50 protein-coding genes, 1 tRNA gene, 1 other RNA gene and 1 pseudogene (1 of these 53 cut by a window edge) are annotated in these 56191 nt (G+C 67.9%); 23 read left to right on the forward strand and 30 right to left on the reverse strand.

Translation table 11 applies throughout. The annotated features are described in order from the left end of the window. Positions 1-56 precede the first annotated feature (56 nt). Positions 57-605 (forward strand): Cfr10I/Bse634I family restriction endonuclease, encoded by a 549-nt coding sequence (locus XcodCFBP4690_RS22485; RefSeq protein WP_146091919.1) that lies wholly within the window; start codon positions 57-59, stop codon positions 603-605. Here XcodCFBP4690_RS22485 and XcodCFBP4690_RS15615 read toward each other — a convergent pair. The 5 genes and pseudogenes from XcodCFBP4690_RS15615 to dtd all read right to left on the reverse strand — a co-directional run bounded on the left by XcodCFBP4690_RS15615 (position 572) and on the right by dtd (position 5070). Continuing rightward, a complete protein-coding gene (locus XcodCFBP4690_RS15615; protein ID WP_104542250.1) occupies positions 572-1753 on the reverse strand; it encodes a tyrosine-type recombinase/integrase in 1182 nt (393 codons plus the stop codon). The genes XcodCFBP4690_RS22485 and XcodCFBP4690_RS15615 overlap by 34 nt on opposite strands. A gap of 185 nt (positions 1754-1938) precedes the next feature. Further along, positions 1939-2011: transfer RNA gene (locus tag XcodCFBP4690_RS15620), tRNA-Ile, on the reverse strand. A 134-nt stretch (positions 2012-2145) separates the two neighbouring features. After that, positions 2146-2468, reverse strand: a pseudogene (locus tag XcodCFBP4690_RS15625) (DUF6566 family protein). Positions 2469-2643: 175 nt separating this feature from the next. Further along, positions 2644-4521, reverse strand: coding sequence for an RNA polymerase sigma factor RpoD (gene rpoD / locus XcodCFBP4690_RS15630; protein WP_104542252.1), 1878 nt, complete (start codon positions 4519-4521; stop codon positions 2644-2646). A 108-nt stretch (positions 4522-4629) separates the two neighbouring features. Then, complete coding sequence (gene dtd / locus XcodCFBP4690_RS15635) at positions 4630-5070, reverse strand: D-aminoacyl-tRNA deacylase (RefSeq protein WP_104542365.1); 441 nt, start codon at positions 5068-5070, stop codon at positions 4630-4632. Here dtd and XcodCFBP4690_RS15640 point away from each other — a divergent pair. Continuing rightward, complete coding sequence (locus XcodCFBP4690_RS15640) at positions 5069-6085, forward strand: lauroyl acyltransferase (RefSeq protein WP_208622755.1); 1017 nt, start codon at positions 5069-5071, stop codon at positions 6083-6085. The two genes, dtd and XcodCFBP4690_RS15640, sit on opposite strands and share 2 nt — an antisense overlap. Before the next feature lie 313 nt (positions 6086-6398). Here the strand turns inward: XcodCFBP4690_RS15640 and XcodCFBP4690_RS15645 are convergent, their stop codons facing one another. After that, entirely contained in the window at positions 6399-6920 is a 522-nt protein-coding gene (locus XcodCFBP4690_RS15645; RefSeq protein WP_104542254.1) for a GNAT family N-acetyltransferase, read from the reverse strand. A 241-nt stretch (positions 6921-7161) separates the two neighbouring features. On the opposite strand from XcodCFBP4690_RS15645, the gene ribA reads away from it, so the two are divergent. The 3 genes from ribA to XcodCFBP4690_RS15665 all read left to right on the forward strand — a co-directional run bounded on the left by ribA (position 7162) and on the right by XcodCFBP4690_RS15665 (position 10681). Beyond that, the gene (gene ribA, locus XcodCFBP4690_RS15655) at positions 7162-8295 is read left to right on the forward strand and encodes a GTP cyclohydrolase II RibA (RefSeq protein ID WP_104542258.1); all 1134 of its coding nucleotides are present in this window, start codon (positions 7162-7164) and stop codon (positions 8293-8295) included. 410 nt (positions 8296-8705) lie between these two features. Then, positions 8706-9182 (forward strand): PH domain-containing protein, encoded by a 477-nt coding sequence (locus tag XcodCFBP4690_RS15660; protein WP_104542369.1) that lies wholly within the window; start codon positions 8706-8708, stop codon positions 9180-9182. Next, positions 9179-10681 carry a PH domain-containing protein gene (locus tag XcodCFBP4690_RS15665; protein ID WP_104542260.1) on the forward strand — a complete coding sequence of 501 codons (1503 nt, stop codon included), beginning with the start codon at positions 9179-9181 and terminating at the stop codon, positions 10679-10681. The genes XcodCFBP4690_RS15660 and XcodCFBP4690_RS15665 overlap by 4 nt, the downstream gene beginning before the upstream one ends. A gap of 82 nt (positions 10682-10763) precedes the next feature. Here the strand turns inward: XcodCFBP4690_RS15665 and XcodCFBP4690_RS15675 are convergent, their stop codons facing one another. Further along, positions 10764-11822, reverse strand: coding sequence for a CDP-glycerol glycerophosphotransferase family protein (locus tag XcodCFBP4690_RS15675; RefSeq protein ID WP_104542264.1), 1059 nt, complete (start codon positions 11820-11822; stop codon positions 10764-10766). Between XcodCFBP4690_RS15675 and XcodCFBP4690_RS15680 the strand changes: the two genes are divergently transcribed. Beyond that, entirely contained in the window at positions 11823-12647 is an 825-nt protein-coding gene (locus XcodCFBP4690_RS15680) for a glycosyltransferase family 2 protein (protein ID WP_104542266.1), read from the forward strand. Positions 12648-12805: 158 nt separating this feature from the next. Here the strand turns inward: XcodCFBP4690_RS15680 and XcodCFBP4690_RS15685 are convergent, their stop codons facing one another. From XcodCFBP4690_RS15685 to def, 5 genes are all read right to left on the reverse strand, one after another. Continuing rightward, the gene (locus XcodCFBP4690_RS15685; RefSeq protein ID WP_104542268.1) at positions 12806-14083 is read right to left on the reverse strand and encodes an O-antigen ligase family protein; all 1278 of its coding nucleotides are present in this window, start codon (positions 14081-14083) and stop codon (positions 12806-12808) included. Between the two features lie 148 nt (positions 14084-14231). Continuing rightward, positions 14232-15953, reverse strand: a complete 1722-nt coding sequence (locus XcodCFBP4690_RS15690) for an ArnT family glycosyltransferase (protein ID WP_104542270.1) — start codon at positions 15951-15953, stop codon at positions 14232-14234. A gap of 47 nt (positions 15954-16000) precedes the next feature. After that, positions 16001-17311 (reverse strand): 16S rRNA (cytosine(967)-C(5))-methyltransferase RsmB, encoded by a 1311-nt coding sequence (rsmB, locus tag XcodCFBP4690_RS15695; protein ID WP_104542272.1) that lies wholly within the window; start codon positions 17309-17311, stop codon positions 16001-16003. Then, positions 17311-18234 carry a methionyl-tRNA formyltransferase gene (fmt, locus tag XcodCFBP4690_RS15700; RefSeq protein ID WP_104542274.1) on the reverse strand — a complete coding sequence of 308 codons (924 nt, stop codon included), beginning with the start codon at positions 18232-18234 and terminating at the stop codon, positions 17311-17313. Before fmt ends, rsmB begins: the two co-directional genes overlap by 1 nt. 380 nt (positions 18235-18614) lie before the next feature. After that, positions 18615-19127, reverse strand: a complete 513-nt coding sequence (def, locus tag XcodCFBP4690_RS15705) for a peptide deformylase (RefSeq protein WP_104542275.1) — start codon at positions 19125-19127, stop codon at positions 18615-18617. A gap of 131 nt (positions 19128-19258) precedes the next feature. Between def and XcodCFBP4690_RS15710 the strand changes: the two genes are divergently transcribed. The 9 genes from XcodCFBP4690_RS15710 to XcodCFBP4690_RS15750 all read left to right on the forward strand — a co-directional run bounded on the left by XcodCFBP4690_RS15710 (position 19259) and on the right by XcodCFBP4690_RS15750 (position 29039). Then, positions 19259-20395 (forward strand): LysM peptidoglycan-binding domain-containing protein, encoded by a 1137-nt coding sequence (locus tag XcodCFBP4690_RS15710; RefSeq protein ID WP_104542277.1) that lies wholly within the window; start codon positions 19259-19261, stop codon positions 20393-20395. 71 nt (positions 20396-20466) lie between these two features. Next, positions 20467-21603, forward strand: coding sequence for a DNA-processing protein DprA (dprA, locus tag XcodCFBP4690_RS15715; protein WP_104542279.1), 1137 nt, complete (start codon positions 20467-20469; stop codon positions 21601-21603). 43 nt (positions 21604-21646) lie between these two features. Next, on the forward strand, positions 21647-22120 hold the full coding sequence (locus XcodCFBP4690_RS15720) for a DUF494 family protein (protein ID WP_104542281.1): 474 nt from the start codon (positions 21647-21649) through the stop codon (positions 22118-22120). Positions 22121-22160: 40 nt separating this feature from the next. After that, entirely contained in the window at positions 22161-22883 is a 723-nt protein-coding gene (locus XcodCFBP4690_RS15725; RefSeq protein WP_104542283.1) for a pilin, read from the forward strand. 41 nt (positions 22884-22924) lie between these two features. Further along, positions 22925-24202: an RDD family protein gene (locus XcodCFBP4690_RS15730; protein ID WP_104542285.1), complete on the forward strand. Its 1278-nt coding sequence runs from the start codon at positions 22925-22927 to the stop codon at positions 24200-24202. A gap of 180 nt (positions 24203-24382) precedes the next feature. Continuing rightward, the gene (locus XcodCFBP4690_RS15735; RefSeq protein WP_104542287.1) at positions 24383-26875 is read left to right on the forward strand and encodes a DNA topoisomerase I; all 2493 of its coding nucleotides are present in this window, start codon (positions 24383-24385) and stop codon (positions 26873-26875) included. An 8-nt stretch (positions 26876-26883) separates the two neighbouring features. Further along, positions 26884-27447 carry an L-threonylcarbamoyladenylate synthase type 1 TsaC gene (gene tsaC / locus XcodCFBP4690_RS15740; RefSeq protein ID WP_104542289.1) on the forward strand — a complete coding sequence of 188 codons (564 nt, stop codon included), beginning with the start codon at positions 26884-26886 and terminating at the stop codon, positions 27445-27447. 183 nt (positions 27448-27630) lie between these two features. Further along, positions 27631-28407 (forward strand): hypothetical protein, encoded by a 777-nt coding sequence (locus XcodCFBP4690_RS15745; protein WP_104542291.1) that lies wholly within the window; start codon positions 27631-27633, stop codon positions 28405-28407. Further along, a complete protein-coding gene (locus XcodCFBP4690_RS15750; protein WP_410049719.1) occupies positions 28404-29039 on the forward strand; it encodes a DUF4124 domain-containing protein in 636 nt (211 codons plus the stop codon). Before XcodCFBP4690_RS15745 ends, XcodCFBP4690_RS15750 begins: the two co-directional genes overlap by 4 nt. 61 nt (positions 29040-29100) lie before the next feature. Here XcodCFBP4690_RS15750 and XcodCFBP4690_RS15755 read toward each other — a convergent pair whose 3' ends face one another. Beyond that, entirely contained in the window at positions 29101-29877 is a 777-nt protein-coding gene (locus XcodCFBP4690_RS15755) for an SDR family oxidoreductase (protein WP_104542293.1), read from the reverse strand. 106 nt (positions 29878-29983) lie between these two features. On the opposite strand from XcodCFBP4690_RS15755, the gene XcodCFBP4690_RS15760 reads away from it, so the two are divergent. Further along, positions 29984-30199 carry a hypothetical protein gene (locus tag XcodCFBP4690_RS15760; protein ID WP_104542295.1) on the forward strand — a complete coding sequence of 72 codons (216 nt, stop codon included), beginning with the start codon at positions 29984-29986 and terminating at the stop codon, positions 30197-30199. 159 nt (positions 30200-30358) lie between these two features. Here XcodCFBP4690_RS15760 and XcodCFBP4690_RS15765 read toward each other — a convergent pair. The 3 genes from XcodCFBP4690_RS15765 to XcodCFBP4690_RS15775 form a co-directional block, all read right to left on the reverse strand. Further along, positions 30359-30434: non-coding RNA, sX9 sRNA (locus XcodCFBP4690_RS15765), on the reverse strand. 84 nt (positions 30435-30518) lie between these two features. Next, complete coding sequence (gene sppA / locus XcodCFBP4690_RS15770) at positions 30519-32420, reverse strand: signal peptide peptidase SppA (RefSeq protein WP_104542297.1); 1902 nt, start codon at positions 32418-32420, stop codon at positions 30519-30521. An 84-nt stretch (positions 32421-32504) separates the two neighbouring features. Then, positions 32505-33881 (reverse strand): MATE family efflux transporter, encoded by a 1377-nt coding sequence (locus XcodCFBP4690_RS15775; RefSeq protein ID WP_104542299.1) that lies wholly within the window; start codon positions 33879-33881, stop codon positions 32505-32507. Between the two features lie 260 nt (positions 33882-34141). Here XcodCFBP4690_RS15775 and XcodCFBP4690_RS15780 point away from each other — a divergent pair, with 260 nt between their 5' ends. Next, positions 34142-35305, forward strand: coding sequence for a DUF3667 domain-containing protein (locus tag XcodCFBP4690_RS15780; RefSeq protein ID WP_104542301.1), 1164 nt, complete (start codon positions 34142-34144; stop codon positions 35303-35305). 282 nt (positions 35306-35587) lie between these two features. On the opposite strand, the gene XcodCFBP4690_RS15785 is transcribed toward XcodCFBP4690_RS15780, so the two are convergent. Together XcodCFBP4690_RS15785 and XcodCFBP4690_RS15790 are read right to left on the reverse strand one after the other, a co-directional pair. Then, positions 35588-36184 carry a DUF3106 domain-containing protein gene (locus tag XcodCFBP4690_RS15785; RefSeq protein ID WP_104542303.1) on the reverse strand — a complete coding sequence of 199 codons (597 nt, stop codon included), beginning with the start codon at positions 36182-36184 and terminating at the stop codon, positions 35588-35590. Beyond that, the gene (locus XcodCFBP4690_RS15790) at positions 36171-37202 is read right to left on the reverse strand and encodes a hypothetical protein (protein ID WP_104542305.1); all 1032 of its coding nucleotides are present in this window, start codon (positions 37200-37202) and stop codon (positions 36171-36173) included. The genes XcodCFBP4690_RS15785 and XcodCFBP4690_RS15790 overlap by 14 nt, the downstream gene beginning before the upstream one ends. Positions 37203-37662: 460 nt before the next feature. On the opposite strand from XcodCFBP4690_RS15790, the gene XcodCFBP4690_RS15795 reads away from it, so the two are divergent. Then, entirely contained in the window at positions 37663-39885 is a 2223-nt protein-coding gene (locus XcodCFBP4690_RS15795) for a primosomal protein N' (RefSeq protein ID WP_104542307.1), read from the forward strand. Between the two features lie 240 nt (positions 39886-40125). Here the strand turns inward: XcodCFBP4690_RS15795 and XcodCFBP4690_RS15800 are convergent, their stop codons facing one another. The 3 genes from XcodCFBP4690_RS15800 to XcodCFBP4690_RS15810 are packed head-to-tail and all read right to left on the reverse strand — an operon-like array spanning position 40126 to position 42190. Then, positions 40126-40782 carry a glutathione S-transferase family protein gene (locus XcodCFBP4690_RS15800; RefSeq protein ID WP_279628114.1) on the reverse strand — a complete coding sequence of 219 codons (657 nt, stop codon included), beginning with the start codon at positions 40780-40782 and terminating at the stop codon, positions 40126-40128. After that, positions 40779-41618: an NYN domain-containing protein gene (locus tag XcodCFBP4690_RS15805; protein ID WP_146091920.1), complete on the reverse strand. Its 840-nt coding sequence runs from the start codon at positions 41616-41618 to the stop codon at positions 40779-40781. Before XcodCFBP4690_RS15805 ends, XcodCFBP4690_RS15800 begins: the two co-directional genes overlap by 4 nt. Continuing rightward, positions 41615-42190: a hypothetical protein gene (locus XcodCFBP4690_RS15810; RefSeq protein ID WP_104542375.1), complete on the reverse strand. Its 576-nt coding sequence runs from the start codon at positions 42188-42190 to the stop codon at positions 41615-41617. Before XcodCFBP4690_RS15810 ends, XcodCFBP4690_RS15805 begins: the two co-directional genes overlap by 4 nt. 119 nt (positions 42191-42309) lie before the next feature. On the opposite strand from XcodCFBP4690_RS15810, the gene XcodCFBP4690_RS15815 reads away from it, so the two are divergent. Together XcodCFBP4690_RS15815 and XcodCFBP4690_RS15820 are read left to right on the forward strand one after the other, a co-directional pair. Further along, positions 42310-43602: an NAD(P)/FAD-dependent oxidoreductase gene (locus tag XcodCFBP4690_RS15815; protein WP_104542311.1), complete on the forward strand. Its 1293-nt coding sequence runs from the start codon at positions 42310-42312 to the stop codon at positions 43600-43602. Positions 43603-43654: 52 nt separating this feature from the next. Beyond that, positions 43655-44011, forward strand: a complete 357-nt coding sequence (locus XcodCFBP4690_RS15820) for a trimeric intracellular cation channel family protein (RefSeq protein WP_104542313.1) — start codon at positions 43655-43657, stop codon at positions 44009-44011. A 146-nt stretch (positions 44012-44157) separates the two neighbouring features. Here XcodCFBP4690_RS15820 and rpoH read toward each other — a convergent pair whose 3' ends face one another. The 6 genes from rpoH to rhlB all read right to left on the reverse strand — a co-directional run bounded on the left by rpoH (position 44158) and on the right by rhlB (position 50220). Beyond that, on the reverse strand, positions 44158-45033 hold the full coding sequence (rpoH, locus tag XcodCFBP4690_RS15825) for an RNA polymerase sigma factor RpoH (protein ID WP_104542315.1): 876 nt from the start codon (positions 45031-45033) through the stop codon (positions 44158-44160). Positions 45034-45231: 198 nt separating this feature from the next. Then, complete coding sequence (ung, locus tag XcodCFBP4690_RS15830; RefSeq protein WP_104542317.1) at positions 45232-45957, reverse strand: uracil-DNA glycosylase; 726 nt, start codon at positions 45955-45957, stop codon at positions 45232-45234. Further along, positions 45954-46796: a response regulator gene (locus XcodCFBP4690_RS15835; RefSeq protein WP_167394663.1), complete on the reverse strand. Its 843-nt coding sequence runs from the start codon at positions 46794-46796 to the stop codon at positions 45954-45956. Before XcodCFBP4690_RS15835 ends, ung begins: the two co-directional genes overlap by 4 nt. Positions 46797-46804: 8 nt before the next feature. Then, on the reverse strand, positions 46805-47755 hold the full coding sequence (gene ftsX, locus XcodCFBP4690_RS15840; RefSeq protein ID WP_104542319.1) for a permease-like cell division protein FtsX: 951 nt from the start codon (positions 47753-47755) through the stop codon (positions 46805-46807). Next, the gene (gene ftsE / locus XcodCFBP4690_RS15845) at positions 47752-48438 is read right to left on the reverse strand and encodes a cell division ATP-binding protein FtsE (RefSeq protein WP_104542321.1); all 687 of its coding nucleotides are present in this window, start codon (positions 48436-48438) and stop codon (positions 47752-47754) included. The genes ftsX and ftsE overlap by 4 nt, the downstream gene beginning before the upstream one ends. Positions 48439-48513: 75 nt before the next feature. Beyond that, the gene (gene rhlB, locus XcodCFBP4690_RS15850) at positions 48514-50220 is read right to left on the reverse strand and encodes an ATP-dependent RNA helicase RhlB (RefSeq protein ID WP_104542323.1); all 1707 of its coding nucleotides are present in this window, start codon (positions 50218-50220) and stop codon (positions 48514-48516) included. 197 nt (positions 50221-50417) lie between these two features. On the opposite strand from rhlB, the gene trxA reads away from it, so the two are divergent. After that, positions 50418-50759, forward strand: a complete 342-nt coding sequence (gene trxA / locus XcodCFBP4690_RS15855) for a thioredoxin TrxA (RefSeq protein ID WP_039405310.1) — start codon at positions 50418-50420, stop codon at positions 50757-50759. 218 nt (positions 50760-50977) lie between these two features. Then, positions 50978-52840 (forward strand): transcription termination factor Rho, encoded by a 1863-nt coding sequence (gene rho, locus XcodCFBP4690_RS15865; protein WP_146091921.1) that lies wholly within the window; start codon positions 50978-50980, stop codon positions 52838-52840. A 223-nt stretch (positions 52841-53063) separates the two neighbouring features. On the opposite strand, the gene aceK is transcribed toward rho, so the two are convergent. Then, positions 53064-54803, reverse strand: a complete 1740-nt coding sequence (aceK, locus tag XcodCFBP4690_RS15870) for a bifunctional isocitrate dehydrogenase kinase/phosphatase (protein WP_104542327.1) — start codon at positions 54801-54803, stop codon at positions 53064-53066. Next, the gene (locus XcodCFBP4690_RS15875) at positions 54800-55759 is read right to left on the reverse strand and encodes a LysR substrate-binding domain-containing protein (RefSeq protein ID WP_104542329.1); all 960 of its coding nucleotides are present in this window, start codon (positions 55757-55759) and stop codon (positions 54800-54802) included. The genes aceK and XcodCFBP4690_RS15875 overlap by 4 nt, the downstream gene beginning before the upstream one ends. Before the next feature lie 103 nt (positions 55760-55862). On the opposite strand from XcodCFBP4690_RS15875, the gene XcodCFBP4690_RS15880 reads away from it, so the two are divergent. Beyond that, positions 55863-56102: a hypothetical protein gene (locus XcodCFBP4690_RS15880; RefSeq protein WP_104542331.1), complete on the forward strand. Its 240-nt coding sequence runs from the start codon at positions 55863-55865 to the stop codon at positions 56100-56102. A gap of 77 nt (positions 56103-56179) precedes the next feature. On the opposite strand, the gene XcodCFBP4690_RS15885 is transcribed toward XcodCFBP4690_RS15880, so the two are convergent. Then, positions 56180-56191 carry the 3' portion of an NADP-dependent isocitrate dehydrogenase gene (locus XcodCFBP4690_RS15885; protein ID WP_104542333.1) on the reverse strand. 2220 nt of this gene lie beyond the right edge of the window, so the window shows 12 of its 2232 coding nt (coding positions 2221-2232); the start codon falls outside the window, past its right edge; its stop codon occupies positions 56180-56182.

Genomic DNA, 56191 nt, shown 5'->3' on the forward strand with positions numbered 1-56191 from the left:
TCAACTGGTGACCTGTCCCCTGTAGAGTTTGAACGGCGCTACGCGCAACGAGGGTCTTGAGTGTCTACGGAACTCTGGGCGTATCACTCTGGACGTCGCAATCATTCACGCAGCCTGTCGCATCCGTTGCGACGCCCGCTCGAAAAGTCGCGATCGTCAAGCTGCCACGGGGGTACAACGCAACAAAGCTTTTTAGACCCGATGTGCGCGCCACGATCCAGGCTTTCGAGCACTCAATGGAGATGGCAGACATGACTCTGGGTTTGTCTTCGCCCGACATCGTGGCGCTCCGCCTACCTCATCCCCTTCCTCCAGGCCTGGAGATATTCCTGGAGGACCTGCCTAACCTGAACAGCGCGAACCTTGCCGCACTCGAGGATGCACATGCCTTGCTCGAAGGGCAGGTAGACAGCAGTGGCTTTCTCATGGCAATTGCAGTGAAACGCACCACGCGGAGCGATCGGCTCTATCAGCCGCTCTACGAAGCGACCGTGCTCAAGTTCCTGATTGAGTATGTCGCTGTCACCCCGTGCAACAGCCCAGTCCATCCTGGACGATCTCCCTCGTTTCCCTATTTAAGCCCCCCCCTGAGCTCATCTAAATAGTCGGCCCAGGCTTGCATCATCTTCCGCCTTTCACTGAGGTGGGATGTGCGGTTGTAGGCTCGTCCGAGTGGGTCTCGTACTGCATGCGCCAGCTGGTGCTCAATGAAATCAGGTCGAAAGCCCAGCACTTCGTCCAGGATGGTCCGAGCCATGGCCCGGAAGCCATGGCCGGTCATCGTGCTGCTGTCAAAGCCAAGACGTCGGAGTGCAGCGTTGATCGTATTTTCGCTCATCGGCCGCCTCACTCCTCGTACGCTCGGAAATACGAATTCGTGCCTACCTGTCAAAGGCTGTAGCTCACGCAGAATGTCCAGGGCTTGGGATGAGAGAGGGACGACATGGGGCGTCTTTGTCTTGCTTGTTACGTAGCGCCATTCCGCAGACACAAGGTCAATATCAGCCCAACGCGCACTCCTCAGCTCCCCAGGACGTACGAAGACCAAGGCGGCGAGTTTGAGGGCGGCAATGACGACGGCGGAGCCCTGGTATCCGTAGATCGCCCGGAGCATGGGGGCGACTTCCGCGGGCTCGGTCACGCTCGCGAAATGGGTGACCTGGGGTTGCATAAGAGCCCCGATCAGATCATGCGCAGGGTTGCTGGTCGCTCTGCCGGTTGCGATGGCGTAGCGAAAGACCTGAGAAGCCAATGCTCGCGCTCTATGGGCTGACTCGACGGCGCCACGCTGCTCAATCTTGCGCAGGGCAGTCAAAAGCGCTGGGGCAGTCACGTCAGCCACTGGAATCTCTCCAATGTGCGCTAGATCTTTCTCTATCAAGCGTCGCTCTCGCACGACGGACCCAGGACTCAGTTTTCTTACGCGCTTGGAAAGAAGCTCTGTGGCCACGACGCGGAAGGTCGTCTCAGAGCTCTCGATGAGTGCGGCCCGCTGCGCACGTGCTGCCTGGACGGGATTAGCACCAGCTTTCAGCACGGCGCGGGCTTTGTCCCTGGCGGCCCTCGCCTCCGCGAGAGACATTGATGGGTACTCTCCCAGGCCCGCCATGCTGGCTTTGCCTGCGAACCGGTAGCGGTAGCGCCACAGGCGTGCGCCTGTAGGTCTAACCTCAATACAAAGGCCATTAGCATCGGCGACGCGGTAAACGGATTCCTTGGGCTTCAAAGCTCTCAATTTCGTATCTGTCAGCATAGGCGGGTGAGTACGTCATTTGTGAGTACCGATAGCTGCAGGGCGATTCTTACTCACACCCTTACTCACCTATCGACCGGAGGTTATACAATTTCTTCGGACAGCATAAAACGAAAAAACCCGCAGGAGAGCGGGTTTTTGTCTTCGCATCGGATGGTGCTGGACTTCTTGAAATGCCTGTGTGATGGGCCCACCAGGATTCGAACCTGGAACCAAAGGATTATGAGTCCTCTGCTCTAACCGTTGAGCTATAGGCCCTGCTGCACAGCGCTCGCTGCTGCCGCATCTATGCGATCGGGCCCACAGGAGTGGGGCAAGTTTACCTGTCTGTCCGCGAGCTTGTCTGCTGCATGTCAGGTTGGGTGCAACAGGTCAGGCAGGTAGGTCCGTTCTCAAGCAACGGCATTCTGTTGCTGCCTGTCGATGAGTTGACGGCCTGCATGGAAGCCCTGCGCGATGGCCTCCTGGTAGGTCTCCCAACTCTGGTCCTGGTTGCTGATGCGCGGTAGCCGCATGCTGCCGTTGTCGGCGTAGACATCGACCCAGAGCGTCCACCCGGCCGTGGACGAGGCCTGTGCGACACGCACGCGGATCTCGTGAGCGCGGTACGTGGTGGTCTCGAAGCGGCTTTGCCTGGTCATCGACGATCCCGTTTCCATGCGCGTACCAACGTAGAAGATCCGGCTGGAACGTCAGGTGAGAGCGAAGGAAACATTCGCTTAATCGTGCGTCGTGGCGCGGTTTCGTCGCCACAACGTGAAGTTACGTCACCGCGCCTGCGCTGTGCCCATCAGCACACGCAGCAAGCCTCGCTCCACCAGGCCCCACAACGCAACAACCCCGCATGTGCGGGGCTGTTGTGTGATCGAGCGACCGCTACGACTGACGGATCAGTCGATATCCAGGAACGAGCGCAGCTGTTCCGAACGGCTCGGGTGACGCAGTTTGCGCAACGCCTTGGCCTCTATCTGGCGAATGCGCTCGCGGGTGACGTCGAACTGCTTGCCCACTTCTTCCAGGGTGTGATCGGTGTTCATGTCGATGCCGAAACGCATCCGCAGCACCTTGGCTTCGCGCGGGGTCAGGCCGGCCAACACATCACGCACCGTCTCGGAAAGATTGATGTTGGTGGTGTTGTCGATCGGGGACTCCACATTGGTGTCCTCGATGAAGTCGCCCAGATGCGAATCCTCGTCGTCGCCGATCGGGGTCTCCATCGAGATCGGCTCCTTGGCGATTTTCATCACCTTGCGGATCTTGTCTTCCGGCATGTCCATTTCCTTGGCCAGCTCTTCCGGCGTAGCCTCGCGGCCGAACTGCTGGAGCATCTGGCGGGAAATGCGGTTCAACTTGTTGATCGTCTCGATCATGTGCACCGGAATACGGATGGTGCGCGCCTGGTCGGCGATCGAACGGGTGATGGCCTGGCGGATCCACCACGTTGCATAGGTGGAGAACTTGTAACCGCGACGGTATTCGAACTTGTCCACGGCCTTCATCAGGCCGATGTTGCCTTCCTGGATCAGGTCCAGGAACTGCAGGCCGCGGTTGGTGTACTTCTTGGCGATGGAGATCACCAGGCGCAGGTTGGCCTCGACCATTTCCTTCTTGGCCTTGCGCGCCTTGGCTTCGCCATAGGCCATCGCACGGCTGATTTCCTTGATCTCGGCCAGGGTCAGGTAGTTGGCCTTTTCCATCTCGATCGAGCCTTGCTGCTCGGAGACGATCTGGTCCTTGACGTCGCGCAGTGCCGACGACCACTTCTGCTTGCGCTTGAGTGCGTCTTCCACCCATTCCAGGTTGGTCTGGTTGCCTTCCCAGGAGCGGATGAAGTCCTTGCGCGGCATGCGCGCCACGGTGGTGGCCAGGTGCAGCACCTTGCGCTCGTGATCCTTGATGCCGTTGACCACGCCACGCAGCTGGGTGACCAGCGCGTCGGTCAGGGGCAGCGGCAGCTTGAAGGTGGTGAAAATCGCCGCCACGTCTTCGCGCGCCTTGACCACCAGCTTGTGCTCGGCGCCGTTCTTGGCATAGGCCTTCTTGAACTTGGCGTATTCGTTGGCCAGGTTCTCCATGCGCGTGGCCACTTCCACCGGGTCCGGACCGGTCGGGCCGGCTTCTTCCTCGGCGGCGTCGTCATCGCCATCTTCGTCGTCGTCTTCGTCCACCGCTTCATCGTCGGACACGGCGACCGGGCCGGCGGCGGCCAGCGCAGCGGCAGCGGCGTCGGCCTCTTCGATCAGATCGTTGAAGCCGACCACGATCTCGGCCAGACGCTTCTTGCCTTCCTTGTGCGCTTCGTAATCGGCCAGCAGCATTTCGGTGGACAACGGGAACACACCCAGCGCGGCCTGGACCTGGCTCAGGCCTTCTTCGATGCGCTTGGCGATGGCGATTTCGCCTTCGCGGGTCAGCAGCTCCACCGTACCCATTTCGCGCATGTACATGCGCACCGGGTCGGTGGTGCGGCCACCTTCGGTATCGAGCGCGGTCAGCGCGGCGGCGGCTTCTTCGGCGGCAGTGTCGTCAACCTCGCGGTTGCCGGTGTTGCCGTCGTTGAGCAACAGGGTTTCGGCATCGGGTGCAACTTCATGGACATCGATGCCCATGCCGTTGATCATGCTGATGATGTCTTCGATCTGCTCCGGATCGACGAGGTCGTCGGGCAGATGGTCATTGACTTCGGCGTAGGTCAGATAGCCCTGTTCCAGGCCCTTGCTGATCAGTAGCTTGATGTCGGATTGCTGGGCAGGACGTTCGTTGGCCATGAGTGCTCGCGCCACCGGCTTTGAGATTGGAAAGAGAACCTAGCATTATACCAGCGTGAAGCCCGGTCTGCCGGAATCAAGACCGGACCGCTGGTGGACGTGCTGTATCTAGGGTCTGAGAAGGAAGGTCACCGGGCCGTCGTTGACCAGGTCGACAACCATATGGGCACCGAAGCGCCCGGTTTCCACCCCGGCGCGGTGTTTTTCGCGGCAGATCGCCACCAATTGATTGAACGCACGTTCAGCCTGCTCGGGCGGTGCGGCGGTGCTGAAGCCTGGCCGGTTACCGGAGCTGGTGTCCGCGGCCAGGGTGAACTGGCTGACCAGCAGCAGGCCGCCACCGGTATCGGTGAGCGAGCGGTTCATCTTGCCGGCGTCGTCGCCGAATACCCGGTAGCTGAGCAGGCGCTCGGCCAGGCGCCGGATCTGCGCGTCGCTGTCGCCGGGCTCCACGCCGACCAGGGCCAGCAGGCCGGGGCCGATCTGCCCGACGACCTGGTCATCGACCGTGACGCTGGCGCGGGTGACACGCTGGATCAGTGCAAGCATGAGCATTTTCGGGCAGCAAACTGTGTCGCGCAGCATGCCTAGCACTGCCCGCGCTGTCATCCACGGATCGTCGCCGGCCACGCTGTTTAGAATGGCGCCGATGAAATCCGACGTTCGCGCACGCCTGCTCTACGCCACCGCCGCCATGGTGGGCCGCCTGCCATGGCCGCTGCTCAAACGCATGGCCGATGCGCTGGCCTGGAGCTGGCGCAAGCTCAATGCCCGCGAGGCGCGCGTGGCACGCCGCAATCTGGAACTGGCCTATCCGGAGCTGAGCGATGCCCAACGCGCGCAGCTGCATGCACGGATCCTGGGCTCGACCGCACGCCAGACCCTGGAAGTGCTGCGCACCTGGACCCGCCCGCCGGCAGAAAACCTGGCCCGCCTGCAACGCAACGGCCAGGAGCTCTACGACGCCGCGCTGGCGTCCGGGCGCGGGGTGATCGTGGCGGCGCCGCATTTCGGCAACTGGGAATTACTCAATCAGTGGCTGTCCGAGCGCGGGCCGATCGCGATCGTCTATCGGCCGCCAGAGTCCGAGGCGGTGGACGGTTTCCTGCAATTGGCGCGCGGCGGCGATAACGTGCGCCAGGTGCGTGCCGAAGGCCCGGCAGTGCGGCAGTTGTTCAAGGTGCTCAAGGACGGCGGTGCGGTCGGCATCCTGCCCGACCAGCAGCCCAAGATGGGCGATGGCGTGTTCGCGCCGTTCTTCGGCAGGCAGGCGCTGACCATGACCCTGGTCAACCGGCTGGCCGAGCGCACCGGCGCCACCGTGTTGTACGGCTGGTGCGAGCGTGCCGGCGAGGATCTGCAATTCGCACTGCATGTGCAGCCGGCCGACCCGGCGGTGGCCGACCCCGACCCGGTGCGCGCGGCCAGCGCGCTCAATGCCGGCATCGAACAGATCGCCCGGCGCGATCCGGAACAGTACCAGTGGACCTACAAGCGCTACACGTTGCGCCCGCCGGGCAGCGGCGAGGCCAACCCGTACGCCACCAAGCGGCACCCGCACTAGGCAAGGAGCCAGGCCCCGCATGGCCTGGCCGGCATGCGCGGCCTGCGCACACCAGGTTGCCGTGCACGGCCTGGGCCTTCCGCGCTGGGGCGCAATCAGCGGGCCGGTGATCGCACCGTTGCGCCACAGATACAAGACGGCCGCCAAGACCTGCCATGCGCTGCCGTTGGGGCTGGCGGCTGTCGCGCCATTCCACCTTTCCTGCGCAGACCGCGATACCGGTCCTGGCCTTCTTTCACACCGCCCTGGCAGCGCGGGCGGTCCGCCTTTCACACCGCCCTGGCAGCGCGGGCGGTCCGCGGCCGCACCATGCTCAGTCGTCGTGCGGCTCGGCAGGCGTGGCCAGGATGCGCTGATAGAACGCCAGGTCCAGCCAGCGCCCGAACTTGAAGCCGGCCTCGCGCACGGTGCCGGCATGGGTGAAGCCGAACTGCTCGTGCAAGGCGATGCTGGCCTGGTTGCTGGCATCGATCCCGCCGACTAGCACATGCACGCCGCGCTCCTCGGCAGCGGCGATCAGGGCCTGCAGCAGGGTGCGGCCCAGGCCTTTGCCACGATGGTCGCGGTGGACGTAGATCGAATGCTCGACGCTGTACTTGAACGCCGGCCAGGCGCGAAAGGTGCCGTAGCTGGCAAAGCCCATCAGCGTGCCATCGGCATCTTCCACGCCGATCACCGGAAATCCGCCGGCGCGCTTGGTGGCGAACCAGCCGACCATGCTTTCCGGCGGCCGCGGCCGGTAGTCGTACAGCGCAGTCGAATGGGCGATCGCCTCGTTGAAGATGTCCAGGATCGCACTGGCATGACGCGCTTGGCTGCAGTCGATGAGACGCATGGGGTCTGCTGAACGGAAAGATCAGCCGATTAGAAAGCATTGCCGGGCGCTGAACAACGCGGCTGGTGCGCAACCAATCACTGCCAGTGCTGTCACTCATCCGCGGCCGCTGGATGCAGCGTTCCACCCGACGGTGGCAACCGTCGGTTGCGAAGCACGCGACAATGGCGTCTCGCGTCCGGCAACGGCGCGGCGGCGTTCGCCTTGAAGCGGCCGTGGCCATCCCCATCTGGAGTCGTGCATGAGCAGCCCCGTTCCCTCCCCCAGCGCACAGGCCTTTGGCGATCCGGCGGCAATCCGCTGCGAGCGCGCCGCCTCCGAGTTGCGTGCGGGCCGGCCGGTGCTGCTGACGGCTGCGGGCGGACAGTCGCGTGCGGTGCTGGCGCTGGACAGCAGCACCGCGCAGTCGTACACCGCCTTCGCGCGTGCGGCGCAGGGCCGCCACTATCTGTTCGTCACGCCCACGCGCGCGCAGGTGCTGGGGCTGACCGCGCCGCAGGGCGCACGCGTCGCGCTGGCCGACTACAGCTACGACCAGCTGGCAGCGCTGGCCTATCTGCGCGACACCCCGGTCCCGGCGCACTGGGCCGCGGGCGACGCACTGGATGCTGGCGGCGTGGAGATCGCGCGGCTGGGACTGCTGCTGCCGGCACTGCTGGCGGTGGACCTGCGCGATGTGCACGACCATGCCGCCTTCGCCGGCTGCCAGTCGCTGGCGCTGGACGATCTGGGCAGCGGCTGCGCCAAGGCAGCCGCTGCCGGCTACGAGCTGGTCACCCGCACCCCGGTGCCGCTGCGCGGCCTGGGCATGAGCGAATTCGTGGTGTTCCGCGGCGGCGTGGCGCAGCGCGACCAGGTGGCGATCGTAGTCGGCCAGCCCGACCTGTCGGCGGCGGTGCCGGTGCGTGTGCACTCCTCGTGCCTGACCGGCGACCTGTTCGGCTCGCTCAAGTGCGATTGCGGCGATCAGTTGCGGCATGGGCTGGCCAAGCTGAAGGAGCTGGGCGGCGGCGTGCTGCTGTATCTGGACCAGGAGGGCCGCGGCACCGGCATCGCCGCCAAGATGCGCGCCTATGGGTATCAACACGCCGGCCTGGACACCATCGATGCCGATGCGCAGCTGGGCTTCGGGCCGGACGAGCGCCGCTACGGCGGCGCGGTGGCGATGTTGCGCGGCCTGGGCATCGCCCGGATCCGCCTGCTGACCAACAACCCGGCCAAGGCCGAGCGCCTGCGCGCCGCCGGCATCGTGGTGGAAGACCGCATTCCGGTCACCGGCGACATCACCGCGGAAAACGAACACTACCTGCGCACCAAGGCCAGCCGTGCCGGCCATGCGCTGGATGTGGATGCGCTGATCCTGGCGGCGCAGTAGTCAGCCGACCAGGCCGTTTCGCGGCCGTGGAAGGCCCCTGGTCGCAATGGCTGCGTGTCGCGTCGACAAGGGGGCCGACGCACCGGCGGCGCGTGCCTGGTGACCAGGCCTACCCTGCATCGCCCCGCCTTCGCCGGCTCCCCATTGGGGCCTGCCAAAAACGTGCGAATGTCGTAGCGCACGCACCTGCGCTGCCATCGCTTTCGCGCCCGGCGCCTGCCTGCCCGCCCCCCCCGATCACCCGCTCTCATCGGCCCCGTACGCCCGGCCATGCGAGGCAGCAGCGGGTGCGTGTCGACCGGGCGCCCGGCTATGCTTGCGAACCGCTTCTGCAGGCCTGCACCGTGCACGACGCCCCACCGCCGCACCCCGACATCCTGGTCACCGCTGCAGCTGCGCAGACGCCTACGGTGGACCATGCGCAGTGGCAGCAGCTCCCTCGCCGCGGCGCCTACGTGGCGGCGATCAATGGCGCGCTCGGCGGTGGCTGCGCCGGTCTGATTGCCGCAGGCGTGACCGTCACCGTGCTGCACGCCTGGCGCTATTGGCCGGTGGTGCTGGGGCTGACGCTGCTGCTCGCGCTGCTGTGCGCGTGGATGGCGGTCAAACGGCATCGGCTCACGCTGTGGAAACTCGACCAGCACGGTCTGGCGCTGCAACGCGGCCACCTGTGGCAGAGCGATACGCGGGTGCCGATCTCGCGCGTGCAGCACGTGGACCTGCGCCGCGGGCCGATCGAACGCGCCACCGGCCTGACCACGCTGGTAGTGCATACCGCCGGCAGCCGGCTCAATGCGGTGGCGGTGTCCGGGCTGGATCGGACCGATGCCGAGCAGCTGCGCGACCGGCTCGCGCGCCAGCTCGACCACCACGACGACGCGCTATGAGCGCGATCGAGCAGCCCGGCCACGACGAGCAGCGCCTGCATCCGCTGTCGTGGGTGTTCGTGCTGCTGCAGCAGATCCGCCAGTTCCTGGTCCCGCTGGTCGCCTTGATCGTGTTCGGCAGCCGCGATGGCAGCCGCGACGTTGCCGACCACATCGCCACTGGCGTGGTGATGGCGGTACTGGTGGCGATCTCGGTGCTGCGCTACTTCACCTATCGCTACCGCATCGGCAGCGATGGCGTGGCGATCCGCAGCGGCCTGCTGGAACGCAGCCGGCGCGATATTCCGTTCGCCCGTATCCATAACGTGGTGGTGCATCAATCGCTGCTGCACCGGCTGGCGGGCGTGGCCGAAGTGCGGCTGGAATCGGCCGGCGGGCACAAGCCGGAGGCGGAAATGCGCGTGCTGCGGCTGGACCAGGCGCTGGCGCTGGAGGACCTGATCCGGCGCCGCGTGCAGCCTGCAGATGCCGCACCGGCACCGGCCGACGACGGCAACACCTTGCTGCGCCTGCCGATGGGCGAAGTGATCCGGCTCGGCCTGATCTCCAACCGCGGCATGGTGGTGGTGGCCGCCAGCTTTGGCGTGATCTACCAGATGATTCCGCGCCGCGTGGCCTCCAGCTTCATCGAGACCAATGGCGAGATCGCGTACCGCTACGTCAGCCAGATCCATCCCGGCGCCGCGGTGACCGCCACGCTGGCGGTACTGGCCACCGTGGCGGTGCTGGTGGCGATGCGTGCGCTCTCGGTGGCGCTGGCGCTGGTGCAGTATCACCGCTTCCATCTCAGCGAATCGGAGCGCCGCCTCACCGTGGAGCGCGGCCTGCTGACGCGCATCCGCAGCAGCGTGGCGTTGCGGCGCGTCCAGTCGTGGACGGTGTACGAAAGCCGCCTGCACCGTCTGTTTGGCCGTCGCCAGTTGCACGTGGACACCGCCGTGGCCGGCACCGGCGACACCCACGGCAGCGCACTGAAGGAGCTGGCGCCGATCGCCGAACCGCAGCGCTGCGATGCCCTGCTGCAACGCCTGCTGCCGGGTATTGCCTGGCCGCCGCCGCAGTGGCAGGGCATTGCCACGCGGTGCTGGTGGCGCCTGAGCCTGCCGACGGTCGTGCTGTTGCTGCCGCTGGTGGCCGGGCTGGCGTGGCAGTTCGGAACTCAGGCCGCGTGGCTGCTGCTCTGGCTGCCGTGGAGCGCGTTCAAGGCGCATCGGCAGGTACAACGCATGGGTTACGCCGTGGACGCGCGCTACGTGGCCGTACGCGGTGGCTGGTGGAGGCGCTGGTGGCGGCTGGCCGAACTGGACAAGCTGCAGGCACTGCAGCTGCAACGCTCGCCGCTGGATCGGCTGACCGGCACCGCCACGCTGTGGCTGGACACCGCAGGTGCCAGCGCCACCGGCCCGGCCTTGCGGCTGCGCTTCGTGCCGCTGGCGCAGGCGCAGGTGCTGCAGGCGCAGCTCGGCGCTGCGCTGGCACGTCGCAAGCTGCGTTGGTGATCGGGAATCGGGAATCGGGATTGGGGATTGGGGATTGGGGATTGGGGAGTGTGCGGACGTAGCTGTTGGCAGCGCTATCTCCTCAATGCTGCGCCGGACCCCAGTAGCCAAGTTCGCGCCGGATCTGTAGCCCTCGCCAAAGCGCGCCCAGCGGTTTGCGCCGTAGCGTACCGAGCCTGCCGGCGATGAAGTCCTCGGTGGCGGCAATCACCCGCTCCGACGAATGCCCGTCGCGATACGGGTGGATCGCATCGGCATAGGCGGCCAGTGCGCTGCGCAACTCGGCATCCGGTTCCAGCGCGCGCGCCAGCTGTTGCGGCAGCTGCCCGGGCTGCTCGAAGTTGAGCATATGCGGCTGCGGCACGCGGTTGCGAAAGGTCACCACCGGTTTGTGCTGCACCACAAACTCGGACACGATAGACGAGGTGTCCGACACCAGCACGTCGGCCGCACGCTGCGCGGCCATCACCTGTTCCGGTTCGACGAAGTGCGCATTGGCACCGGCCAGCGCGCGATAACGCTCGAACAATTCCGGCGCGCACTTGGGGTGCAGCGTGAGCAGCCAGTAATGCGTGCCGCGCGCGATGTCGGCGGCAATCTCGTCAAAGAGCACCGGTGCTGCGCTCAACCGTTCGGTGAAAGTGGAACCGAACAGGAGCACCGGGCGTCCGTTGGCTGGCGCCCGCAGTGCGGCACTGTGCCCGCCATCGTCGCGGAACACCGGGTCGAGCTTGGGCCAGCCGGTTTCAGCCACCGCAAAATGCCCTTCGCGCGCGGCCAGCGCACGGAACGGCGCGGTGGTGGCCGGGCCTTGCGTGCAATACAGATCGAACAGCCCACGCACGCGGAAATGGCCGCGGTTGTCTTCGCGCTTTTGCACGTTGAATCCGTGGAACAGCTGCACCTTGGCGCCTGACACGAACGGTGCCACCCAGTTGGCCGCGCTGAACACCGCACGCGGACGCAAGGCCAGCGCCTCGCGCAGGCCGACTTCGCGCACGCCCGGCAGCACCAGGCCGCGCGTGCCGCCTTCGTACCAGGCGGCCACCGCATCGCCGCGGGCCTGTAATGCCTGGGCCAATGGCGCCAGAATAGGCAAGGCGTAACGTTCCGTTGCGAACAGCAGGTAATCGGCCATCACATGTCCTCTTCGACCGCACCCGACCAACGGCCGCGCATCAGCGCCTGCATTATCGCGTTCAACGAGGCCGATCGCCTACGCGACTGCCTGACCTCACTGGCATTCTGCGACGAGATCGTGGTGGTGGACTCCGGCTCCACCGACGCCACCGCGGCCATCGCCGGTGCGCATGGCGCGCGCGTGCTGCAACGCGCCTTCGACGGTTACCGCAGCCAGAAGGCGTATTGCGTGGCGCAGGCCAGCCACGACTGGGTGCTGTGCCTGGATGCGGACGAACGCATCGGCGACGCCCTGCGCGATGCCATCCTCGCTGCACGCGATGCCGGTTTTGCCGGTGCGGCCGGCTACCGGTTCGCGCGGCTGTCGGACTATTTCGGTCGCTTCCTGCGCCACGGCAATGCGTACCCGGACCGCGTGCTGCGCCTGTTCGACCGGCGCCGTGGCGGCTGGCGCGGCAAGCGCGAGATCCACGAGGCCGCCAGTGTCGACGGCACGGTGATCACCCTGGCCGGCGATCTGATCCACTACCCCTACCGCTCGCTGGCACAGCAACTGGCCAAGACCCAGCGCTATGCGCAGATGATGGCCGAACACGATCACGCACGCGGCAAGCGCGCCACCTGGAGCAAGCTGGTGCTGGCGCCGGCCTGGCGCTTCTGGCGCGGCTATCTGCTGCGTGGCGGGTTTCGCGATGGCTGGCACGGGCTGATCTACGCCTACGTGCGCGCCAACTACGTGCGCCAGAAGACCATCATGCTGTGGCTGTTGCAGTATCACCAGCCGGTGCAGGACCCACCGCGCGCACCGGATCGACCAAGCGACTGAGCGCGACCGATACGCCGGCGATGCAACCGCCGATCAGCGATGGACGATGTTCGCAAGCGTGGCCGTCGTGGTGTCTCGACGGGGCATGCACAGGCGCGAAGACGGCCACCCGCGCGTACCGTTTGTCCTGTATGCAGGCAATAGACCGATAGCGCCTGCTACGGGTTGCTGACCGCCCCCGGCGTCGCCTGCTGCGCCTGCCGCGCCGCCAGTCCCACCAGCACGCCCACCATCGCGGTATAGAAACTGGCTGCCACCTGGTGCGCGAACATCGACTGGGTCAGCCCGCACAGGACATAGCTGATCACGAGCATCACCCCGGCTGCGGCCGGGCCGCGAAACTGCGCTTGCCCGCTGCGCCGGTGCAGGCGCACGAAGATCCATAGCGGCACGCCGTACACGGCAATCAGCAGGAACAGCCCGGGAACGCCCTGGGTGGCGCCCCACTCGGCCAGATCGTTGTGCGCGTGGCCCAGGTGACAGCGCAGCAACCAGGTATCACCCGCGCACACCGGCAGTTCATGCATCGCATCGTCGAAACGGCCCACGCCCACGCCGGTCAGTGGATGCGCCTGCAAGGTGTCCCAGGCCACCTGTAGCCGCTCGATGCGGGCACCGGCAGACGAATCGCTGTCGCCCACCTCATAGCGTTTCAGATCGCTCTGCAGTTCGCCCAGGCGCATCTGGTCGGTCAGCGCGGGCACGCTGGCAATCACGCCCACCGCCAGCACCGCGCCGCCGACGAAGGTCAGCAGGCGCAGGCGCGCGCTATGCCAGGGTGCGCCCCAGACCAGCACGCCCAGGGTGGCCAGCAAGGCCAGCCAGACCCCGCGGCTGCCGCTGAGCACGATCACCACGATCGCCGCGATCGTCGCGCCCACCAGCCAGCGCACCGCGCCCACCGGCCGGCAGAACGCCACCACCACCAGCAGCATCAGCGCGATGTCGGCGAACACGATCGCATTGGTCCAGCCCTCCGCGCGGTCGGCACCGTTCATCACCTGCAGGATCGCGATCAACATCGCCGCAAACACGCCGACCAGCGCGCCCCGCCATAACCAGACCTGGCGTGGCTGCAGCGCGTAGGCCCACAACGCCGCCCACGGCAGCACCAGAAAGCGCGAGCGGTTGTCCACGTCGCGCAGGCCGTGCTCGAACAGGGCGATCGACAGCAGCGCCATGGCGATCACCGCCACCGTTAGCCAGCCCAGCGTGCGCAGCGACCAGCTGCGCTGCGCGATGCCGGCGCGCAGGCTGCGCCAGCCGACCAGCGAACCGAGCAGCAGGCACAGGCCGAACGGCAGCAGCCCGCTGGGCATGCTCACCACCAGCGCCGTCAGCGAGAACACCCCCAGTTCGGCAATGCTCACGCTTGCCCGCGATGCCACCGGGGCAGAGTGAGGAAGCGAAGCGGGCTGGGTGCGCAGGGAATTCATCGAGACATCGGTCAAGGGTGGACAAACGAACGGGTCGGGGCTTAAACGCCGGCCAAGCTAACGATGCCGGGCATGAATCCTTGTTAGACGAGGGGCATTGCATGCATTGGTGGCGGGCGCCGGTGACCAGCGGCGGCGGGCCACTGACTCATTCGACATCCAGATTGCCCTGCTCCTTTTCCTCCACCGCCTTCTCGGTGGAACTGGCCACGCAGTCGCCCCGGACGGCATCGGCCGGCACCAGCCACCAGCGCCGCCGGTTGGCCACGCCCACCAACTGGCTGCGGCTGCGGTCCACGCAGCCCAGCAACGCCGTCTCCTGCGCCATCAGCCAACGCTGCTGTGGCTGCGCGGCCTGCCAGGCCACGCCGCGGCGCAGCTGCTCCTCCCACGGCACCTTGAAGCCGAAGGTCTGCGCGGGCCGGTCGGCCATCAGCAGGTTCTGCTCCTTCCAGGCCACCAGGCCGAGCTGGGCATCCGGGCCGATGCGGCGCCCGGCCTCGCGCATCACCGCGCCGGCCGAGCTGGAATCGTTGAAGATCGGATAGCAGATCAGCCCGAACGCCGCCCACCACGCGCCCAGCAGCCAGGCCACGGCAAGCGGCGAGCGGCGCACCCGCAGCCACAACAGGCTGGCCACCCCCCAGCTGCCCACCGCCAGCAGCACCCAGCCGAGCGGGTCGGTCGCCTCGCTGCCGACCCCGCGGCTGTCCATGATCTTCTGCTCGAAGCCCGGATGTCCGACCAGCATCGCCGCCCCGCCGGCCACGAAGGCCACGGTCAGCAGCAGCACGAAGCCGAACAGCAGCCGCTGCACACCGGCCCGGCGCAGCAGACCTGCGGCCAGCGGCGCCAAGGCCAGGCAGAACATCGGCAACGCCGGCAGGATGTAGACATCGCGCTTGCCGCTGGGAATGGTGAAGAACACCAGCACCAGCAGCCACCAGGCCAGCGGCAGCAGGTAGCGCGCATCGCGCCGTCGCAGCCGCCGGCGCCAGGCCGGAATCGCCCACGGCAGCAGCAGGATGGTCGGCAACCACATCGTCGCCATGCTCTGCAGGTGGTACCACACCGGCTGCGCGTGATCCCACGAGCTGGCGTAGCGCTTGGCGGTCTGGCGCAGCAGGATGTCGTTGAGGTAGACGCGGTATTCGGGCTGGCCGGCGGTCAGCGCCGTCACCATCATCGGCACGAACCACAGCGCGATGGCGACGAAAAACAGCAGCGGCCCCAGCCAGAACCGGCGGTCGCGCACATGCACGCGCACGCCCGGCCAGCCGCGCGCCGCGGCAATGCCGGCTGGGATCAGCATCAACAAGGCGATGATGCCCACGCCCTTGGTGATCACGCCGAGCCCGGCGGCGAACCAGCCCAGCGCCCACCAACGCCAGGCCGGACCCAACAACAGATGCCGCAGCAGCCCGTAGTTGGCGAGGGTGATCCAGAACACCACCAGCGGGTCGATCTGCGCCTTCTTGGCCTGGAAGGTGAAGTGCAGCGTGAACAGCAGCATCCACGCCGCGTAGGCGCCGACGCGCCGGGTCCACAGCCGCCGTCCCAGGTCGTAGACGCAGGCCAGCGTCCCCAGTGCCGCCAGCAGCGACGGCAGCAGGAACGCCACCCGCCAGTTGCCCAACACCGTGTAGAACAGCGCCTGCAGCCACATCAGCATCGGCGGCTTGTCCGAATACAGCTCGTTGCCGCGATGCGGGAACAACCAGTCGCCACTGAGTACCATCTGCTTGGCGACCAGCGCAAAACGCGGCTCGTCCGACGGCCACGGGTCGCGCAATCCCAGCCCGGCACCGATCACCAGTACCGCGGTGATGGCCAGCAACCAGACATCGGTGGAAGCGCGGGGCTTGAGCATGGTGGGCGGCATGGGACGCAGGAGTGGGAGCGCTGGGCTGAGCGCGGTCAGGAGGCTTTTAGCAAACGCGCGTAGAAGAATCCGTCGCAATGCTGCTCACCGGGGAAGCGTTGCCGCCCCGGGCCCGCCGCATGGCCGAACTGCGCACCCAGCGGTTGCGCCCGGGCATCGGGCGTGCGCTGCAGGAATGCGGCGATCTGCGCCTGGTTTTCGCGCGCCAGCAGCGAGCAGGTGGTGTAGAGCAGCTGCCCGCCGGGCCGCAGGGTGCGCCAGGTCGCATCCAGCAGGCGCGCCTGCAGCGCACACAGCGCATCGATATCGTCGGCCCGGCGATGCAGCAGCACGTCCGGTTGCCGACGCACCACGCCGGTGGCCGAGCATGGTGCATCCAGCAGCACTGCGTCGAAGGGCGCACCGTCCCACCACGCCGCCGGGTCGGCGGCATCGGCCGCGTGCAGGCCGACCTGCGCCGTCGGCACGGTGCGCTGCAGGGTCTGCTGCACGCGCTCCAGGCGGCGCGCATCCACATCCAGCGCGGTGAGCTGCAGGCCAGGGTACCGCTCCAGCAGATGCGCCGCCTTGCCGCCGGGCGCGGCGCAGGCATCGAGCACGCGGGCCGAGGGGTCCAGCACCAGCGCATCGGCCACCTGCTGCGCAGCGCCGTCCTGCACCGAGACCACGCCGTCGGCGAAGCCAGGCAACTGGCTCACCGGCACCGCGCCCTCCAGCCGCAGCGCATCCGGCAACACCGGGTCGGTGTGCGCAGCGATGCCAGCCTCGGCCAGCCGCGCCGCATAGGCCGCCGGATCGCTCTGCCCGCGATGCACGCGCAACCACATCGGCGCCATCTGCGCGCTCGCCACGAAGATGGCCTCGGCACGCTCGCCCCAGTCCGCGCGCAGCTGCTTGCGCAACCACGACGGCCAGCCGGCATCGTCGGCCACCGCGGGGAACCCTTCGCGCTGCGCGCGTCGCAGGATGGCGTTGACCATGCCGGCCTGGCGCGGCCGGCCCAGCGCGCGGCAGGCGTCCACGGTCGCCGACAGCGCCGCGTGCGCGGGCAGTTGCAGCACATCGAGCTGGGCGAAGCCGGCCATCAGCAAGGCCTTGAGTTCGGCGTCGCGCGGCGGCAGCGGGCGCTCCAGCCATTGCCGCAGCGCCACGTCGTAGGCCGGCCGGCGCCGCAGCACCGCGAAACAGATCGCCTCCACCAACGCGCGGTCGCGCGGATCGGCCAGGCCGGGCAGCGCCGTGGCCAGCTCGGCCTTCAGCGAACGGCCCTGATCGAACACCGCCGTCAGCACCCGCGCCGCCACCAGGCGCGAGGCGACGCCGGCGGCCACCGTATCGGCCGCCATCAGCGCAGCGCCGGCAGGTCGCGGCGCGCGTTGAGGTAGTCGGCGGCGGTGATCGCCTTGCCGCCCTCGCGCTGCAGGACGCGCACCCGCAAGGCGCCCTGCCCGCAGGCGATGTCGATGCCCTGCTTGCTGGCGGCCAGCAGCGTGCCCGGCGGCTGTTGATGCGCCAGCTCCAGTGCCACCGCGCCATGCAGGCGCACGCGCTCGCCGGCCAGGATCGCCTCGGCCACCGGCCAGGGGTTGAACGCCCGCACGCGCCGCGCCAGTTCCTGCGCCGGCTGCGCCCAGTCCAGCCGCGCCTGCGCCTTGTCCAGCTTGTGCGCGTAGGTCACGCCTTGTTCCGGCTGCGGTTGCGCCACCGGACGGATGCCGGCGCGCAGCAGCCCCAGGCCGTCGGACAGCACCTGCGCGCCCAGCGCGGCCAGGCGGTCGTGCAGTTGGCCGCCGGTTTCCTGTTCGCCGATCTCGATGCGCTGCGACAGCAGCACCGGGCCGGTGTCCAGCCCGGCCTCCATCTGCATCAGGCATACCCCGGTCTCGGTATCGCCGGCTTCGATCGCGCGCTGGATCGGCGCGGCGCCGCGCCAACGCGGCAGCAGCGAAGCATGCACGTTCCAGCAGCCGTGGGTGGGCGCGGCCAGCACCGCCTTGGGCAGGATCAGCCCGTAGGCCACCACCACCATCAGGTCGGCGTTGAGACCGCGCAGCGTGGCCAGCGCCTCGGGCGAACGCAGGGTCTGCGGCTGGTGCACCGGAATACCGCGCGCGATCGCCTCCAGCTTGACCGGCGACGGCGTCAGCCCGCGCCCGCGCCCGGCCGGACGGTCGGGCTGGGTATAGACCGCGACCACTTCATGCCGCTGTGCGGCAGCGCGCAGCGAGGCGACGGCGAACTCCGGCGTACCGGCGAAGACGATTCTCATAAGGGGATTCGGGATTCGGGAGTGGGGATTGGCAACGGCGTGGGTCGCGGACTGAGGCCGGGCCGGGGTGCCGGTGCGGATTGGATACGAAGGTCGGGATCAAGGGCGGAAAACCGGTGCGGCCATGGGCGCACGCGCGGCCTGGATACCGGTGCGGCGGGAAACCGTCCTGGCGCATGCGGGGTGGCCAGTGCCGCGTCCGGGTGCCCGCCGGCGAACGCCGCTGCACGCGGGCCTGCGACCAGCAAAGCACTGCAGCACCACTGCGCGCGCATCCGCCTCTGCCGCACCGCACAAGCTCGGAACCAGGCTCAGACATTCAACAGCGCAAGCTGAGCCGCGTCTGCCAATCCCCAGTCCCGACTCCCCAATCCCCACCCTCAAGCCACATGCTTGCGCATCTTGGCCAGCTTCTTGCGCACCATCTCGCGCTTGAGCGGCGACAGGTAATCCACGAACAGCTTGCCGTCCAGGTGATCCATCTCGTGCTGGATGCACACCGCCAGCAGGCCGTCGGTGTTCAGCTCCTGGGCCTGCCCCTGGCGGTCGAGATAACGCACGGTGATCGCGTCGGCACGGCTGACGTCGGCAAAGATGCCCGGCACCGACAGGCAGCCTTCCTGGTAGACCTGCTCGCCCTGCCTGGCGACGATTTCGGGGTTGACGAACACCTGCGGGGCGTTCTTTTCCTCGCTGACGTCGATCACCATGAAGCGCTTGTGCACGTCCACCTGACTGGCGGCCAGGCCGATGCCCGGCGCCTCGTACATGGTCTGGAACATGTCATCGAGCAGCGTCTGGAACGCCGGGCTGACGACCTCGGCGGCGTCGACCGGCACGGCTTTGGTGCGCAGCCGCGGGTCCGGAAATTCGAGAATAGGGAGCAGAGCCATGCGATTACCCGTCTGGGAACACCGGCGCGGCGCCGGCAAGACGGTGTCATTCTAGCGCAATGCTTGCGTGGCGCCCCGGTTTCTGGACTATAGTGCGCGGACCTGTTGGGGAATCAGGCAAGAAGGCACTCATGTTGAACCGACTTCGTACGGTCGTCGCTGCGGCGATGCTGACCGTCGCGACCTACGCTGCCGCGCAAGTGGTGGGCGAACATCCAGACACCTATGTGGTCCGCAAGGGGGATACCTTGTGGGACATCGCTGGGCGTTTTCTGCAAAAACCGTGGCTGTGGCCGGAAATCTGGCAGGCCAATCCGCAGATCCAGAATCCGCACCTGATCTACCAGGGTGACGTGATCAGCCTGGCCTACCTGGACCGCGTCGGCAAAGGCACCATCCAGCCCGGCCCGCGCCAGGAAGCGCCGATCAACGCCATTCCGCTGGCCGACGTCGAGCCGTTCCTGAAGAACCTGCGCGTGGTCGAGGACTTCGATCAGCTGCCTTACGTGGTCGGCCTGGAGGGCGGTCGCTCGCGCGCCACCACCGGACAGGTGGCCTACGTGGTCGGCCTGGAAGACGCACAGCCGGGTCAGCGCTTTGCGGTGGTCCGCCCGACCGTGAAGTTCAGCCTGCCCAAGCACAACGAAGACCTGGATGCGGCCGGCAACACCACCGCCGGCGCCGGCAACATCTGGAAGAGCTTCATTGCGCCGAGCACGCGTCGTGAATCGCTGGGCTACGAACTGGCGCAGGTCAACGTGGGCACCATCACCCGCAGCGCGGCGGGCGGCAACTCCAAGGCGGCGACCCTGCTGTTGCAGGACAGCGGCCGCGAGGTGCGCGCCGGCGACCGGATCGTGGCGGTGGAAGCGCAGCCCTACGACCTGCAATTCATTCCGCACCCGCCCTCCGAACAGGCGCTGCAGACCGAACTGCGCGTGCTGGCCATCTCCGACGCCTTCATCGTTGGCGGCACCCGCGATGTGATCGCCATTTCCGGCGGCGCCCGCGAAGGCATCAACAACGGCACGGTGTTCTCGATCTGGCGCAAGGGCCGCACGGTCAGCGACCGCGTCAAGCACTCGCGCTTCTCGCGCACCGATGACGGCTTCAGCGGCCCGGCCGGCTCCACCGTCGGCCTGCCGGACGAGTACGCCTCGCACGCGATGGTGTTCCGCACCTATGACAAGGTCAGCTATGCGCTGGTGATGGAAAGCGTCAAGCCGACCGGCCTGGGGTATTTCGTCAAGCATCCCGACGCGCAGTAAGCGTCAATTCCGATGCGGTAACGCGACGGCGCCTGAGGGCGCCGTCGTCGTTTGCGGACCAGGCTGTGCGCATGGCCCAGACCGATTCCGACCTCCGCGCATTGCTGATCCTGCTGCTGGCTGGCGGCCGCAGCCCGCCCCGCCGCGCACTGATGAGCGCCCACGCCAGCCCGTCCGACATCCTGGCGGCCGGGCCCGGCGCCTGGCGCGCGGCAGGCTGCGATGCGCTGCAATCGGAACGGCTGCAGTCGCCCGACCCGCACACGCTGGATGCAGCGCTGCGCTGGTGCGAACACGCCGGCCACCATCTGATCGGCTGGCACGAGCCGGACTACCCGGCGCTGCTGCGCCACATCGTCAACCCGCCGCTGGCGCTGTTCGTGGACGGCGATCCCAATGCGCTGTGGCATCCAGGCGTGGCCGTGGTCGGCAGCCGCTCCGCCACCGCCGGCGGACGCGATCACACCCGCGCCTTCGCATCGCACCTGGCGGCTGCAGGGCTGGGCATCGTCAGCGGGATGGCCGCCGGCGTGGACGCGATCGCACATGAAGCCGCACTCGCACAGCCGGACGGCATCACGGTGGCGGTGGTGGGCACCGGTGCCGACGTGGCCTACCCCGGGCATCACTGGGCATTGCGCGAGCGCATCGCCGCACGCGGCGCGGTGGTCAGCGAATACCTGCCCGGCACCGGCGCGGTGGCGGCGCACTTCCCGGCCCGCAACCGCATCATCGCCGGGCTGGCGCTGGGCACCGTGGTGGTGGAGGCAGCGATGCGCTCGGGCGCGCTGATCACCGCGCGCCTGGCCGCGGAGGCCGGACGCGAGGTATTCGCCCTGCCCGGCTCGCTGCACAACCCGTTGGCGCGCGGCTGTCATCACCTGATCCGCCAGGGCGCCACGCTGGCGCAGGACCCGGCCCAGGTCATCGAGGGCCTGCAACTGCTGTCGGGCGAACTGGCCACCGCCTTGCGCGAGCGCCTGGCCGCCCCCACTCAACTGTCCAGCACGACATGTCGCGCCGCGCCCACCCGTTCGGATCCCGACTACCAGCGCTTGTGGCAGGCGCTGGGCCACGACCCAACCCCTATGGATTGCCTGGTTGAACGCACCGGATTGACGGCCGCCGCGCTGTCCTCCATGCTGCTCATCATGGAACTGGAGGGAGACGTGGTCACCGAGCACGGTCGCTATACCCGCAATCCCTAGTTTCTTCACCTCCACAGCGTCGCGCGACGCAGGCCGAGGGGCAATGAAAGAGAGCATTCTCGATGTACTGCTGTACCTGTTCGAACATTATTTCAGCGAAGACGCGGACCTGGTCCGTGACCGTGACTCGCTTCAGAACGGCCTGATCCAGGCCGGCTTCAGTCCCGCAGAAATCAGCAAGGCCTTCGATTGGCTGGACGCGCTCTCCGAGCAGCGGCCTAGTGTCGCGCGCCCGCACGTCGATGGGCCGGTGCGGATCTATCATGGTCCGGAGCTGGACAAGCTCGATGTGGATTGCCGTGGGTTCCTGCTGTTTCTCGAACAACACCGCATCCTCGATGCCGACCAGCGCGAGCTGGTGCTGGACCGCGCCATGGCGCTGGACCAGGACGAGCTGGACCTGGACGACCTCAAGTGGGTGGTGCTGATGGTGTTGTTCAACCAGCCGGGCGCAGAAGCGGCCTATGCCTGGATGGAAATCCAGATGTTCCTGGACGAGCCTGAACCCGTACACTGAAGGCTGAAGCCGCCACGGACGTGCGTGCGAGGGGACGGGGATGAGCAGTTGGTATTACGCCGAAGGCAACCGCCAGCGGCGTGGCCCGGTGACCGACGAGGTCTTGCGCGGCCTGTATCGCGATCGCCAGATCGCCCTGGACACGCTGGTCTGGCGCGAAGGGCTGGCCCAATGGCGGCCGCTGTCCGCCTGCGCCGACGAACTCGGCCCGCCGCTATCCACCGACCAGCACACGGCACCGGTCCCGCCACCACTGCCGATCGCCGCAGCCGGCATCCCGCAGGCTTCCTCCGTCGCTGCACCGCCCTACCCACCGGCCAAGGGCCCGGGGTGGCCGCTGGTGGTGGTGCTGGGCGCGGTCATCGGCGGCCTTGTCGTGGTGGCCGTGATCGGCATTCTGGCCGCGATCGCCATGCCCGCCTACAAGGACTACCTGACCCGCGCCAAGGTCACTCAAGCGGTGTCCGCACTGGCGCCCCTGAAGCCGCAGATCGCCGACTTTCTCGCCCGCGAAGGCCGCTGCCCGGTCAATGGCGACGCCGGCTTCCAGGCGCCGGAGCAGTACGCGACCGATGTGCTGGCCAGCGTGCAGATCGGTCGCTTCGATACCACCGATTGCGGGATCGAAGCGCTGCTGCGGTCGCCGGACGCGCCCAAGATCGACGGCAAGGCGCTGTGGCTGGACTTCGATGCCGATGCCGGTCGCTGGCACTGTAGTTCCGAGATCGACGACCACCAACTTCCGCAGCAGTGCCGCGGCTGAGTGGCCGCTGCACGCAGATCGCACCATCCAAGGGGACATCAATGACGCAGTGGTATTACGCAGACGCACAGCGGCAACGCCAGGGACCGGTGGACACGGACACGCTGGTCGCGCGCCTGCCGCAGGGTCTTGTCGACCGTAGCAGCCTGGTCTGGCGCGAGGATCTGCCGCAGTGGGTGACGCTGGGCGACGTCGCGACCGAACTGGGCCTGGACGCGCCAATACCGACGCCAGTAGCGCCGGCCGCCGATGCGCCAGCGGTCGCGTTGACGAAGGCGGCCTCCCCGGCAGCAGACACATCGGCTGCCGATGCCCCAGCGCAGGAGTGGTCGCGGCCGGGGGCCCCTGCCGTGGCCGAGCCGCAGGCGCCGGCAGAGCCGGCTGCCGCCGCGGCCAGCACCCCCGCGGTGCCGGCAACCGCGTCGCCGCTGCCCGGCGCGTCCGCGCCAGACACGTTGCAGACCGCCTCTGACCCGACCACGACGCAGTCCCAGACCGCGGTCAGCGGGCCGGTCGCGCCGGACAACGATGCTGCGTGGTCCAGTTCGCCCAGCGCAGCAGACGCGACCGTGCAGCCGTCCACCTCGGCGGCGGCCGCATCCCCACTCCAAGCGCCACCGGCCGCCACGCCATTGCCGACCGCATGGGATACCCCAGCCAGCTCCGCACCGGCCGCCGGTAGCGCGGCGCCCGACGCGCCGGTTGTCTATGCCGGCCTGTGGCGCCGCGTGGCGGCCAGCATCCTGGACAGCCTGGTCACCACCTTCGCGGTCTACCTGATCGTGATCCCGCTGGTGTTCGTGCTCGCCTTCGGCGCCGGGCTGAGCGATGCCGGCTCCGCGCTGGACGATGGCAGCGCGCTCGGCATTGCGCTGCTGGTGCTGTCCTACGGCATCGGGCTGGCCATCCCCACGCTGTATTTCGCCTGGATGCAGTCCAGCCGGCTGCAGGCCAGCCTGGGCAAGCTCGCCTGCGGGATCAAGGTGGTCCGCGCCGACAGCCATGGCGCACGCGTCGGCTTCTGGCGCAACCTGCTGCGCTACCTGGCGTACATGCTGATCAGCGTGCTCACCCTGGGCATCGGCGTGGTCGTGGCGGCCTTCATGGCCGGCATGAGCGCGCGCAAGCAGGCCCCGCACGACAAGGTCTGCGACACCCTGGTGGTGGACCGCTGGGCCTTCACCGACCACCCGGAGCTGCAGTCCAAGGGTCTGGACACGGTTTCGATCGTGGTCCTGGCCATCTACGGGCTGCTGCTGGTGGTCTCCATCGTGGTGGTCGGCCTCATGCTGGCGACGATCGGGATGAGCCAGAGCTAGCGGTTCGCGGCACCGGCCGCTTGACACGGCGCCGTCCGCCGTGATCCTTCTAAAGACAACTGAACGCCCGGGAGCACTTCCCGGGCGTTAACGTGTGGGAAACGGCCGATCTGCTTCCCTCGACCGGCCAATTAGGCCACGCTACCCGCCCCCCGGGCTCTGCCCCAAGAAGTCGCCACCATGCCCAAGCACCTGCTCATCGTCGAATCGCCCGCCAAGGCCAAGACGATCAATAAATACCTCGGCAAGGACTTCACCGTCCTGGCCTCGTATGGGCACGTGCGCGACCTCGTCCCCAAGGAGGGCGCGGTCGATCCGGACAATGGGTTCGCGATGCGCTACGACCTGATCGAGAAGAACGAGAAGCACGTCGAAGCCATCGCGCGCGCGGCCAAGGGCGCCGACGACATCTTCCTGGCGACCGACCCGGACCGCGAGGGCGAGGCGATCAGCTGGCATATCGCCGAGATCCTGAAAGAGCGCGGGCTGCTCAAGGACAAGCCGATGCAGCGGGTGGTGTTCACCGAAATCACCCCACGCGCGATCAAGGAAGCGATGGCCAAGCCGCGCGCGATCGCCGGCGACCTGGTGGATGCGCAGCAGGCGCGCCGCGCGCTCGACTACCTGGTCGGCTTCAACCTGTCGCCGGTGTTGTGGCGCAAGGTGCAGCGCGGGCTGTCGGCCGGGCGCGTGCAATCGCCGGCGCTGCGCATGATCGTCGAGCGCGAGGAAGAGATCGAAGCCTTCATCGCGCGCGAGTACTGGTCCATCGATGCGCAGTGCCGGCATCCCTCGCAGGCCTTCAATGCACGGCTGATCAAGCTGGACGGGCAGAAGTTCGAACAGTTCACCATCACCGACGGCGATACCGCCGAAGCGGCGCGGTTGCGCATCCAGCAGGCCGCGCAAGGCGTGCTGCACGTCACCGACGTGGCCAGCAAGGAGCGCAAGCGCCGCCCGGCCCCGCCGTTCACCACCTCCACGCTGCAGCAGGAGGCCTCGCGCAAGCTCGGCTTCACCACTCGCAAGACCATGCAGGTGGCGCAGAAACTGTACGAAGGCGTGGCGCTGGGCGACGAAGGCTCGGTCGGCCTGATCAGCTATATGCGTACCGACTCGGTGAACCTGTCGCAGGACGCGCTGGCGGAAATCCGCGACGTGATCGCGCGCGATTTCGGCACCGCCTCGCTGCCGGACCAGCCCAACGCCTACACCACCAAGTCCAAGAACGCGCAGGAAGCCCACGAAGCGGTGCGCCCGACCTCGGCGCTGCGCACCCCCGCACAGGTGGCGCGCTTCCTGTCCGAGGACGAGCGCCGCCTGTACGAGCTGATCTGGCGCCGTGCGGTGGCCTGTCAGATGATTCCGGCCACCCTCAACACCGTCAGCGTGGACCTGTCGGCCGGCAGCGAGCACGTGTTCCGCGCCAGCGGCACCACCGTGGTGGTCCCGGGCTTTCTGGCCGTCTACGAAGAAGGCAAGGACACCAAGAGCAGCGAGGACGAGGACGAAGGCCGCAAGCTGCCATTGATGAAGGCCGGCGACAACATCCCGCTGGACCGCATCGTCACCGACCAGCACTTCACCCAGCCGCCGCCGCGCTACACCGAAGCGGCGCTGGTCAAGGCGCTGGAGGAATACGGCATCGGCCGTCCGTCCACCTACGCCTCGATCATCCAGACCCTGCAGTTCCGCAAGTACGTGGAAATGGAAGGCCGCAGCTTCCGTCCCACCGACGTGGGCCGCGCCGTGTCCAAGTTCCTGTCCGGGCATTTCACCCGTTACGTGGATTACGACTTCACCGCCAAGCTCGAAGACGACCTGGATGCGGTCTCGCGTGGCGAGGAAGAGTGGATCCCGCTGATGGAGAAGTTCTGGGGCCCGTTCAAGGAACTGGTCGAGGACAAGAAGGATTCGCTGGACAAGACCGATGCCGGCAGCGTGCGCGTGCTCGGCACCGATCCGGTCAGCGGCAAGGAAGTGAGCGCGCGCATCGGCCGCTTCGGCCCGATGGTGCAGATCGGCACCGTGGAAGACGAGGAAAAACCCACCTTCGCCTCGTTGCGGCCGGGCCAGAGCATCTACTCGATTTCCATCGAGGATGCGCTGGAACTGTTCAAGATGCCGCGCGCGCTGGGCCAGGACAAGGACCAGGACGTCAGCGTCGGGATCGGCCGCTTCGGCCCGTTCGCGCGTCGCGGCAGCGTGTATGCGTCGCTGAAGAAGGAGGACGACCCGTACACCATCGACCTGGCACGCGCGGTGTTCCTGATCGAAGAGAAGGAAGAGATCGCGCGCAACCGCGTCATCAAGGAATTCGACGGCAGCGACATCCAGGTGCTCAACGGCCGCTTCGGCCCGTACATCAGCGATGGCAAGCTCAATGGCAAGATCCCCAAGGACCGCGAGCCCGCCTCGCTGAGCCTTGAGGAAGTGCAGCAGCTGCTGGCCGACACCGGCAAGCCGGTGCGCAAGGGCTTCGGCGCCAAGAAGGCCACGCTCAAGAAGACTGCGGTGAAGGATTCGGCGCCGAAGAAGACCGCCGTCAAGAAGACCGCGGCCAAGCCTGCTGCCACCAAGACGGCGGCCAAGAAGGCACCGGCCAAGAAGGCCGTCGCCAAGAAGGCGACCAAGCGCGTGGTCAAGAAGACCGCGAGCAAGGCGGCAGGCTGAGCCACGCCATGGATCGCGCACTCAGCCTGGATGGCGCCGTCGCCGCGCTGCGCGAGGCCGGCGTGATCGCCTACCCCACCGAGGCGGTGTGGGGGCTGGGCTGCGACCCGGCCCGGGAAGCGGCCGTGTTGCGGCTGCTGGAGATCAAGCGGCGGCCGGTGGACAAGGGCGTGATCGTGGTGGCCTCGGATGTGGCGCTGTTGCGCGACTGGGTCGACCTGGACGCGCTGGAACCGGCCCGCAGGCAGGCCGTGCTGGCCAGCTGGCCCGGCCCGAACACCTGGATCCTGCCGATCACCGACCGCGCGCCGCGCTGGGTCACCGGCACCCATGACGGGTTGGCGGTGCGCATCAGCGCCCATCCGCTGGTGGCGGCGCTGTGCGCGGCCTGGGGTGCGCCGCTGGTGTCCACCAGCGCCAACCTGGCCGGGCAGCCGCCGGCGCGCAGCCGCGACGCGCTGGACCCGGCCCTGCTGACCAGCATCGACGGCGTGCTGGCTGGCGACGTCGGCGGGCAAGCCCAGCCCACCACCATCCGCGATGCGCGTACCGGCCAGGTCCTGCGCGACTGAAACCGCGCCTGCCTGGCCAGCTTGAGGGATCACGCTGCGGTGCACGGATGGCGACCAGTACCCGCTGCCAGGATGAAGCCGCATCGGGCCCGGCACCACCTCTCGGCCAGACCACGCGCGCGTCGCGCCCTGGCGGCCAGCCCCACTTTGCGGCGTGGCCGCCGAGCGCGCACACTCAGAGCCATGCGCACTTTCCCGATCTTTCTGTTGCTGGCCTGTGTCTTGCCTGTGTGGGCAGCGAACACGGCCAGCAAGCCCGACCCGAACGTGCGGGTCTATCGCTGCGTCAGCAGCACCGGCACGGTTGCCCTGCAGGACGCGCCGTGCAGTAGTGGGCGCCAGCAGGTGCTGGACATGCAGCGCCCGCAGGATCCGCCACCGCGCCCGCCACGCCCGGAAGCCCCGGCACCGGTTGCCGCGCCGCCCGCGCGCGAGGTCCGCATCGTCACCGTGCAACCGCCGCAGCCGATGTACGAATGCACCACCGAAGACGGCACCCGCTATACCAGCGACAGCCCGGAAGGCAATCCGCGCTGGGTGCCGACCTGGGGACCGGCCTATGTGGGCAACGGCATCGCCCCGCCTCCGCCACCTGCCGGCACCCTGCGCCCGCCGCTTCCGGTCAACCCGCGCCCCGCGATCTCGGTGCAGGGCGGCTCCGGACGCGGCGGCGGCGGCATCCGCGGCAGTGCCAGCTTCGGCAGCGACGCTTACCAGGGCCGTTATCAGGGCAACTATCAAGGCGGCTATGGCGGCACGGTGATCGTGCCCTACGGCAATGTGCAGATCCGCGACGAATGCCATGCGCTGCCCGAGCAGGAAGTGTGCGCACGCCTGGCCGACCGCCGCTGGGAGCTGATCCGTCGCTATAACAGCGCCCTGCAGAGCGAGCGGGTGGAACTCAGCCGCGAACAGCGTGGCATCGAAGCGCGCCAGCAACGCGACTGCGGCGGCGTATGAGCCGCATGCGCCTAGCCGCCCTGCTGGCGATGGCCTGGGTATCGGGCGGCAATGCCCAGGACGTGGCCATCTACCGCTGCACCGATCCCAGCGGCGCGCTCATGGTGCAGAACATGCCGTGCCCGAAGGGCATGCAGCAACAGAAGAAGCTGATGACCGCACCGGCCGCCGTGCCGTTCGCACCTGGCACACCGCCTGCGCCTGCGCCGGTGCGGACGGCACCGGTTGCGCCAGCGCCGCCGGCCGCCGCGCCTGCCGCCCAAGCACCAGCACCGATCACATCTATGTCCACACTTCCTCCACCACCGCTGTTCGAATGCACCGCGCACGACAACGGCCGCTATTTCACCGAAGACCGCGAACCGGCCACGCGTTGCCTGCCGATGCAGACCACCAACCTGGCCGGCGGCCCGGCAACCGGTGGCGGCAGTGCCTGCGAAGTGGTCACCGACCGCTGTGCACCGGTACCGGACCAGAGCCTGTGCGAGGCTTGGAGCAAACGCGCCGAGCAGGCCGAATCAAGCTGGCGCTTCTCCGATGAAGCGCAATCGGCCGAGCGCAAACAGCGCTACGAGCAGATGCGGCGCGTGCTGGAGGAAAGCCGCTGCGCCAATCCCGCGGCCACGCCTTGACGGATATTGCGTCCGTGCAAAGCTTGAGCGAGCAACCGCCCGCTACGCGGTGCAAGCAACTCTAGAACCCGTAACGCAGGAAGCCGCCATCCACCGCGACGCATTCGCCGGTGATGTAGCTGGCAGCCGGCAGGCACAGGAAACCCACCGCGGCAGCGACCTCTTCGGGCTCGCCAATGCGGCGCATCGGCGTGCGTTCGATCACCTGCTCGTAGTAGTCCGGATCCGACAACGGCCCGGAGGTGCGTCGCGTGCGGATATACCACGGCGCCACCGCATTGACGCGAATGCCGTCCTGCGCCCATTCCACCGCCAGGTTACGCGTCATCTGCTGCAGCGCGGCCTTGGTCATGCCGTAGGGCGCGCCGCTGCGCACATGGGTGATGCCCGAGACGCTGCCGACATTGACGATGGCCGAGGCGGCGTGCCGGGTCAGCAGCGGATGCGCGTAACGCGACAGTTCGAAGGCGGAAAACACGTTGGTTTCGAAGATGCCGCGCCACTCGTCCTCGGTGTAGTCGATCGCCGCGCGGGTGATGTTGCCGCCGGCATTGTTGATCAACAGGTGCAGGCCGTCGGCGTGGTCTTCCACCCAGTCCAGGATCGCGCGGCGCTCCTCGTCGTCGGAGACATCGGCGGCCAGGCCGTGCAGTTCGCGCTCCGGGAACTCGTCGGCCAGTTCGTCGCGCACCTGCGCCAAGGCATCGGCATCGCGCGCCACCAGCAGCAGATCCGCACCGAAGCCCAGCAGCTCGCGGGCGATGGCAAGACCGATGCCGGCGCTGGCGCCGGTGATGAGCGCGGTCTGTCCGTCCAGCCGCCAGCGGTGCGTTGTCACGTGGATGATCCTCTTTCGATACGCGGAAAACAGCTGCGGCGGCGTGGTTGACGCAGCGCGGCGACAGCGGGGTTAGGATACCGCCACACCGAGCGAGGTCACGACGATGAAACTGCACTGGATGCTTGCCGCCGTTCTGGCGTTACCGGTTGCGGCCTGCCAGCGCCCGCAACCGGCGCCCACCGATCAGAAGCCCGATCCGCAGGCGACCGCCTTGCGCGACCACATCCAGGCGCCGCTGAACCAGGCGCACGCCGTGCAGGCCGCCAGCGACCAGGCGGCCGACGATCAGCGCAAGGCCATCGATGCCGCCACGCAGTAATCCGACTCTGCCCATGTAGCACCGCGACAGGCCATGAGTGCGCTCGATCATGCAGATGCGCAGCCGGCACGTGCCAGCTGCCCGCAGCGCGCGCCGTCTCCATCCGATCCGCGGAAACGACGATGCCGGCACACGGCCGGCGCCATCGCGATTAAGAGCGGCTAACAAAACGTAGCGAGCGGTCGTCAGGTGGGTGCGGACGGCGCGGAGGAACCGCAATGTACGAGTGGTACACGCCGCACCGAGCACCGACCGCGCCCGCCTGGCGGCCGCGCAGTCGTTTTGCTAGCTGCTCTAAGTACTGGCAGAACCTGCCGGGTCAGAACCCGCAGAAGCAATACGCCAGCGCCTTGACCGGCGTGCCGCCGGCCTTGCTGTCCTGCACGGCGTCTTCGACGAAGCGCAGTTGCGTGTCCACTTCCGGCAGCGAGCGCGCCAGCAGGGCGCGGGCCATGCCCGAGTCGCCCAGCATCCAGGCGCCCATGCGGCTGCCGGCAAAGCCGCTCATGAACTGCGAGAACGGGGTGGCCGGCTTTTCCACATAGCGCACGCGGAATTTGCCGCGGCCCAGCTTGGCGCGGTCGGCCGCATCGGCCACCGCCTCCTGCATGCCGCCGAAGGCGTCCACCAGGCCGTGCTGCTTGGCCTGCGCACCGCTCCACACCCGACCACGCGCCACCTTGTCGATCGCCTCCACCGACTGGTGCCGCGCCTGCGCCACCTTGCCGGTGAAGTCGGCATAGCCCTTGTTGATCACCGACTGGATCACCTGGCCGGCAGCCGGGTCCAGCGGACGGCTGATGTCGAAAGCACCGGCAAAGCGCGTGGTGCCCACGCCGTCGGTATGCACGCCGATCTTGTCCAGCGCGCGGGTCAGGTTCGGCACCATGCCGAAGATGCCGATCGAGCCGCTGATCGTGGAGGGGTCGGCGTAGATGCGGTCGGCATTCATGCTGATCCAGTAACCACCGGACGCGGCCAGGTCGCCCATCGACACCACCACCGGCTTGCCGGCCTGCTTGAGCGCGACCACTTCCCGCCGGATCAGCTCCGAGGCGAACACTTCGCCACCGGGCGAATCCACCCGCAGCACCACCGCCTTGACCTCGTCGTCGTCGCGCGCCTGGCGCAGCAGCGCGGCAGTGGACTCACCACCGATGCGGCCGGCCGGCTGCTCGCCACCGCTGATCTCGCCGGCGGCCACGACCACGGCCACCTGCGGGCGGCTGTCCATCGGCGAGCGCTGCGCCTGCAACTGGCTCAGGTAATCGTTGAAGCCGATATTGCGAAAGCCGCTGTCGGCATCGCTGTCGGCCACCCCGCGCTTGGTCAGCAATGCATCGACTTCCTCGCGGGTCTTGAGCCCGTCCACCAGCTTCTGCTGCAGCGCGAACTTGGCCAGGTCGCCACCGGCGGCCACCACGCCTTCGGGCAAGGTATCGATGCCGGCGGTCAGCTGCGCAGGGGTGAGCTTGCGCGCGCTGCCCACGTCGGCCAGATAGCGCTGCCACACGTCGTTCATCCAGAACAGGTCCGCTTCCTTGGCATCGGCCGACGCTGCATCCAGGATGTAGGGCTCGGCGGCGGACTTGTACTCGCCCACGCGGAACAGGTGCACGTCCACGCCGAGCTTGTCCTGCAGGCCTTCGCGGAAGTACTGGCGATAACGGCCAAGCCCTTCCAGCAGCACGCTGCCCATCGGGTCCAGGTATACCTCGTTGGCCTGCGCGGCGAGCAGGTACTGGCCCTGGCTCATGCTCTCGCTGAAGGCCACGATCTGCTTGCCGGAAGCGCGCAGCTTCTGCAGTGCAGCGGCCACTTCGCGCTGGGAGGCGAAGCCGGACGGCTGCAGCTTGTCCAGGTTCAACACCACCCGCTCGATCTTGCGGTCCTTGCCGGCCGCCTCGATCACCCGCACCAGGTCGCGCAACTGCACCTCCTCGGCGCTCTTGTCGCCCACCGCCTTGGCCAGCGACCGGCTCACCGGATCGGCACTGAATTGCTCGACCAGCGTGCCTTCGGGATTGATCACCAGCGTGGTGCGCTCGGCCAGCGGCTTGGTCCCGTCGCCGCGCGCCATCGCCACCACGACGATCAGCAACAGCAGGAACAGGAAACCGAAGAACACCAGGTTGAAGATCAGGCGCCGGGTGAAATTCATCACATCCCACAGGCCGACGAAGAAGCTGGCGATGGGACTGCGAGGCGCGGGGTGGTTCATGGAAAACTCCGTCGAAAAGACGTTGCGGACAGATCGTGGCGCCCAGCATACCGGCTGCGCCGTGCAGGCGGCATGCGCTGAAAGTCAGGGTGCCGCGGTGGCGGTCAGCCGCCGGCTGGTGTGGCGGAAGCGCAAGCCCATCAGGACCGAGGCCACGGTCAGGCCCAGGATCAGGCCGACCCACATGCCTTGCGGCCCCCAGCCCAGGCCCAGCCCGAGCCCGGCGCCGATCGGCATGCCCACGCCCCAGTACGAGACCATGGCCAGAAACATCGGCACACGCGTGTCCTTGAGCCCGCGCAGCGCGCCGGCCGACAGCACCTGGATGCCATCGGGAAACTGGAAGGTGGCGGCAAACAGCAGCAATACCGACGCCAGCGCCGCCACTGCCACATCGTCGGTATACACGCTCACGATGGCGTCGTGCCCCAGCAACAGCACGCTGGCCGACAGCGCCTGGGTGCCCAGCACGATGGCGTAACCGGCCCAGGTGGCGCGACGCATCGCCAGCGGGTCGCCGCGGCCGACCGCATGTCCCACGCGCACGGTGGTGGCCTCGGCCACGCCCATCGGGATCATGAAACACAGCTGCGCGACATTGATGGCGATCTGGTGGGCGGCCGCTTCGGTCGCGCCCAGCCGGCCGATCAGCAGCGCGGTGACGATGAACAACCCGCCTTCCATCAGCACGGTGATGCCGATCGGCAATCCGGTGCGCAGCAGATCGCCGATCGCCCGCCAGCGCGGCCCTTCCAGGTGGGTGAACAACTCCAGATGGGCAAACCGCCGCGCGCGCCACAGGTACAGCGCAAACACGCTGGCCTGCACCCACATGGTGATCGCCGAGGCCATGCCCAGCCCCTGCGCGCCGTGCTCGGCGAACCCGAACCGGCCATAGGTCAGCGCATAGCCCAGCGGCGCCAGCACCAGCAGCCCGCCGAAGCCCAGCAGCATGGTCGGCAGCGTCCAGTGCATGCCTTCGCTGAGATAGCGCATGCAGAAGTAGAACGTCAGCGCCGGCACGCCCCAGCGCACCGCATGCAGGAAGTCGGTGGCGCCGGGCACGATGTCCGGCGCAATGCCGAAGGTCGGCAGCAGCGGCGGCACCACGCTCAGGAACGCGAACATCAGCGCGCTCAACCCCAGCGACAACCACAGCGCCTGACGGAACAGCGGCCCGATCTCGCGCTCGCGCCCGGCACCGAGCAGTTGCGACACCGAGGCGGTCAACGAAATCAGGGTGCCGATCGGCACCAGCATCGGCAGCCACAGCAGCGAAGTACCGATGGTCACCGCCGCCAGCGTGGCGGTGCCGTGGTGACCGGCGATGACGTTGTCGACGAAACCGATCAAGCCGGTGGAGACGTGACCGAGCACCAGCGGCAGGGCCAGCAGGCCGGTGGTGCGCATTTCCGAGGCGAAGCCCGGCGCCGCGGACGCAGGTGTGGCAGAGACAGACATGACAAACCGATCGCCGCGCGGACTGCGGCCGTGCCGGGAGGCGCTGGCACCGGGTCGCGCGGGGCCGCCATCTTACGCGTACTTCCCGACACGGGTCTGACGCACCCGGATCGCACCGCGATGGAGGTGGAGGTGGCGACACGCCGTCATCGCCAATGGTGTGGATCTGCACCGCGCGATACGCTGCATGGCCTGCCAGGCACGGCCGTGGGGCGGCCCTGCCTGGCACTCAGCGCCCTCACCGCCAACCGGATCCGGCCATGTCCCTGCACCCGCCCACAGCGCATCCTTCGGACTGCGAGAACTGCGCCACTGCCCTGCGCGGCGCGTTCTGCCACGCCTGCGGCCAGAGCGCGCACAACCCGGTGCGCAGCGTCGCGCATGCGGTGGAAGAAGTGTTCGAATCGTTCTGGCACCTGGATGGACGGATCTTCCGCACCTTGCGCGACCTGCTGGTGCCAGGCCGCGTGGCGCAGCGGTTCCTGGGCGGCCATCGCGTGCGCTACGTCGCGCCGATGCGGCTGTTCCTGGTGCTGAGCCTGCTGACGTTCTTCATCGCCCGGCTGGCGGTGCATGCTTCCGACGACGCGCACGCGGCCAGCGCCGAAGACATCACCCAGACGTCGATACCCAGGGACTTTGCGCAGGCACGCACCCCGGCGCAGGTGGAAGCGGTCCGCGCGCACCTGGTCGGCGCGCTGCTGCAGACCCGCAAGGTGATGCCGGCAGGGGTTGCCCGCGACGGCGTGGATGCCGGCATCGCCCGCGCCGAGAGCCAGGCGCGCACGCGGCTGGCGCAACTGCACCAGGGCGCACGGCTGGAAAGTGCCGCGCCGGCGGTGGACGCAGCCGATGACGCCACGTTCTTCTCGGTGGCTGGCAAGCCCTGGGATCCGGTCGTCAATCCGCTGACCTTCGCGCCATTGCCGGCCTGGGCCAATCGCTGGCTCAACGTGCAGCTCCTGCACATCCGCGACAACCTGCCGCGCCTGCGCAGCAACCCGCAGCTGCTCTACAACGCCTTCTTCGCGGCGGTGCCGTCCACCTTGCTGGTGCTGGTACCGCTGTTTGCGCTGCTGTTGCGCGTGTTCTATCTGCGCGGCGGCCGGGTGTATCTGGAACATCTGGTGGTCGCGCTCTACAGCCACGCCTTCCTGTGCCTGAACCTGCTGGCCATGCTGCTGTTGTCGCTGCTGGCCGATGTACTGGCGCAGATTGTCAGCCCAATCGCCTGGAGCATCGGGCTGGTCCAGTTCGGGCTGGCGCTGTGGATGCCGCTGTACCTGCTGTGGATGCAACGGCGCGTGTATGGGCAGGGCTGGCCGCTGACGGTGCTGAAGTACCTCGGCCTGGGCGGCATCTATCTGGTCGTCGTCACCATGGCCGCTGCGCTGTTGATGGTGGCCAGCCTGGCGCGTCTTTGAGCAGGCCCGGCAGAGCGCTGCTGCAGCGCTGGCTGCGAACAGGCCTGCGATGCGGCGGTGTTCGCGCCCTCCACGTATCGACAGCCGCGCACGGCGCTGCGGCAGACGCTGGTCCAGCGACCCCCGCCTGCGCCTGCGCACCCATGGCGGTCACGCCGGCCGGGCATGGGCCTGCCGGCCGGATCACGCAATCAATGCGGCATGCGCGCGTGCGGGCACTGTGCGCAGTTGCCATCGCAAGTGTGGCGTGTCCGCGCTTGCCCACCGCCGCGGCGCGGGCGATCACCGCGCCAGCTGACGGCTCAACCAGCTGCCGCGCGTGGCCGGCGCCTGTGCCAGCAGTGCCTCACGCAGACCATCGCGCTCCTGCGGCGGCGTGCGTTGCGCCAGTACCGCCAGCTGCGCCAGCTGAGCGGCATCCAGGCTGCGCAGCATGGCCAGCAACTGCTCGCGCTGCGCCGCCGGCACGTAGCCGACCAGCGGCTGCAGCTGCGGATAGAAGTTGCCCAGCTGCGAGCCCAGGCGCCAGCCGTGCCGGTGCAGGCGGTCCAGCGCGGTGAACTGGGTGCGCAGGGCGCGCTGCTGGTCCTCGGGCAGGCCCTGCAGGCGCTCGCGTGCCTGGCGCAGCACCACCCGGTCGGTCGCGGTCAACTCCTTCCAGGCGGCGTAGCGGGCGCGCAGGTCGGCCTGCTGCACGGGTGTCAGTGCGGCCCAGCGCGCGCGTTGCTGGGCGGCGCTGGGCGTGGCCGGCGGCGGCGCAGCGGACGAGGGCGCCAGGGCGCCACCTTCATCCAGCGCGGCCGGCAGGGTCTGCGCACCGGCGCTGACGATGACGGTGACGGCGCACAGCAACAGTGCTGCCCAGTTAGTTTTCGTCATCGACGGTCTCCAGTGGCGCCGACGGCTGTTCGGCCGCCGTGGCGTGTGCACCGGATTCGTCGGCCGGCACCGGGTGCCCGGCCGCATACCAGGCGTAGAAATCGGCCGAGCGCGCCAGTTCCAGGTCCGGGTCGGCCAACATCGCCTGGTCGCGCGCATCCAGCGCGGCGGCCGCAGGCTGATCCGGCAGATCGGTGGCCGGCAGTTCTTCCACCAGGACCGGGGCGGCATCGGTCACATGCAGCACGCCGGCCGGGGCCTGCGACACCGGCTCCGGCGGCAACGCCGGCCGGCGATGCGTCCACCACCAGGCCAGCACCGCCAGCAGCAGTGCCAGTGCCAGCACACCCAGCGCGATGCCGGCCTGGCGGCGATCGATCCGGGGCCATTGCCATTGCCGGGCGCTGCGCACGCGTACAGGACGCTGGCGGACCGGGGCCGGCGACGGCGCTGCCGGGGCGGCGGGCTGCAGCGGCATGCCGGCCAGCGCCGCATCGCGCAACTGACCCAGTCGGCCGAGCTGGGACGGGCTGAGGTCGCGTAATTCCTGTTGCGCCGCCTCGGCCAGCACCCGCCACGCCTGGGCATCCGGGTTGCCGGCCGCATCGCGCGGGCAGGCGCGTGCCAGCGCCTGGCGATAGTCCGCCACGGCCACGCCCTGTACCTCGCTGGCGACGTCCTCTTCCAGCCCGGCCACGATGCGCAGCAGCAGGGCCAGCCGGTCGGGAGTCTGCATCCGGCCCAGCGACGTGAAAGGCGGCAACCAGGTGCCTGGCATGGGTTCGCGCCGCAGGGGCGGAGCCGCCGCCAGCAGGCTCCAGAAGCGCATCGGCCAGCCGGCCATCGGCCGCCCGGCCGCCTGGCTGCTGAAGGCACGCAGCGCCGCCGCCAGGGCCCGCTCTGCCGCCGCCCCATCGCCGCATTGCAGCTGTGCGAGCACCATCCCCCGGCGTTCGACGCCCCGCAGGAAGGCCGACAGCGCGGCGGGGGTAACGGGGGCCTCGGGGACTACGGTCATGTGAACTCCAGCATCGGCCGGCATGATACCCACGCAGATCGACCGCGCCGACCGCTTGACAGATCGTTCTGCTGTCGATCCGCTCCCGACCGCTGTTCGCGCACGTTGTGCACAGCGGCAGACATACCGATACGCCCCCGTCTGTCAACTGTTGTTTTTTCTTTGTTGCATTCGTGTTTCACGCCTAAGTTATTGATTATAAATGAATTTAGACGGATGGCGAAAAAATGTCCAACAGGTTGCCAAGGCAAGTGAATCCGCCTTCACGGCGTGGAGCACGCCGGTAATTCACAGATTTATCCACAGGCAGTGTGGATAAACCTGTTTCCTCAGTCCTCACATAGGTTTACGTCGTATTTATCACTTCGGTCACAGAAAGGCGCCGCAACTGATCACACCGCTCTCACGCGCAGAAACCGGCCTGCTCGGGCCAGCTGGACAGTGTCGGTAGACTGGGCCGATGCCTTCGACTGTCACCACCCTGCGCGTCGCCCTGCCGGTGCCGCTGCCGCAATTGTTCGACTACCTGCCCCCCGCCGATGCCGCGCCGGCCGATTCGGGGCGGGTGGGTTGCCGGGTGCGGGTGCCGTTCGGCCCGCGCGAGCTGGTCGGGGTGGTGGTGGAGATCGGCCAGCTGGCGTCGGCCGACGGGCTGCGTCCGGCGCTGGCGTGGTGCGATGCGGCGCCGCTGCTGGTGGATGAGCTGGCCCGCTCGCTGCAATGGCTGGCCCGCTACACGCATGCGCCGCTGGGCGAGGCCCAGGCCAGCGCCCTGCCCGGCCCGCTGCGCCGCGGCGAACCGCTGGCCGACACCCACGCCTGGGCCTGGCAGCTTACCGAGGCCGGGCATACCGGAGCGAGCAGCCTGCGCGCCGGCAGCCGCCCGGCCCTGCTGGCTGCCCTGCTGCAGGCCGGCGCACTGAGCGAAGACCAGCTGGACCCGCTGCAGCCGCAGTGGCGGCAGGCCGCGCGCAGCCTGGCCAAGCGTGGCCACGCCGAACGCGTAGCGGTGGCTGCCGATGCCCTCCCGCCCCGCCCCGGCAGCGGCCCGGCGCTCAACGACGAACAACAGGCCGCCGCTGCGGCGATCCGCGCGCGCAGCGGCTTTGCCACCTATCTGCTCGACGGCGTCACCGGCAGCGGCAAGACCGAGGTCTATCTGCAGGCGATCGCCGATTGCCTGGCCGCCGGCCGCCAGGCACTGGTGCTGGTCCCGGAGATCGGCCTGACCCCGCAGACCCTGGGCCGCTTCCGTGCGCGCCTGGGCGTGCCGGTGCATGCGCTGCACTCCGGCCTGTCCGATGGCGAACGCGCCCGCGTGTGGGCCGCGGCCTGGCGCGGCCAAGCCCAGTTGATCGTCGGCACCCGCTCGGCGGTGTTCACTCCGCTGCCCAAGGCCGGGCTGATCGTGATCGACGAGGAACACGATGGCAGCTACAAGCAGCAGGACGGCATCCGCTACCACGCCCGCGACTTTGCCCTGGTCCGCGGCAAGGCGCTGGACGTGCCGGTGATCCTGGGCAGCGCCACGCCCTCGCTGGAAAGCCTGCACAACGCCTACGCCGGCCGCTACCAGCATCTGCGCCTGTCGCGTCGTGCCGGCGAAGCGCGCCCACCGCGCGTGCGCGTGCTGGACGTGCGCAAGCGCCCGCTCAAGGACGGGCTCTCGCCGGAGGTGCTGGCCGGTATCGGCGCCACCCTGGCGCGCGGCGAGCAGGTGCTGGTGTTCAAGAACCGCCGCGGCTACGCGCCGGTGCTGCTGTGCCACGACTGCGGCTGGACCGCCGCCTGCCAACGCTGCAGCACGCCACTGCACCAGACCCCGATGACCGTGCATGCCGGCGGCCGCCGCCTGCAATGCCATCACTGCGGCGCGCGCCAGCCCGCACCGCTGGCCTGTCCGGCCTGCGCCAGCCTGGCGCTGCAGCCGCAGGGCATCGGCACCGAGCGGCTGGAAGAACGCCTCAGCGAGGCCTTCCCGGACGCGCCGGTGGTGCGCATCGACCGCAGCACCACCCAGCGCCGCGATGCCCTGGAAACCCAACTCGCCCGGCTCGGCAACGCGGCCGGCATCCTGGTCGGCACCCAGATCCTGGCCAAGGGCCACGACCTGCCACGGCTGACCATGGTGGTGGTGGTGGGCATCGACGAAGGCCTGTTCTCGGCGGACTTCCGCGCGGCCGAAAAACTCTCCCAGCAGCTGATCCAGGTGGCAGGACGCGCCGGGCGCGCCGATCGCCCTGGCGAGGTGTGGCTGCAGACGCACCATCCCGAGCACCCGCTGCTGCAGACCCTGGTCAACGGCGGGTACCACGCGTTCGCCGATGCCGAACTGCAGCAACGCCAGGCCGCCGGCTTCCCGCCGTTCGCGCACCTGGCACTGTTCCGCGCCGAGGCCAAGGACGTGGCGGCGGCCAACCAGTTCCTGCAGGCGGTGCGCGGCCTGACCGGCGCAGACAACGACGCGCCCGCGCCCGCCGTGGCAGCGGTCGACTGTTATGGCCCGATGCCGGCACCGATGCCGCGCCGCGCCGGGTTCCAGCGCACCCAGTTGCTGTTGTCGGCCCAGCAGCGCTCGGCCTTGCACCGCCTGCTCGATGCGCAATTGCCGGCCGTCTACGCGCTGCCGCAGGCGCGGCGCGTGCGTTGGTCGCTGGATGTGGATCCGATCGATCTGTATTGATGCGGTGCGTAGCGCGCACGTGCACACGCTGCGCGATGTACCCAGGTGCTGTAGGAGCGCACCCTGGCGCGATGGGGCGTTACCGATAAAGCGCGTCGCGCCCGGGTGCGCTCCTACGGCAGACACGAGCTATCAGGCCGCGCGCTGTGCTGGTCCATCGATTTGCAGTAGCGGCAATTTGCAATAGCGGCGCGCATGTTCCCGCAATCAACCGCGCAGGCCCCAGCGCAGGCACGTCCCTCAGGTCAGCGCTGTCATCACGCCGCGTTGGTACGCCGGCCGTGCGCACAAGCGCCGATACCACTGGTGCACATGCGGCAGATCGGGCCGGTCGATCGGCATTTCGAACCAGGCGTAGATGAAACTTCCCAGCGGAATATCGCCCATCGCGAATTGCTCGCCGGACAGATACGGCTGCTGTGCCAGGGCCGCATCCACGCGTGCCAGCAGCTCGCCCGACTGCGCCAGCGCGGCGGCGATGCGCGCGCCATCGCGTTCGGCCTCGGGGGTGCGCAGCACGCCCCAGAACAGGTCGCGGAAGACGCCGGCAAACGTGGAGGTGGTCCAGTCCATCCAGCGCTCGCCCAGCGCGCGTTCGGCCGGCGATGCCGGATACAGCGCCGGTGCGTACTGCGCAGCCAGATACCGCACGATCGCATTGGATTCCCACAACACCAGTGCGCCATCCTGCAGCGTCGGCACCAGCCCGTTCGGGTTCAGTGCGCGATATTCGGGCGTAGTGTTGCCACCGAATGCGCCCCCCACCTCGATCGAGGCATAGGCCACACCGGCTTCTTCGGCGCACCACAGCACCTTGCGCACATTGCTGGAGTTGCGCCGCCCCCACACAGTGATACTCGGCGGAGTGGGGTCGCTGGCCGCATGCGTCATCGTCATTTCCCTGCAGGCTTGGCGGGTGCGCGCGCGGCGCGCTTATTTCCCGGTGACGTCGCCGGTGACGGCGACGCCGCGGCAGGTGCTGCAGTTTTCGCGCGGCGGCCGCTGCCCTGGGGCGTATCGCGCACCCACAGGGCCTGCTCGTCCTGCCTGATCTCGAACAAGCCGATCGCGCGCACCAGGTCGCTGAGCTTGCGATAGCCATAGTTGCGCGGATCGAACGAGGCCTGGTTGGCTACCTGCTTGCCCACCGCGCTCAGCAACGCCCAGCCATCGTCTTCGCAGGCGCTGACGATGGCATTGCGCAGCATCTGCACCAGCCGCGTGTCGCTGCGCAATGCGGTTGCATCCTTGCGCCCGGCAGCAGTGTCGCTGGCTGCAGCGGCCTGCTCGCCCAGCGCTTCCACGTAGGTGAATTTGGAGCAGGCATTGACGAACGGTGCCGGTGTCTTCTTTTCGCCGAAACCATAGACCTTCATGCCATCGGTGAGCAGGCGCATCACCAAGGGGGTGAAGTCCGCATCGCTGGAGACGATGGCAAACCCGTCGAGGTTGCGCGCGTACAACAGGTCCATCGCATCGATCACCATGGCCATGTCCGAGGCGTTCTTGCCGGAGCTGTAGGCAAACTGCTGGATCGGCCGGATCGCGTAATCGTGCAGCGCCGCTTCCCAGCCCTTCAGGTGCGGGCTCTTCCAGTTGCCATAGGCGCGGCGCACATTGGCCACGCCATAGCGCGCCACTTCCGCCAGCACCACATCGATCTTGCCGGCGGGCGCGTTGTCGGCGTCGATCAGCAAGGCGATCCGCTTGTCGGGATGGTCGGTCATGCTCAAGGCTCCGCTGCAGCGTCTGTGGCGGTTTCGGTTTCGGTTTCGGTGTCCATTTCCGGATCCGATTCTGTCTCGGCATCCGCATCTGCATCTGCATCGAGCGCGGCCTCTTCTGCGCTCTGCGCAGCCGGCAGGCTGTACTGCGTGCCATCGCGCAGGGTCAGCACCCCATCGCTCAGGATCTCCTGGTCGGCACCGGCGCTGATCCAGGTTGCCTGGACGCGACCGGCGCCACGGTCGCCTTCCACATCGAACACGAACTCCTCGCCGCCCGGTGCCATTCCGGTGCGCACCAGATCCACCCGCATGCTGCGGATCTGGCCGATATGTTCCTGCACCACCGCATCGTCCTGCAGCGCGCTGCGCGCCTGCTCGGCAAACACCGACCAGCCCGTGTTGACCAGCCACATGGCTGCGGCCAGCACCACCACCCCGAACGCACTTGCGCAGGCCAGGATGCCGATCAGGCCGATGGCCACGCCGCTGAGCGGCTTCCTGGCGGCAGGGACGATCGGTGCTGCGGTGGGCGCTGGTGCGGGCGGCAGCGGGGGCAAGGGCGGCGGGAACGAAGACATGCGAAGACCGTCGAAGATGGATGCGACATGATGCCGCAGGCGCGCTGCGCCCACGCATCATGTTCATTGGCACTTTGGCATGCTGTCGAGCCCGCGTCGCGCTCCATCGGACTCCTACGATGACCTCTTCCCCTTCTCCCGCTCCGCTGCATCTGGTCGTGGTGGGTGGCGGTTTCGCCGGTTTGTGGGCGACCCGCGCGCTCGACGACCCCGGCATCCGCATCACCCTGATCGACCGTCAGAACCACCACCTGTTCCAGCCGCTGCTGTACCAGGTGGCCACCGCCGGCCTCTCGGCGCCGGACATCGCCGCGCCGTTGCGGCACATCCTGCGCGAGCAGCGCAATGTCGAAGTGCAACTCGGCGATGTGGTCGAAATCGCGCCCGGCCGCCGCCAGGTGATGCTGGCCGATGGCAAGACGGTCGGTTACGACCTGCTGCTGCTCGCCACCGGTGCCACGCACGCCTACTTCGGCAACGACCAGTGGGCCGAGCACGCCCCCGGGTTGAAGACGCTGTACGACGCACTGGTGCTGCGCCGCAAGCTGCTGCTGGCCTTCGAGCGCGCCGAAGCCGAAACCGATCCCGCCGCGCGCGCTGCATGGCTGAGCTTTGCGGTGGTCGGTGGCGGACCCACCGGGGTGGAACTGGCCGGCACCCTGGCCGAGATCGCCCGCCACACGCTCAAGAACGAATTCCGCCACATCGACCCGCGCCAGGCGCGGGTACGCCTGGTCGAAGCCGGCCCGCGCGTGTTGCCCTCGTTCCCGGACGACCTCACCGCCAAGGCGCGCAAGCAGCTGGAACGGCTCGGCGTGGAAGTGCACACCGGCACCCCGGTGACGCATATCGATGCGCAGGGCTACCAGCTTGGCGAGACCTTCGTGCCCGCGCGCACCGTGGTGTGGGCCGCCGGCGTGGCGGCCTCGCCGCTGGCGCGCACCCTGGGCGTGCCACTGGACCGCGCCGGCCGCGTCCTGGTGGAGCCGGACCTGAGCGTGCCCGGCCATCCGGACATCTTCGTCGGCGGCGACCTGGCCGCGCTGCAGCAGGATGGCCGCCCGGTCCCGGGCGTGGCGCCGGCCGCCAAGCAGATGGGCAAGCACATCGCCAAGGCGATCCGTGCGCGCCAGCGCGGCCGGGCGGTGCCTGCATTCCGTTACCAGGACTATGGCAACCTTGCCACCATCGGCCGCATGGCGGCCATCGTGCACGTGGGCAAGCTCAAGCTTTCCGGTATCGTGGCGTGGTGGTTCTGGCTGGCCGCGCACGTGTATTTCCTGATCGGCTTCCGCAACCGTTTCGTGGTGCTGGTGAACTGGGCGATGGCGTACTGGAGCTACCAGCGCGCCGCGCGCATCATCTTCGGCGGCGCCACCGACGACCCGCCGCCCAACAGCAAGGACGGGTGACAGCGGCGCGTGCGGTACGCGATGCTGTGCGGCCTGATTTGACGGCCTGACCGTGGCGACTGTCCTGTTCCTGCTGGATCTGCTCGGTACTTTCGTGTTCGCCCTGAGCGGGGCGACGGTGGCCGTACGCAATCGCCTGGACCTGTTCGGCGTGCTGGTGCTGTCGTGCGCGGCGGCGGTCTCCGGCGGCATCGCGCGCGACCTGCTGGTCGCACGCACGCCGGTGGTCTTGCAGGCCGAACTGTATGCGGTGGCCGCACTCGCCGGCGGTGGGCTGGTGGCGATCGGGCATGTGCTCGGGGTGCCGCAGGCCTGGTCGCTGGCGACCGGTGCCGGCGTCTGTTTCGGCCTGCGTTTCATGGCCATCCGCTACGGCTGGCACTTGCCTGTCGCGCGCCTGCCGGAATAGTCGTCGTCGGCCAGAGCGACGCCGCCGGCAGCATCGCCCGGGCAGTGCGTCAGCGCCCTGAGAAGCAGGAAAAGCTGCAGGCCTGCAACGCAAACGGCCCGGAAAACCGGGCCGTTCGTGCAACAGCTATCGCCTGATCGAAAGAATCAGGCGACGAACAACGCCTTCATCTTCTTCAGCGCGTTCGCCTCGATCTGGCGGATGCGCTCGGCCGACACGCCGTACTCATCGGCCAGTTCCTGCAGCGTCACCTTGGACTCCGAATCCAGCCAGCGGCGCTTGACGATATCGCGCGAGCGGGTATCCAGGCCGGCCATGCCTTCGCGCAGCAGCTGCAGCTGGTTGTCTTCGCTGTCGTGCCGCTCGTAGGCCTGCGAGGGATCTTCCTCGTTGGCCACCAGATAACTCACCGGCGACGGCGGACCATGGTCGTCGTCCTCGTCCGAAGAGGCGTCGAAGCCGATATCGCGACCGGACAGGCGCGACTCCATCTCCATGACTTCGCGCTCGGAGACGTTCAGATCCTTGGCGACCGCAGTCACCTCGGACGCATTGAGCCAGCCCAGGCGCGTCTTGGATTTGCGCAGGTTGAAGAACAGCTTGCGCTGCGCCTTGGTCGTGGCGACCTTGACGATGCGCCAGTTCTTCAGGATGAACTCGTGCATTTCCGCACGGATCCAATGCACCGCGAAGCTTACCAGGCGCACGCCCATATCCGGGTCGAAGCGCTTGACCGCCTTCATCAGGCCGATATTGCCTTCCTGGATCAAATCGCCCAGCGGCAGGCCGTAGCCGTTGTAGCCGCGGGCCACATGCACCACGAAGCGCAGGTGGGAATGGACCAATTCACGCGCCGCGTCCAGATCCAGCTCGTCGCGGAAACGGCGAGCCAGATCCTGCTCCTCATCGACCGACAGCACCGGGATCTGGTGCACGGCACCGATGTAGGCGTCCAGCGAACCGAGCGCACTTGGAATCGGGAGATTGTTTGCCACGAGGGCAGTCGAAGTCGTCTGGTTCATAGGCACCATCTTAGCAGTCGAACTATTGGACTGCCGGGTACAGGAAGAGTTCCCAGCGTTCCATTCATAGGACATTCGCAATTGAGACCCTGACGGCGTTCTACCGCGGGGATCTCCGATCTCGGTGGCTACGCTACCACCGACACCCTGCGCAGACCGTGACAAAACTGCCGCCAATGGACCTGGCGCGGGCGCTGTTCAGCCGGCGGCCGAGGTTGTGTCCAGCGCGTTGCGCGGCGGCAGCGACCAGTCGATCGGGCCCAGCCCACGGCGCTGCAGGTGCTCGTTGGCCCTGGAGAAATGCTTGCACCCCAGGAAACCGCGGTGCGCCGACAGCGGCGAGGGATGCGGAGCCTTGAATACCCGGTGCCGTGCCTGATCGATGACCTTGCCCTTGGACTGCGCGTAGCTGCCCCACAGCAGGAACACCAGCCCTTCGCGCTCGCGGTTGAGGGTTTCCACCACGTGGTCGGTGAAGCCTTCCCAGCCCTTGTTCTGGTGTGCACCGGCCCGGCCCTGCTCCACCGTCAGCACCGCATTGAGCAGCAGCACGCCCTGGCGCGCCCAGGGCATCAGATAGCCATGGTCGGGACGCGGGATGCCCAGATCGTCCTGGATTTCCTTGTAGATATTGAGCAGCGACGGCGGCACCGGCACGCCCGGCAACACCGAAAAGCACAGCCCGTGTGCCTGGCCCTCGCCGTGATACGGGTCCTGGCCCAGGATGACCACCTTGACCTGCTCGAACGGGGTGGCGTCGAAGGCGGCGAAGATCTGCGGACCGGGCGGGAACACCCGCGCACCGGCGGCCTTGCGCTGGCGCAGGAAGGCCGACAGCTCCTGCATTTCCGGGCGCAGCAACCAGTCGCCCACCCTGGCCTTCCACGACGGTTCCAGCTGGATGCGTGCTTCCGCTTCGGTCATAGCATCACGGCCTGGTCTTCCAGGCGTGCCAGGCGCAGCTGGAACAGCACCTTGGTGACCAGCAGGCGCTCTTCGATGGGCTTTTGCACCAAGTCGTTGGCACCGGCGCGCAGCAGCTCGGACTGGTTGCGCGGGTTGGTGTCGCCGGTCATCACCAGCACCGGCAGGCGGCGCTTGCCGTAGGCGAAGTCGATGCGGATGCGTTCGACCACGTCGCGCCCGTTGAGCTCGCCCTTGAGGGTGACGTCGGTCAGCACCACGTCGATACGGCGCTCGGTCCGGCCCAGCGATTCGGCGGTGAGCAGCGCGAACGCGTCCTCGGCGGTGAGCACATGCACCACCTTCAGGCTCTGGCGCTCGAGCATGCGCTTGGTCGCTTCGGCCACCACGCGGCTGTCCTCGATGTACAGCACGGTGGCGCCGACCACCGGCTCGGGCTGCACGTAGCCGCGGATGAAGGTGGCCAGGGCTTCGTGGCCCAGCGCCTTGTCGAAATAGTCGGTGACGTATTCGGTGAAGCGGCGTTCGACCAGGTGCTGCTGCGCGTCGCCAGAGACCACGATCACCGGCACATAGGCCTGGCCGGCGGCCTCGCGCACGCTGCGCGCCAGCGCCAGGCCATCGCCGTCGGGCAACGACAGCGAGGTGGTGACCAGATCCATGGCGCCGGCTTCCAGCGCGTCGCGCGCTTCGGCGATGCTGGCGCAGCCGATCACCTGCACGTTGGGCAGGTCGCGCGTGAGCACGTCGGCAATGAGCTTGCGCACCAGCTTCGAGCCATCGACGACCATCACGCGCGGCGCGTCGCTGATCAGGTGTTTGAGATCTGGTGGATGCATGGCAGGTCTCAGGTCTCGGTGGGACGGGTCTGGCGGAGGAAGTGGCCGGTCACCAGCCAGGCGCCCAGCCAACCCAGGACCAGGGTACCGACAAGCACCATTGCAGAATGCAGCAGATCCAGCCCGTGCAGGGTAAAGGAACTGCCATAGCTATCGGCCAATGTGGCCAAAGGTGTACGCAAGGCCAAACCGGAAGCGCCAATCAGGGCAAGCGCGACCGCGCCGGCACCCAGGCCGTACCACGCGCCCAGATACAGGAACGGGCGACGGATGAAGCCGTCGCTGGCGCCCAGCAGTTGCAGCACGCCGATTTCCTCGCGCCGCGACTGGATGTCCAGCCGCACGGTGTTGCCGACCACCAGCACCGCGCCGATGCCGAGCAGGGTCGACAGTACCTGCACCAGCCGCTCGCCGAAGTGCAGCCAGCCATCCAGACGCTTGCGCCACAGCGCGTCGTGCTGCACCTGGTCGGCCTGCGGCAGCGCCTGCAGCGCGCTGGCCAGCTGTGCATCGTCGCCGGTCTCGGCCGGGGTCACGATCAGCAGCGTGGGCAGCGGGTTGTCGCCCAACGCATCGGCGGCCTCGTCGAGCTTGGCGCTCTCGCGCAAATCGGCCAGGCCCTGTTCGGGAGTACGCAGCGTGACCTGCGCCACATCCGGGCGGCCACGCAACTGCTCGGCCAGCGCCTGCGCCGCATCGGCGGCGACATCGACCTTCAGGAACAGATTGATCTCGCGCGACTGCTGCACGCTGCCGGCCAGCAGCTTGACGTTGTCCAGCGCGATCGACAGCCCCAGCGGCAGCGCCAGCGCCAAGGCCATCACCACGATGGTCAGCAATGTGGCCCATGGCTTGCGCATTGCGCGGCCCAGGCTGAAGGCGATGCTGTGCAGGTGGTGGTCGACCCATACGCCAAGGCGCGAGGGCGCCACGGCTTCGCTGTTGGCGAGCTTGCTCATTCGGCCAGATCCTGCGGCGAGATGTCGTCGACCAGGCGGCCGTGATCCAGGATCAGCACGCGCTTGCGCATCTGCTTGAGCAGCGCCAGGTCGTGGCTGACCACCAGCACGCTGGTGCCGCGCGCAGGCAGCTCGGCGAACAGCTGCATGATCTCCGCGGCCAGGGCCGGGTCGAGGTTGCCGGTGGGCTCGTCGGCCACCAGCAGGCGCGGTTCGCCGACGATGGCGCGGGCGATGCCCACGCGTTGCTGTTCGCCGGCGGAGAGTTGCGACGGCAGCGCCTTTTCGCGGTTGGCCAGGCCGATGCGTTCCAGCGCCGAGCGCACGCGCTTGCCGATCTCGGCGCGACGGGTGCCGCGCAGGATCAACGGCAACGCCACGTTCTCGGCGATGCTGCGGTCGTTGAGCAGACGGTGATCCTGGTAGACCGCACCCACCTGCCGGCGATGCAGCGGAATCTGCCGGCCACGCACCTTGAGCAGGTTGCGTTCGCCCAGCAGCACCGTGCCCTGGCTTGGCCGCTCGCTGAGGTGGATCAACTTGAGCAAGGTACTTTTGCCGGCGCCGGAGTGGCCGGTCACGAACAGCATCTCGCCATCGGCCACTTCGAAGCTGACATCGGTCAGCGCCTGGTGGCCACCGGCGTAGTGCTTGCTGACGTTGTCGAAACGCAGAACGGTCATTCAGCGATTATGCCGGAGCGCCAGCGCTTGCGTCGCATCGCCGGACACCGGCGATGCGATTGCTTCGCCCGGACGTCAGCTGCCCGACACCAGCGAACGCAGGCGGCGCCCGATCCGGCTCAGCAACGACGGGCTGCCAGCCGGCTGGGCTGCGGCGCGCACCGGCTTGGCGATCACCTGGGTCGGCTTGCGCGGTGCGGCGGGTGCCGGCACGGGCGTGGATGCCACGACCGGCTCGCCACCTTCGACCGGTCGGCCGTTGCGACGACGACGGCGCTTGCGCGGTGCGCGCTCGGAGTCGCCGACGACCGTCGATGGTGCCCGTTCCGCCGCCGCCGGCACCACCGGTGCCACGGCCGGCGTTGCGGTCGCCTCGCCTTCCACCCGCGGCTTGCGGCGCGGACGCGGCTTGCCATCGCCGCTGCCGCCTTCACGACGACCGCCACCACCGCGCGAACCGCCACCGCCCGGACCGCTGCGGCCGCCACCACGGCGGGCCTCGTCGGCGGCACGCTGCTCGCGCGCCTCGCGGAAGATCGTGCCCACGCTTTCGCCGTCGCTATCGGCGTCTTCGCCTTCCACCGGCGTGCGCGGCGCGCGCGGCAGCGGGGTCAGCAGTTCGGAGGTCACCGGCTCGACCGGGATCTTCTGCTCGATGTAGGCCTCGATGTCCGGCAGGCTCATCGCATAGCGCTCGCAGGCGAAGCTGATCGCATCGCCCTCTTCGCCCAGGCGCGCGGTGCGGCCGATGCGGTGCACATAGTCTTCGGCGTCGAACGGCAGGTCGTAGTTGTAGACGTACTTGACCCCGTCGATATGCAGGCCGCGCGCGGCCACGTCGGTGGCCACCAGGATCTCCAGCTGGCCTTTCTGGAAGCGGTTGAGCAGCGACTCGCGCTTCTTCTGCGGCACGTCGCCCGACAGCACGCCGACCCGGTAGCCGTTGCGCTCCAGGGTGCGCGCCACCCGCTCCACGAACGCCTTGGTGTTGACGAACACCATGGTGCGCGCGCCTTCGCTGCGCGACAGCAGGCCCAGCAGCAGCGTCTGCTTCTCTTCGTCGGAGGGAAAGTAGATGCGCTGGCGCACCCGTGCGGCGGTGATGGTCTCGGTCTCGACCACCAGCTTTTCCGGCTCGTTCATGTGCTCGTAGGCCAGTTCCAGCACGCGGTGGCTCAGCGTGGCCGAGAACAACAGGGTCTGGCGGGTACCGCGCTCGGGCATGCGCCGCAGCAGGAAGCGGATGTCCTTGATGAAGCCCAGGTCGAACATGCGGTCGGCTTCGTCCAGCACGCAGATCTCGCAGGCGTGCAGCGAGACCACCTTGTGCTGCTTGACGTAGTCGATTAGCCGGCCCGGGGTGGCGATGATCACGTCCACGCCCTGCTGCAGCAGTTCGCGCTGCTTGTCGTAGTCCACCCCGCCGTAGACCAGCGCAAAGCGCAGGCCCAGCTCGGCGCCGAACTTCACCGCATCCTTGTGGATCTGGATGGCCAGCTCGCGGGTGGGGGCCAGGATCAGCGCGCGCGGGTCTTCCGGCTTGCGGTCGGCCAGCGCCGGGCGGCTCAGCAGGCGGTTCATCACCGCCACCAGGAACGCCAGGGTCTTGCCGGTGCCGGTCTGGGCCTGGCCGGCGACATCGCCGCCCGGCAGCGCGACCGGCAGGGTCAGCGCCTGGATCGGGGTACACCGGGTAAACCCGGCGCTCTCCAGCCCGGCGATCAGCGTCGGATGCAGGTCGAACGAGGAAAAAGTCAAATCGGTCAGCGGTTTGTCGCTCATTATTCCGTCTTCGTGAGGCGCCCTGGGCAGCCCGGGCGCGGCTTGCATCGATGCCGACAGCGTCGCAAACTGCGGCTCTTGTGGCGGACAGCGCGGCTTCAGGACTGGCACTTGATTCAGTCGCGCAATGCCCCAGTTTAACGCAATGTGGCGGCCTGCCCGATCGGGTGGGCCGTTTGGTTTCCAGGAGACCCAACGTGAGCGACAAGGTTCAACATGTCGGCGATGCCGATTTCGAGACAGCCGTACTGCAATCGGGCGAACCGGTTCTGGTGGATTTCTGGGCCGAATGGTGCGGCCCCTGCAAGATGATCGCCCCGGTGCTGGACGATCTGGCCGATACCTACCAGGGCAGGCTCAAGGTTGCCAAGGTCAACGTGGACCAAAACCGCGCCCTGGCCATCAAGTATCACGTCCGTTCGATCCCGATGCTGCTGCTGTTCAAGGACGGCGAGGTCCAGGCCAGCCAGATCGGGGCGGTTGGCAAGGGCCAGCTGACCCAGATGATCGACAAGACTCTGGGCGGCGCGGCCGCCTGAGTTGGGTGGGCGTCCAGCGATGGGCGCCTGCGCGGTTCGCCAGCAGTTAAATCCTGCCATGGCAGACGCTTGCGCGGTCACGCACCGCGGTGATAGTGTCAGTTGGTCCGGCACACGTTCGTGCGCCGCCGTACCCCTCTAGAAACTCTTCTAGACTCCCATCTACCAATAGTTCGCCCCCTAGCTGGGCGCTCGCACCTTAGCGAGGAATCACGCACTTGTCCGATCAACCTTCCTCCGATACCGGGAGCAGCGTCGACGCTCCCGTCGAGAAGCGCGTGCGCAAGCCGCGCGCGAGCAAGACCGCCGTCGCCCATGACGATGCCGGCACGCAGCAACCCAATCTGCCCTTGCCCGCCAGCCCCGCACCCGACGCCCCCCGCGCCCCGCAGGCACCGTCGCACGCTGCCGAATCGGCACCGGCGCAGACGTCCGGCGATGGCGCGGCTGCCGGCAACAGCACACCCAGCGCTCCCCCGGGCGGCGACAGCCAGAGCGAGCCGCGCGAGGGCGGCCAGTCGCAGCAGCAGCGCTTCAATCAGGCGCAGCAACAGCAGCACCAGAATCAGGCGCAGAGCCAGGGCCAGAACCAAGGTCAAGGTCAAGGTCAGCAGCAGGGTCAGGGCCAGAACGGCGGCCAGCATCAGCAGGGCCAGGGGCAGAACCAGCAGGGCAATCGCCGCGACCGTTTCCGCAACCGGCGCGACCGCGGTCCGCGCGACCGCTTCGGCAATGACGGCGGCGGCATGCCGTCCTCCGATGGCAGCAATGAGCCGTTCGTGGCGCGTCCGCATCCGGCCGTGCCGGAGGGCTTCCCGGTCTATTCGCTGAGCGACCTCAAGCGCATGCCGGCGCAGAAGCTGCTCGATATCGCCGACCAGCTCAACATCCAGGAAGGCGTGGCGCGCGCGCGCAAGCAGGACGTGATCTTCGCCCTGCTGAAGGTGCTCACCCGTCATGGCGAAGGCGTTGCCGCCGACGGCGTGCTGGAAATCCTGCCCGATGGTTTCGGTTTCCTGCGCGCTGCAGAAGCCAGCTACCTGGCCGGCCCGGACGATACCTATATCTCGCCCAGCCAGATCCGCCGCTTCAACCTGCGTACCGGCGATCACCTGTCCGGCCGCATCCGCTTCCCCAAGGACGGCGAGCGCTATTTCGCGCTGTCGATCGTGGACACCATCAACGGTGAGCCGCTGGAAGCCAGCAAGAACAAGGTGCTGTTCGAGAACCTGACCCCGCTGTTCCCGCGTCGCCGCTTCCGCCTGGAACGTGGCGATGGGTCCACCGAGGACATCACCGGCCGCATCCTGGATCTGATGGCGCCGCAGGGCAAGGGTCAGCGTGCGCTGATCGTCTCCCCGCCCAAGGCCGGCAAGACGATGATGATGCAGCAGGTGGCCACCGCCATCACCACCAATCATCCCGAAGTGCACATGATCGTGCTGCTGATCGACGAGCGCCCGGAAGAAGTGACCGAAATGCAGCGCACCGTGCGCGGCGAGGTCATCTCCTCCACGTTCGACGAGCCGGCCGCGCGCCATGTACAGGTCGCCGAGATGGTGATCGAGCGGGCCAAGCGCCTGGTCGAGCACAAGAAGGACGTGGTGATCCTGCTGGACTCGATCACCCGCCTGGCGCGCGCCTACAACAACGTGGTGCCCAGCTCCGGCAAGGTGCTCACCGGTGGTGTGGACGCCAACGCCCTGCACCGCCCGAAGCGCTTCTTCGGCGCGGCGCGTAACGTGGAAGAAGGCGGCTCGCTGACCATCATCGCCACGGCGCTGGTGGAAACCGGCAGCAAGATGGACGAGGTGATCTACGAAGAGTTCAAGGGCACCGGCAACAGCGAAGTGCATCTGAACCGTCGCATCACCGAAAAGCGCGTGTATCCGGCGATCGACATCAACCGTTCGGGCACGCGCCGCGAAGATCTGTTGATCGAGCCGGAGCTGCTGCAGAAGATCTGGATCCTGCGCAAGCTGCTGCACCCGATGGACGAAATCGCCGCAATGGAATTCCTGCTGGACAAGATGAAGACCACCAAGTCCAACGACGAGTTCTTCAGTTCGATGAAGCGCTGATCCCAGCCTGCGGTACCGAAACGAAAAACCCCCGCGCTGCGGGGGTTTTTTGTGGGCGTGGTTCGAGGCGAGCAGACATCGTCGCTGCATTTGGCCGCATTGCCGATGGGCGAGCCGCATCGCTGCCTGGAGGCTGGTTGAAATCGACCCTAACGACGGGTGACGCTCCGGCCGTCACCGCTGCATCGCATGGCGCCCGCGCTGCACGCTGTTTCCAGCATGCTCACGCCAGCCGCCGCGATTCTGCGTATGGCGGCGTATCGGGGTAATCGTCCTCGCGCAGGCGCGCCTGCAGGTCGCGCCACCACTGCGGGTCGAACAGTTCCGGGTGGATATGCTTGACCGCTTCCAGCTGCGAGGGCGGCAGGCCCATGAACAAGGCGAAGCGCTCGGGAAAGACATCGCGCGGGCCGACATGGAACCACGGTTCGGCCGCCATCTGCTCTTCGTAGGTGGTGGGTGTGGGCCAGTCGCGAAAGGTGCATTCTGTGATCAGGCACAGCTCGTCGTAGTCGTAGAACACCGCACGCTGGTGCCGGGTGATGCCGAAGTTCTTCAGCAGCATGTCGCCGGGAAAGATGTTGTTGCGCGCCATGTCCTTGATCGCCTGGCCGTAGTCCAGCGCCGCGGCATGCGCCGCTTCGGGCAGCTGTTCGCGCAGATAAAGATTGAGCGGGCGCAGACGCCGTTGCACATAGCACAGCGCGATGAGTACATCGTCGCCATCTTCGCTCAGGCTCGTAGCGCAGCTGGTCTGCAGCTCCTGCAGCAACGCCGGCGAGAAGCGCGATTTGGGAAAGCGCAGGTAGCGATACGGCTGCGCGTCGAGCAGGCGGCCGATGCGATCGAGCTGGAAGACCAACTCGTACTTGCCCTCCACCTGCGCACGGCTCATGGTCTTGGGATAGGCGAAGCGGTCGCGGATGAGCTTGAACACCAGCGGATAACTGGGCAGGGTGAACACCACCATGACCATGCCGGGCGTGCCATCGGCATGCACCAGCTGCTCGGACGGCTGGGCCTGGAAATGGCTGAAGAACGTGCGATAACGTTCGGTCTTGCCCTGCTTGGCGCGGCCCAGCATGGTGTACAACTCGTCCACCGGCTTGTGGGTCAACAGGCTGCGCAGGAATACCACAGCATCGCCGACAGTCGACAGGTCGGCTTGAAAATAGCTGCGCGAGTTGCTGAACAGTTGGGCGACATCACTGCGCTTGGTCAACACCGCTTCGGCACGCAAGCCAGCGGCGTCGTTGACCAGCGCGATCACGCACGGCGAGAAGCGATGTTCGCCAAACACGCGGCCGACCAGATAGGCGCGCCGTTCGCGGTAGAACACCGTCTCCAGCAACTCCACGCTGCGCACCGGGTGCTCGCCCCAGTGCGCAAGATCGTCGAGCAGGCGCACGGCAATGGCCGCCGCGCACCGCGTGCGATGCGCATACGGCACGGCGAACGCGTAGTCGCCCAGCACCCGCACCAGCATGTCGGTCAACCGGCCGGGCGAGACCGCATAGGTGTGGCGCGCCACCGGCACGGTGATGGCGTCGGTGGGTTCGATATCCAGCGCAATGAATTCGATATCGGCATCCACGCCGTGGGTACCGAAGTAGCGCCGGGTCAGGGTGTTGTAGAAGGTCTTGTATAGCTCCTGATCGATCAACCCGACCAGCAGCGCAGCGTAGTGGTTGCGCGCACGCATCCACAGCGCGCGATCGTGCGCCTGCCCCATCAGCACTGCACGCAGGCGCAGCATGCACTCGGTGATGTACTGGTCGTAGAGCGCGATGCGCGCCACCGCGTCCTCGCGCGCGCCGCTCCAGTCGCGCGTTTCGAAGCGCTGCCTGGCTCGGGCAGTGATTTCGGAGAAACGCGCGTGGTAATCCTCGAAGGCTTCATACACCGCGTGGGCGATCGCCAACGCGCGGCGTTCGGATTGCGGCGGCAAGGGTGACTGGCTCATGCCGGCAGTGTCCTGGAGCGCTTGCGGCGGCGCGTGGCGGGCGGTGCGGCCGGCGGCACGTCGGTCGCCTGCTGCGCGTGAGCGACATGTTCGCGCGCCTGCACCTGCAGCCACGCGCGGAACGCGAGAAAGCCGGCATGCGCAGCCGAGCGTGGCGGATACACCAGATAGTGCGACCAGCCGGTCTTGAGCCGCTGCGCGGACAGCGCCACCAGCTGGCCGGACGCCAGCAGCAGGCGTGCGCGGGTGACGCGCCCCAATGCCACGCCGACACCATCCAGCGCGGCGCGGTGATGCGCCTCGGAGTCGTCGAGCACCGCGGCATACCGCCGTGGCGCCTGTCCGCCGAACGCCGCAAACCAGCGCAGCCAGGCGTCGTCCGGGGCGCCCAGCAATGGCCAGTGCTGCAGCGGCGGTGCGTCCGCACCGCCCATGCGCGCGATCAGGGCTGGGCTTGCCATCGGGACCAGCCATTCGTCGAACAGCGGCTCGGCGATGACGCCCGGCCATTGCCCGGCGCCGATGCGCATGGCGCCATCGACCTGCTGCTGGCGCTCGAAGTCCACCAGCCGCTCGCTGGAAAGCAGATTGATCTCGATGGTGGGATGGTCGGCCAGGAATCCGCCCAGCCGCGGCACCAGCCAGGTGGACGCCATCGAGGGGGTGATGCTGAGGGTGAGCGTATCTTCACGGCGCGGGCCGAACGGCTGAAACGCCTCGGCGATCGCATCCAGATGCGGTGCGATGCGCTCCAGCAGCTGCTGACCCTGCGGCGTGGCGGTGACGCCACGCGCATGCCGCTGCAACAACGGATAGCCCAGGCGTTGCTCGAGCGCACGCATCTGGTGGCTGAGCGCGCTGACGGTCAGATGCATCGCGGCGGCGGCGCGCGACAGGTTGCCCAGGCGCACTGCGCTGACGAAGCCTTGCAAAGCGTGAAGCGGCGGACGCGACATGGGCAGACCCTTGAATGAAATTCAACCCGACGTTGCAAAAGCCTCGCTTTTGCCGCCTCTAGCCTGCGCCTACTGTGGATTCCACTCAAGTGGAGGCAGGATCATGCGCATCTTTACCGACTTGCTGTTCCAGCACGGGCACATTGCCGACGTGGCGCTTGCGCGGCAGCTGGCCGAGCCGGAGACCGTGGCGGACCCGGCAGTGCCGCAGGCCCCGGAGGCCGCTGCCGCACCCGACGCAGGACACATCGACGCGGCGCAACGCGCCCGACGCGAGCAACGCATGGCGCGCCGCACGCGCCGCCTGCTGCGCGCCGTCACGGCGCTGTCGCCCTTCCGCTGAAACGACAAGGCCCGCCTCTGGAGGAGGCGGGCCCTGCGTGTCGCTACGGTTCACGCACCGACAGGCGGTGCCGCCGATCAGGCCTTCAA

The sequence above is a fragment of the Xanthomonas codiaei genome (assembly GCF_002939785.1).
In the GTDB taxonomy this organism is placed as follows: Bacteria; Pseudomonadota; Gammaproteobacteria; order Xanthomonadales; family Xanthomonadaceae; genus Xanthomonas; species Xanthomonas codiaei.

Excerpts from the sequence above, each read along its gene's own strand:
- XcodCFBP4690_RS15710 (WP_104542277.1), top strand. The coding sequence starts at position 19,259 with ATGTTGAACCGACTTCGTACGGTCGTCGCTGCGGCGATGCTGACCGTC.
- rpoD (WP_104542252.1), bottom strand. The coding sequence starts at position 4,521 with ATGGCCAACGAACGTCCTGCCCAGCAATCCGACATCAAGCTACTGATC.
- XcodCFBP4690_RS15835 (WP_167394663.1), bottom strand. The coding sequence starts at position 46,796 with ATGCATCCACCAGATCTCAAACACCTGATCAGCGACGCGCCGCGCGTG.
- aceK (WP_104542327.1), bottom strand. The coding sequence starts at position 54,803 with ATGAGCCAGTCACCCTTGCCGCCGCAATCCGAACGCCGCGCGTTGGCG.
- rhlB (WP_104542323.1), bottom strand. The coding sequence starts at position 50,220 with ATGAGCGACAAACCGCTGACCGATTTGACTTTTTCCTCGTTCGACCTG.
- XcodCFBP4690_RS15685 (WP_104542268.1), bottom strand. The coding sequence starts at position 14,083 with ATGAATTCCCTGCGCACCCAGCCCGCTTCGCTTCCTCACTCTGCCCCG.
- XcodCFBP4690_RS15875 (WP_104542329.1), bottom strand. The coding sequence starts at position 55,759 with ATGTCGCGTCCGCCGCTTCACGCTTTGCAAGGCTTCGTCAGCGCAGTG.
- dprA (WP_104542279.1), top strand. The coding sequence starts at position 20,467 with ATGGCCCAGACCGATTCCGACCTCCGCGCATTGCTGATCCTGCTGCTG.
- XcodCFBP4690_RS15750 (WP_410049719.1), top strand. The coding sequence starts at position 28,404 with ATGAGCCGCATGCGCCTAGCCGCCCTGCTGGCGATGGCCTGGGTATCG.
- XcodCFBP4690_RS15640 (WP_208622755.1), top strand. The coding sequence starts at position 5,069 with ATGAGCATTTTCGGGCAGCAAACTGTGTCGCGCAGCATGCCTAGCACT.
- XcodCFBP4690_RS15725 (WP_104542283.1), top strand. The coding sequence starts at position 22,161 with ATGAGCAGTTGGTATTACGCCGAAGGCAACCGCCAGCGGCGTGGCCCG.
- XcodCFBP4690_RS15800 (WP_279628114.1), bottom strand. The coding sequence starts at position 40,782 with ATGACGATGACGCATGCGGCCAGCGACCCCACTCCGCCGAGTATCACT.
- XcodCFBP4690_RS15690 (WP_104542270.1), bottom strand. The coding sequence starts at position 15,953 with ATGCTCAAGCCCCGCGCTTCCACCGATGTCTGGTTGCTGGCCATCACC.
- XcodCFBP4690_RS15785 (WP_104542303.1), bottom strand. The coding sequence starts at position 36,184 with ATGACGAAAACTAACTGGGCAGCACTGTTGCTGTGCGCCGTCACCGTC.
- XcodCFBP4690_RS15680 (WP_104542266.1), top strand. The coding sequence starts at position 11,823 with ATGTCCTCTTCGACCGCACCCGACCAACGGCCGCGCATCAGCGCCTGC.
- fmt (WP_104542274.1), bottom strand. The coding sequence starts at position 18,234 with ATGAGAATCGTCTTCGCCGGTACGCCGGAGTTCGCCGTCGCCTCGCTG.
- XcodCFBP4690_RS15810 (WP_104542375.1), bottom strand. The coding sequence starts at position 42,190 with ATGTCTTCGTTCCCGCCGCCCTTGCCCCCGCTGCCGCCCGCACCAGCG.
- XcodCFBP4690_RS15815 (WP_104542311.1), top strand. The coding sequence starts at position 42,310 with ATGACCTCTTCCCCTTCTCCCGCTCCGCTGCATCTGGTCGTGGTGGGT.
- XcodCFBP4690_RS15795 (WP_104542307.1), top strand. The coding sequence starts at position 37,663 with ATGCCTTCGACTGTCACCACCCTGCGCGTCGCCCTGCCGGTGCCGCTG.
- dtd (WP_104542365.1), bottom strand. The coding sequence starts at position 5,070 with ATGCTTGCACTGATCCAGCGTGTCACCCGCGCCAGCGTCACGGTCGAT.
- XcodCFBP4690_RS15780 (WP_104542301.1), top strand. The coding sequence starts at position 34,142 with ATGTCCCTGCACCCGCCCACAGCGCATCCTTCGGACTGCGAGAACTGC.
- XcodCFBP4690_RS15880 (WP_104542331.1), top strand. The coding sequence starts at position 55,863 with ATGCGCATCTTTACCGACTTGCTGTTCCAGCACGGGCACATTGCCGAC.
- XcodCFBP4690_RS15745 (WP_104542291.1), top strand. The coding sequence starts at position 27,631 with ATGCGCACTTTCCCGATCTTTCTGTTGCTGGCCTGTGTCTTGCCTGTG.
- XcodCFBP4690_RS15645 (WP_104542254.1), bottom strand. The coding sequence starts at position 6,920 with ATGCGTCTCATCGACTGCAGCCAAGCGCGTCATGCCAGTGCGATCCTG.
- sppA (WP_104542297.1), bottom strand. The coding sequence starts at position 32,420 with ATGAACCACCCCGCGCCTCGCAGTCCCATCGCCAGCTTCTTCGTCGGC.
- XcodCFBP4690_RS15665 (WP_104542260.1), top strand. The coding sequence starts at position 9,179 with ATGAGCGCGATCGAGCAGCCCGGCCACGACGAGCAGCGCCTGCATCCG.
- rsmB (WP_104542272.1), bottom strand. The coding sequence starts at position 17,311 with ATGGCGGCCGATACGGTGGCCGCCGGCGTCGCCTCGCGCCTGGTGGCG.
- XcodCFBP4690_RS15615 (WP_104542250.1), bottom strand. The coding sequence starts at position 1,753 with ATGCTGACAGATACGAAATTGAGAGCTTTGAAGCCCAAGGAATCCGTT.
- tsaC (WP_104542289.1), top strand. The coding sequence starts at position 26,884 with ATGGATCGCGCACTCAGCCTGGATGGCGCCGTCGCCGCGCTGCGCGAG.
- XcodCFBP4690_RS15760 (WP_104542295.1), top strand. The coding sequence starts at position 29,984 with ATGAAACTGCACTGGATGCTTGCCGCCGTTCTGGCGTTACCGGTTGCG.
- XcodCFBP4690_RS15720 (WP_104542281.1), top strand. The coding sequence starts at position 21,647 with ATGAAAGAGAGCATTCTCGATGTACTGCTGTACCTGTTCGAACATTAT.
- def (WP_104542275.1), bottom strand. The coding sequence starts at position 19,127 with ATGGCTCTGCTCCCTATTCTCGAATTTCCGGACCCGCGGCTGCGCACC.
- XcodCFBP4690_RS15775 (WP_104542299.1), bottom strand. The coding sequence starts at position 33,881 with ATGTCTGTCTCTGCCACACCTGCGTCCGCGGCGCCGGGCTTCGCCTCG.
- XcodCFBP4690_RS15790 (WP_104542305.1), bottom strand. The coding sequence starts at position 37,202 with ATGACCGTAGTCCCCGAGGCCCCCGTTACCCCCGCCGCGCTGTCGGCC.
- XcodCFBP4690_RS15730 (WP_104542285.1), top strand. The coding sequence starts at position 22,925 with ATGACGCAGTGGTATTACGCAGACGCACAGCGGCAACGCCAGGGACCG.
- ung (WP_104542317.1), bottom strand. The coding sequence starts at position 45,957 with ATGACCGAAGCGGAAGCACGCATCCAGCTGGAACCGTCGTGGAAGGCC.
- ftsE (WP_104542321.1), bottom strand. The coding sequence starts at position 48,438 with ATGACCGTTCTGCGTTTCGACAACGTCAGCAAGCACTACGCCGGTGGC.
- ftsX (WP_104542319.1), bottom strand. The coding sequence starts at position 47,755 with ATGAGCAAGCTCGCCAACAGCGAAGCCGTGGCGCCCTCGCGCCTTGGC.
- ribA (WP_104542258.1), top strand. The coding sequence starts at position 7,162 with ATGAGCAGCCCCGTTCCCTCCCCCAGCGCACAGGCCTTTGGCGATCCG.
- XcodCFBP4690_RS15735 (WP_104542287.1), top strand. The coding sequence starts at position 24,383 with ATGCCCAAGCACCTGCTCATCGTCGAATCGCCCGCCAAGGCCAAGACG.
- rpoH (WP_104542315.1), bottom strand. The coding sequence starts at position 45,033 with ATGAACCAGACGACTTCGACTGCCCTCGTGGCAAACAATCTCCCGATT.